Origin of the sequence: Paenibacillus chibensis (assembly GCF_004001045.1) — a bacterium.
Lineage (GTDB): Bacteria > Bacillota > Bacilli > Paenibacillales > Paenibacillaceae > Paenibacillus_AQ > Paenibacillus_AQ chibensis.
The window spans coordinates 1-55618 of the sequence record NZ_BIMK01000039.1 but is presented as its reverse complement, the minus strand read 5'-3'; the positions used below and the strand labels follow the sequence as shown (position 1 = coordinate 55618).

The following is a 55618-nucleotide window of genomic DNA, read 5'->3' as shown; positions in this document are numbered from 1 at the left end:
GTCCGCCGCAACCTCGGAAGAATCCGTAGCCCCAAGGGGTTACCGCATTCTGAACAAGATTCCGCGCCTGCCGAACGTGATTATTCACAATCTGGTCGAACGCTTCGGACAGCTGCCGCACATCATGATGGCCACCATCGAAGAATTGGATGAAGTGGATGGAATTGGTGAGGTCAGAGCCCGTAACATCAAAGAAGGTTTGAAACGTTTACAGGAACAAGTATTCATTGACAGACAAATTTAAATGCCATACAATCAATGGATGATACGGGGGTACTAATAATATTCGAGGTGAAGAAATGTTTACGAAATCAATTCCGAACTTGTTTACGTTAGGAAACTTGTTTCTCGGAATGGTCGGAATTATGCTGGCCTTTGACAACAAATTAAGCTTGGCGGCCATCATGATTATTATTGCGATGCTTTGTGACGGTTTGGACGGCCGGATGGCCCGGGCGCTCAATGCGCAGAGCGAATTAGGCAAGGAACTGGACTCCCTCTCGGATGTGATCTCATTTGGTGTAGCACCCGCACTCATCATGTATGTAACTTCTTTCCATGGCATGCACCATGCGCTCATTTGGACCGTAACGGCGATTTTTCCGATGTGCGGTGCGCTTCGTCTGGCGCGATTCAATGTTCAATCCGGGATTCCGGGATATTTTATTGGATTACCTATACCGGCTGCAGGCGGCGTCCTCGCCACACTGTCGCTGTTTCATAGAGAAATTTCGGCCCCTTATATGATCATTGCCATGCTGATTTTGTCGTATCTGATGGTCAGCACGGTGAAATACCCTAACTTTAAGAAGGTAGGTCTTCCAAAAAAAGCGGTGATGTACGCACCGGTCGTCATCCTAGCCGCGGTGGCAGTAGCCGTGATTTTTCCGGATCAAATCTCCAAGCTTATTTTCGTTCCGCTGGTGCTGTATGCCGCCTACGGTTTGAAGCAAAACGTGGAGAAGCTGACCCGGGCGCGCAGACGTCATCATGACCAATCGGCCGATCAAAAAGTGTATAACGATCACTCATAAGAGAACAAGTTCCTGAATGATAAAAAGCATTTATTTCCTGCAGCGGCAGAGAAATAAATGCTTTTTTTGTTTGACGTATATTCAGACATCATCAGCAGGCCTTCGGTTTATGACAAATTAAACAAGCCCAGGGTGGAGCATTTCTGCGATTCCTTTTGTACGACTTCATCCATGTTGATATCGAGCAGATTGCACAAAGCCGACATGTAAAAAATGTTGCGTCCGAGCTCGGTACTGATAATTTCCCTGCAATTTTCGCACAGCTCCCCGCGGACGTGAGTCCGTGCTAATTCCTTGGCTTCCTCCAGCTCAACCTCAGGTTCAAAGGACTGCTTTGTAGCATGCAGTTCGATACAACCGCAATCCGTAACGGCCTTGACGACTGCCCTATTGACGGAAGCGCTGCTTTGTCCGTTTTTGGACAACACATCCAATAGACTGCGGTGACGGAGCAACAGTTCGGAAACCTGATCCTGAAAAGCCTGTAAACTTGGTGCGCTCATTTTCCTTTTCACCTCTAGCATAAGATTGAATTCATTATATGCCAGTCATTTGCCCATTTTCAACCAGAAATGACACATCTTCCGGCGCTAGGCCTCAAAAATTTAGATAGAAAAAAATGGAACGCATAGGATTACGCCACGGAAATTTGGACCATACTGCTAAGGAAATATGTATAACTAATACAATCAAGGAGGTGTGGGAACCTATGCTGAGAAAAATGATTATGGCATTTGCCGGGCTTTGCGGAGCATGGACGGGGTATACCCTTCATCAAGCGGCCGGATGGACGTTCCCGAGGCTAGGTATAGATCACTCGTATTGGGGCGGCCTGATGTTTGCAGGACTTGGCGCAATTTTATTTTTGTTGATAGGCTCACTGTGTGCTCAGGCGGTTGCTTCCCGCTTAAGGTCCGTGCAGCAGCTATTTGCGGGTATGCCGATGAATGAGCTGGCTGCGGGAGCGGCGGGTCTTACCGGAGGGCTGCTGCTATCCCTGCTGATTTATCCGAGTCTGACGTGGGCAGGTAAAGTCGGAGAACTGGCGGCGGTAGGACTGACGCTCTTCTGCGGATATATGGGCTTCCGGGTCGGGTTGGATAAAAAGGACGAGCTTGCGACGCTGTGGACATCAGGAAGATGGAGCAAGGGGGACGCTTACGAGGACCGGAAAATCGAGGAGCATAAAATTCTGGATACCAGCGTCATTATCGACGGACGGATCGCCGATATCTGCAAGACGGGTTTTATTGAGGGCACGATCGTCATACCGGAATTTGTGCTTGAAGAACTGCAGCATATCGCCGATTCGTCAGATCTGCTTAAGCGTAATCGCGGCCGCAGAGGACTTGATATTTTAAACAAGATTCAAAAGGAACTGGATGTCCGCGTGCTGATTTACGAAGGAGACTTCGAAGAGATTTCCGAGGTCGACAGCAAATTGGTCAAGCTGGCCAAGGTGCTTCAGGGTAAAGTCGTAACCAATGATTTCAACCTGAACAAGGTTTGCGAGCTGCAGGGCGTATCCGTCCTGAATATCAACGATTTGGCGAATGCGGTCAAGCCGGTCGTCCTGCCGGGGGAAGAAATTATGGTGCAGGTGATCAAGGACGGGAAAGAGCACGGCCAGGGAGTTGCATATCTGGATGACGGAACGATGATCGTGGTAGAAGGCGGACGCGATTATATCGGCAGCATGATGGAGGTATTGGTCACGAGCGTGCTTCAAACTTCTGCGGGCCGGATGATTTTTGCCAAACCGAAACTGTTGGAAAAAGCCCAGTAAAAGGGGTATGATGGGTTTATACATTTTTTCTTTCGGTGATTGAGGGAGGCAGGACGCAGCTTGGACACAGAAAGCCGTGTGGGCGTGGTCGTGGTTTCCGCGGGCAGAGGCACGAGAATGGGGACCCGCGAAAGCAAGCAGTATCTGCTGCTGCAGAACAAGCCCATCATCATTCATACACTCGAGGTTTTTGAACGGATGCCGCTGGTTCAGGAAATCGTTCTGGTAACCGGGGCGGATGATATCGACCGATGCAGCGCGTGGATTGCGGAGTATGGACTCCGCAAAGTAGTGAAGGTGATACCGGGCGGCCGTGAAAGACAGGAGTCCGTATATAAAGGCTTGATGGAAATCGGGACGGAATGGGTAATGGTACATGATGGTGTACGCCCGTTCGTTGAACCTGAACATGTCTTAGCATGCTGCCGGCAGGCGCAGCTTTCCGGAGCGGCGGTACTCGCGGTGAAGGTGAAGGATACCATCAAGCAGGTGAGCGAGTCGGGAATTATTGAGGCGACACCCGACCGCCGGAGTCTGTGGGCGATTCATACCCCACAGGCTTTTCGTCTTTCAGAATTGAAGAAGGCGCATGAGCTGGCCGAAGCCGACGGATTTACCGGGACGGACGATTCCATGCTCGTGGAACGAATGGGCGTCCCGGTTGCCGTTGTTGAGGGCAGCTATACCAATATCAAAATCACGACGCCCGAAGATTTGGCATATGCTTCATTCATGTTACAACATAAGGGAGAGAAGAATACATGATACGTGTAGGACAGGGGTTTGACGTGCACCAGCTGGTCGAGGACAGGCCGTGCATCATTGGAGGAGTCACGATTCCTTATGAAAAGGGGCTGCTTGGGCATTCGGACGCCGACGTGCTGCTGCACGCCGTGACGGATGCGATACTGGGGGCACTTGCACTAGGGGATATCGGAAAGCATTTTCCGGATACGGACCCGGAATTCAAAGATGCGGACAGCCTGAAGCTGCTGCTTCATATCTGGGAAATGGCGAAGGAGCGGGGCTACCGGCTCGGCAACATCGATTGTACGATCATCGCGCAAAAGCCGAAAATGGCGCCGTACATCCCACAGATGGTCGAGGTCATCGCCCGCGCGCTGGATGCGGACATCGATCAGGTGAACGTCAAGGCGACGACGACCGAGCAGCTCGGCTTTACCGGTCGCGGCGAGGGCGTCGCAGCGCAATCGGTTGTCTGCCTCGTGAAAGATGTGCTATCATCTTGAAGGATTTTTGATTGCACTCGAGTTATTAATCAATATATTGAATAGTGACAAGCGCAAGTAGCGGAGGAGACCGGAATCGATCTGAAGAAGCGAAGCGGTCGCCTATTTCCGTAGGAAAGATGCTTCGGAAGCATATGCTTTGTCTCCATATTTCTCTCGTTTTAAAAGATGATTAAATCAGGAAATATGGAGACCACAGCGATCGGACGAACGATCCGGGATCCGTAGCGGTACACGAGCACGCAAGAATTATGACTGGTTTAATAACACAATAGCGGAGGGGATTATCATGACAAATAAAGTTCGCGTACGGTACGCACCGAGTCCAACGGGACATTTACATATCGGAAACGCCAGAACGGCATTGTTCAACTACTTGTATGCCCGCAATCAAGGCGGGGACTTCATCATCCGGATCGAAGACACGGACGTGAAGCGCAACATTGCCGGCGGCGAGGAGAGCCAGCTCAAATATTTGAAATGGCTTGGACTCGACTGGGACGAAAGCGTCGATATCGGCGGCGAATACGGCCCTTACCGTCAAACCGAGCGCCTGGATATTTATAATAAGTATACGCAGGACCTGCTCAGCAGAGGCCTTGCCTACCGCTGTTACTGCACGGAGGAAGAGCTCGAAAAGGAACGCGAGGAGCAAATGGAGCGCGGGGAAACTCCGCGTTATTCCGGCAAGCACCGTGATCTGACCGAGGAGCAGTGCAAGGCATTTGAAGCAGAAGGACGCACGGCCAGCATCCGTTTCCGTGTGCCGGAAGACAAAACCTACACGTTTGACGATATCGTTAAGGGTGAAATTTCGTTTAATACGCAGGATACCGGCGATTTTGTCATTGTGAAAAAGGACGGCATTCCGACGTATAACTATGCCGTGGTCATCGACGACTACCTGATGAAAATTACTCACGTGCTGCGCGGCGAGGACCATATTTCCAATACGCCTCGCCAGCTGATGATCTATGAAGCGCTGGGATGGGAAGCACCTCGCTTCGGCCACATGACGCTGATCGTCAACGAGAACCACAAGAAGCTGAGCAAGCGCGACGAATCCATCATTCAGTTCATCGAGCAGTACGACCAGCTCGGTTATCTGCCTGAAGCGCTCGTCAACTTCATTGCCCTTCTCGGCTGGTCGCCGGAAGGGGAAGAGGAAATTTACAGCCTCGAAGAACTGATCAAGGTCTTCAATCCGGACCGGTTGTCCAAGAGCCCGGCCGTATTTGACCAGAACAAGCTCGCGCATTTGAACAATGCCTATATCAAAAATGCGGATCCGGAGCGAATTGCCAAGCTCGCCATTCCTCATCTTCAGAAAGCAAGCCGGTTGCCGGCGGAGCTGAATGAAGAGCAGGAAGCATGGGCGAGAAAGCTGGTGGCGCTCTACCAGGAGCAAATGGTGGCCGCATCGGATATCGTGGGATTGTCCGACATGTTCTTCCGCACGCATTTAGAGGTGGATCATGAAGCCCAGCCGATTTTAGCCGAAGAACAGGTCCCGACCGTGCTGAAGGCTTTACTGGACAAGATCGAGGCTTCCGAGGATTATACGGCTCCGCATATCGCGGCGCTGATCAAGGAAGTGCAGAAGGAAACCGGATTTAAAGGCAAACAGCTGTTTATGCCGATCCGTGTCGCGATTACCGGACAGATGCATGGACGTGATTTGAACGAAACGATCTATCTGATGGGCAAGGACCGCGTTATCGAACGGTTGAGAGCGCAAATCAAAGGCGCTTAATTCAAGCCCGGACCACGTTCGCCTATTTCCGGCCCGTACTCGAAAACATTTCTTGTCAGTCTGATGTATTATCGGATATAATAACTACCAAACTAAGATCAAAGATCTATAAAGCCTGCCAAAGCGGCAGGATCCTAAATAGATTATGCGTGAATAGCGACGAACAGGAGAAGTACGCTTTAACCCAGGCATTTGCCAGAGAGGATAACCTCATGGAGAATCTGCTTTCCATGCGGCTGGAAGTTATCCATATGCCGACTGCGGAAATGCGCCTGTGAGCTGCATGGATGAGCGGTTCCTATTTATGAACCGTTAGACTATGCCGGAAAGTCCTCCGTTACCAGGGCAGATGAGATGAATCCGGACCAGATAGTTGTGCATGGATATGTACAGAAAGGACGGATTCAAGCAGAGTGGAACCGCGTATAACGCCTCTGCAGCGAAAGCTGCCGAGGCGTTTTTTGGTTTTCCGTTCTTTTGCATGGGGATGCGAAAGATCAGACGAGGACGAAGAGGGGAACGGGTATGTTTAAGCAGATCAAATCGGATATCCAGACGATATTTGAAAATGATCCGGCGGCCAGAAGACTGTTCGAAGTGGTTTTCACCTACTCCGGGCTGCATGCCATCTGGGCGCACCGGATTGCCCATAAGCTGTATACGCACCGGTGGTTCACCCTGGCGCGCATCATTTCGCAGTTCAGCCGCTTCATGACGGGAATCGAGATCCATCCGGGCGCCAAAATCGGCCAAAGGCTCTTCATCGACCACGGCATGGGCGTGGTCATCGGGGAAACCTGTGAGATCGGCGATGATGTTGTCATTTACCAAGGAGTAACGCTGGGCGGTACGGGTAAGGAAAAAGGCAAACGTCACCCGACGATCGGAAACAATGTGGTTATCGCTTCGGGCGCCAAGGTGCTGGGTTCTTTTAAAGTGGGAGACCAGTGCAACATTGGAGCGAATTCGGTCGTGCTCAAGGAGGTTCCTCCCAACAGCACGGTCGTTGGTATCCCCGGTACCATCGTCAAGCAGGACGGCCGGCGCGTGGACCGTCTGAGCCACCAGCTCCCCGACCCGATCGTGGATTCGATCCGCAGCATGCAGAAGGAGATCGACCGGCTGCGCAGAGAGCTGGAAAACATCTCAAGCGACAACACAGAGCTCGTGCGAATCAAAGCCGCCACCGGCAGGGAGCAGGGCGAGTAGCCGCTCGCCTAAAGTGATTTTACTTATAGAGCGAAAGGAAATGTGATTATGGCACTTCAAATTTACAATACACTCATCAGGTCCAAGCAAGAGTTCGTTCCGCAGGAACCCGGCAAAGTGAAAATGTATGTATGCGGTCCAACCGTGTATGACTATATTCATATCGGCAATGCGCGTCCGATGATCTTTTTTGACGTGGTCCGCACATATTTGGAACAGATAGGGAACGAGGTCAGCTATGTGGTGAACTTCACGGACGTGGACGACAAGCTCATCCGTAAGGCGGAGCAGCTGAACAGCACGGTTCCTGAGGTCGCCGACAGGTTCATCAAGGCCTACTTCGAGGATTTGGAAGGTCTCGGCATTCAGAAGGCGACGATCCATCCGCGCGTGACGGAGAATATGGACAATATCATTGCCTTTATTCAAGAGCTGGAGCAGAATGGTTTTGCTTACGAAAAGGGCGGCGACGTATTTTACCGGACGAATAAATTCCCGGGCTACGGCAAGCTTTCGCATCAGAAGCTGGATGAGCTTCAGTTCGGCATCCGGATCAATGTCGATGAGCGGAAGGAAAATCCGGAGGATTTCGTGCTTTGGAAAGCCGCGAAGCCGGGCGAGATCTTCTGGTCGAGCCCGTGGGGAGACGGCCGTCCCGGCTGGCATATCGAATGCTCGGCCATGGCTCGCAGGTATCTCGGCGAAACGATCGACATTCACGGCGGCGGACAGGATTTGCAGTTCCCTCACCATGAATGCGAGGTGGCCCAGTCCGAAGCGCTTACCGGCAAGCCGCTGGCTAACTATTGGATGCATAACGGCTATATCAAAATCAATAACGAAAAAATGTCGAAATCGCTCGGTAACGGCATTCTGGTGAAAGACCTCCGCAAGGAGTTCAAAAAAGAAGCCATCCGTTATTTCATGCTCTCGACCCATTACCGCAACCCGCTTAACTTCAACGCGGAAACAATGGATCAGGCGATGAAAAGCGTGGAACGCATCGCGAACGCCGTTTCGAACCTGAAGCATCGCCTTGAAACGGTAACCCCTGACGGTCATGGACCGGTTCGGGAAGAGCTGCAGCAGAAGCTGGACGGGATTCTGAAACAGTACTACGAAAAAATGGACGACGACTTCAATACGCCGGATGCCATTACGGCCATGTTCGAATGGGTGAACGAAGCCAATCTGCTGCTGCAGGAGCCGGTCGCGAATCCGGAAGAGCTGAAAGCCATGCTGAATGCCTTCGAGGTGCTGAATGCCGTGCTGCGCTTGTACGCTGCTGACGAGGCGGAACTGCTCGATGAAGAGGTGGAGAGCCTCATCGCGGAGCGTGTGCAGGCCCGCAAGGACAAAAACTGGGGCCGGGCCGACGAAATCCGGGATCTGCTGGCCGCCCAAGGCATCGTGCTGGAGGATACAGCGCAGGGCATGCGCTGGCGGCGGAAATGAGCGGCCCTGATCATCAGGAGCTGACGCCGGAAGCGGGATGGTTCAATTATGTGCCTTCCCGGCAGCCTCGGCTGATCCCGCCGATCGTGCTTGCGTACATCGGAGACGCGATTTATGAGGTTGCCGTCCGGCAGTATCTCATTTCCAAACCGAATCTGAAGCCTCATCAGCTGCACCGCCAAGCGACCGGCATGGTATCAGCCAAAGCGCAAAGCCGTATCGTGACAGCGCTGGAGCCCGTTTTGACGGATGAGGAGAAGGACGTTGTCAGACAAGGACGTAATGCCAAATCCGGGAGCATTCCCAAAAATGCCGATGTGCTGGAATACCGCCATGCCACGGCTTTTGAAAGCTTGATCGGCTACCTGTACTACTCGGAGCAGCTGGATCGGATGAGGGAACTGATCGGAATGGGTATAGAATATATGGAGCAAAACCAGCACGCAAAATAAAGACACGTGGAGGATCATATGGAGGAAGAAATTATCGGCGGGAAGCACTCGGTCATCGAAGCGCTGAAATCCGGCCGTACCATCAATAAAATTTGGATCGCGGAAGGTGCCCAAAAGCATTTGACGCAGCCGATCATCGTCGAGGCGAAGAAGCTGGGGATTATCATCCAGCAGGTGGATAAGCGCAAGCTGGACCAGCTCGCACCCGGCGTGCAGCATCAAGGCGTCGTCGCTCAGGCCGCTCCTTACGCCTATGCGGAAGTGGAAGACATTCTGCTCGCCGCCGAAAACAAAGGCGAACCGCCGTTTATTTTGCTGCTCGACGAAATCGAGGATCCGCATAACCTGGGCTCGATTCTTCGTACCGCGGATTGCACCGGCGTTCATGGCGTGATCGTGCCTAAGCGCCGCTCGGCGCAGGTGACGGCAACCGTGTCCAAGACATCGGCCGGAGCGGCGGAATATGTACCTGTTGCGAGGGTCACCAATTTGGGCCAAACCATCGATTCGCTGAAAGAAAAGGGAATCTGGGTGGTGGGCACAGACGTGTCGGCGGCTCAGGGCATTTATGAAACGAATGTCTTTGACGGACCGGTAGCCATCGTCATCGGCAATGAAGGCAAGGGCATGGGACGGCTGATCCGTGAAAAATGCGATGTCCTGATCAAGCTGCCGATGAATGGGCAGATCAACTCGCTGAATGCCTCGGTGGCTGCCGGCGTGGTCATGTACGAAGTATTGCGTCGCCGCAACCAAGGTTAACGTGCAATGGCGGATTTGCGGGATGTGCTCCTGGTAGACGGTTATAATATGATCGGAGCCTGGCCGTCTCTTGCGAAGCTGTCGCAAATCAGCATGCAGGAGGCGCGCGATAATTTGCTGGGCAGCCTAGCGGATTACCAGGCCTTTACCGGCCGCAGAGTCATTGCCGTCTTCGATGCGTACCGGGTGCCGGGACTTGGCAAAGCCTTTAATCAAAGCAAAGTACAGGTTTACTTCACAAAAGAGAAGGAAACTGCCGATGAATGTATAGAGCGGCTAGTGGGGGAGCTAAGCCTCCGCAGCCGCAAAATATACGTTGCAACCAGCGATTTTATCGAGCAGCATGTGATTTTTGCCCGTGGGGCGCTGCGACTGTCTGCCCGGGAGCTGCTGATCGAGGTGGAGAATTGCCAAAAGGCGATTCAAACCCGAATTCAGCACGAGCATGCCCCGAAGACGCGCAATACGCTGGATAGCAAGCTGAAGCCCGAACTTAGGGAAATATTCGAGAAATGGCGCAGAGAATAACAAAATATGGAAGTTATTACAAATTTGAATCTCTTGACAATTTTGTTATTGATGTTCTTTTTTAGGTAATACGTGGTTGACGGTATGAACCGCCATCATATATAATGTTCGTATATTTCACAGAGTAACGGGGTACCTTGCGTTGCAGCCGGGGGGATTCTTGGTGAGTGTAGACCTCAAAGAAGTAACGTTGTCGGATTACGAGTACAAGTCAGATGAGGACGTTGTCGAATATTTTCGTGAAGGCGATAGCGAAGCGCTGGAGTTCTTGATTAACAAGTATCGGAATTTCGTGCGCGCCAAAGCCAGGTCTTACTTTTTGATCGGTGCCGACCGAGAAGATATCATTCAGGAAGGCATGATCGGCCTATACAAATCGATTCGTGATTTCAGAATGGACAAGCAATCTTCGTTCAAGGCTTTCGCCGAGCTCTGTATTACAAGGCAGATCATTACGGCGATCAAGACGGCGACGAGGCAGAAGCATATTCCGCTGAATTCTTATGTATCGTTGGACAAGCCGATTTACGACGAAGATTCCGACCGGACGCTACTTGATGTGATTTGCGGTTCACAGGTGTCAGATCCAGAGGAGCTGATCATTAACCAGGAAGAGTTTGTGGGCCTGGAGGACAAGATGTCCGAGATTTTAAGTGACCTGGAACGCAAAGTGCTGATGCTTTACTTGGACGGCCGCTCCTACCAGGAAATAGCGGTTGACCTGAAACGGCATGTGAAATCGATTGACAACGCTCTGCAGCGTGTCAAACGCAAACTGGAACGTTATTTGGAAGTTCGCGACAATTAGACGCTTTGTTCAGAAAAAGGCTCATTTCAGAGCCTTTTTTTTTCACAAACGGAATTTGCCTAGGTTTAAGCGCCTCAGGAATGAATCATAATGGTAAATGAATGCAAGCGGCTTTCAGCAGAGAAAAAGACTTGAAATGATAAGGAAAAACGCGCCTTCGGCCCGCCTGGAACAGGGCCATTCTATCGTTGACACGGGTTGACCCTTATGATAAAGTGTTTTAGGTAGGCCTAAATTCGCGTGTTTTAATGAATGAGCTCGAGCAAAGACCAATCGGTTTTTGTTTCTTATTCATTTCGCAGGAACGGTTATTTTCTTTTCAGCAATGAAGGGCTTGGGCTGTTCTGCTAGGAAATATAGACCCTTCTGAAAAGAAGGACGTCTTCGGGAGGTGCACAGCATGCGGGTAATTATCACTTTGGCTTGTACGAACTGCAAACAAAGAAACTATACGACTACCAAAAACAAGCGAAATCACCCCGACCGCATGGAGATGAAGAAATTTTGCAAGTTCTGTAACGAGCAAACTCCTCATCGCGAAACCAGATAGTTTTTTGGAGGTGTAGTCGGCGTGAAAAGTAGTTTCAAGTCTCTGTTTTCCTTTTTCTCTGAAAGCTGGGCGGAACTCAAAAAAGTTCGCTGGCCTAATCGTAAAGAGCTGACGAATTATACTCTAATCGTTCTTGGCACCATTGTATTCGTCACGATTTATTTTTGGGTTCTGGATATCGGCATTTCCGCTGTGATCGAACGGATTATTTAAGAAGGGTCCCGGGTGGCTTGATATGGAAACTATGGAAAAAAGATGGTATGTTGTTCATACCTATTCCGGGTATGAGAACAAGGTAAAGGCCAATTTGGAGAAACGCGTTGAGTCCATGGGCATGGAAGACAAGATTTTCCGCGTTCTTGTTCCGATGGAAGAAGAAATCGTAAACAAAGACGGCAAGAAAAAAACCGTCATGAGAAAAGTTTACCCCGGTTATGTCTTGGTTGAAATGATCCAGACCGACGACTCTTGGTATGTTGTCCGCAACACGCCTGGAGTAACAGGATTCGTCGGATCGACGGGTTCGGGTTCCAAACCGACACCATTGCTGCCAGAAGAGGTAGATCAAATTCTGAAGCATATGGGCATGGAAGAACCTAAACCGAAGATTGAATTCGACATTAAGGAATCTGTGCGTATCAAGGTTGGTCCGTTTGCGAATTTTGTGGGCTCTGTAGAAGAAATTCTAGCCGACAAGAGCAAGCTCAAAGTTCACGTCAACATGTTTGGACGGGAAACCCCGCTTGAGCTGGATTATACTCAAGTGGAGAAGATATAAATTTCTTCAGGTTTCTTGTGGGAGGGGCCATCGAGTCCCGCTAACCACTTTTGAAGGAGGTGTCTTACATGGCAAAAAAGGTAATCAAAATGGTGAAACTGCAAATCCCTGCAGGTAAAGCGAATCCAGCACCACCAGTAGGTCCAGCATTGGGTCAAGCAGGTGTCAACATCATGGCATTCTGTAAAGAATTCAACGCTCGTACTGCTGATCAAGCTGGTCTGATCATTCCGGTTGAAATCTCGGTATTTGAAGATCGCTCCTTTACGTTTATCACTAAAACTCCACCGGCTGCAGTTCTGCTTCGCGTAGCTGCTAAAATCGAGAAGGGTTCCGGCGAACCTAACAAGAAAAAGGTGGCAACCGTTAAACGTAGCGCGGTTCGTGAAATCGCTGAAACAAAAATGCCTGACCTTAACGCTGCTTCCGTAGAAGCTGCTATGCGTATGGTTGAGGGTACTGCCCGTTCTATGGGTATCACTATCGAAGACTAATTTTTTATTCGGTTTTTCTGCGACAACCGGTCAAGCGTGACCGGAACATGTGGGAGGAATTTCCGTTAAAACCACAAAGGAGGAACAAACATGGCGAAACATGGTAAGAAATATGTTGAAGCTGCCAAGCTGATTGACAGCGAAACATTTTACGAGCCTTCAGAAGCTGTTGAGCTTGTGAAAAAGGCTGCGACTGCCAAATTCGACGAAACCGTTGAAGTAGCAGTTCGTCTGGGCGTAGACCCTCGTAAACAAGACCAGGCTGTTCGCGGTGTTGTTGTACTGCCTCACGGCACAGGCAAAACACAACGCGTACTGGTATTTGCAAAAGGTGATAAAGCGAAAGAAGCGGAAGCGGCTGGCGCGGATTATGTTGGCGATCAAGATATGATCAACAAAATCCAACAAGGCTGGTTCGAATTCGATGTCTGCGTAGCTACACCTGACATGATGAGCGAAGTCGGTAAACTGGGTCGTCTGCTCGGTGGTAAAGGCCTCATGCCTAACCCTAAAGCAGGTACAGTTACATTCGATGTTTCCAAAGCTGTTCAAGAGATCAAAGCTGGTAAAATCGAATACCGTCTGGACAAAGCAGGTCAAATCCACGCTCCAATCGGAAAAGTATCCTTTGATGCGACTCAACTGAATGAGAACCTCAAAGCTCTCATCGACGCACTCAACCGTGCTAAACCGGCTGCTGCAAAAGGTGTTTATCTGAAAGGGATCGCAGTATCCTCCACGATGGGACCTAGCGCACGCGTGAGCACAGCTTCTTACAGATAATAAAAATAACATTGACTTCGGTCACGTTATCTGATAATCTGTTATAGTTGTTGTGAAAGACCGTTAAAGTTGAATATGCTTACCGTAGACAGTAGGTGCCCTTTATAGGCTTAATTTCCTACCGAGGTGTTGTGATAGAATATAGATGCTTGCTTGCGATTTATTTCGGACAAACATCATTCATCAGGCCTTCGTGATTCTACGGAGGCTTTTTACTTGCCTAGAACTTGCGTGAATGTCCCGGACGGTCCGGATCGGCCGGACGTAAAGGACAGTGAAATAAATCAGGAGGTGTAGACATGGCAAACGCAAAAGTGATTCAAGCGAAACAAGAAGCAGTAGAAGTTGTAACAGCTAAATTGCGCGACAGCGCAACGACCGTTGTTGCTGACTACCGCGGATTGAACGTTTCCCAGGTGACTGAACTGCGTAAGCAGCTTCGTGAAGCTGGCGTTGAATTCCAAGTGCTTAAAAACACATTGCTGCGCCGCGCTACCGCTGCTGCTGAGCTGACAGAACTGGACGAAGTATTGACCGGTCCTACAGCGATTGCATTCAGCGCGGATGACGCCGTAGCTCCAGCTAAAATCCTTAACGATTTTGCTAAAAAGAACGATGCATTGAAATTGAAAGGTGGCGTGGTTGAAGGCCGTGTAGTTGGCGTTGACCAAGTCAAAGCGCTGGCAGAACTGCCATCCCGCGAAGGTCTCCTTTCCATGCTCCTCAGCGTGCTTCAAGCTCCTATGCGCAACTTCGCGCTTGCAGTTAAAGCCGTTGCAGAGAAAGAAGAACAAGGCGCGTAAGCACTTGCTTCTTCATGCAGTATGAAGTACAACAACAAAAAACTTTTATTATAAAATGGAGGTTCAACCATGAGTAAAGAGCAAATCTTGGAAGCAATCAAAGGTATGACTGTTTTGGAACTGAACGATCTTGTTAAAGCAATCGAAGAAGAATTCGGCGTAACTGCTGCAGCTCCAGTAGCTATGGTAGGCGGCGGCGCTGGCGCAGCTGAAGCTGAAGAGCAAACTGAATTCGACGTAATCCTGACTAACGCTGGTGCTTCCAAAATCAACGTTATCAAAGCAGTTCGCGAAATCACTGGCCTCGGCTTGAAAGAAGCTAAAGACCTCGTTGACAACGCACCAAAACCACTCAAAGAAAAAGTGGGTAAAGAAGAAGCTGATTCCGTTAAAGCAAAATTGGAAGAAGCAGGCGCTACTGTAGAAGTGAAGTAATTCCTTCTTGAAGCGGCTTTGAACATAACAAACCCCTTGAATTCTCAAGGGGTTTGTTTTTGTAAAAACAGCATGACCCAGGTCTGAGTTAAAGCTGATCGGGGAATTCTGTGAATACAAGACCAAGATACGGAGGAACGGCATGTCACAGCATTACTATTCGAATCAGCCGGAGGTCGGTCATGACCGGCGCCAATTGGAAGAGAAGCTTCGCGGCCAAACCTTTAGGTTTATCAGTGATGCAGGTGTGTTTTCCAAGAAAGGCGTTGACTTTGGCAGCAAGGTTCTCATCGATGCGATGGATATTCCGGAGAATGCGGAAGTATTGGATGTCGGCTGCGGATATGGCCCTATCGGCTTTAGTGCTGCCCGGCTAGCTGCTCATGGTCATGTGACGATGCTTGACGTGAATGCCCGTGCGGTGGAGCTGGCCAAGGAAAATGCAAAGCTGAACGGTATTCACAACGTGACTGTTCTGGAAAGCGATCTGTTCGCGGCTGTAGAAGGCAAAAGCTTTGACGTCGTGCTGACCAATCCCCCGATCCGTGCCGGAAAGGAAACCGTTCATGCGATTTTCGAACAGGCTTATGCGCATTTGCGTGATGGCGGAACGCTGTGGATCGTGATTCAGAAGAAGCAGGGAGCGCCGTCGGCGAAGGCCAAGCTGGAAAGTCTTTTTGGACGGGTGGAGGAAGTTACGAAGGATAAAGGGTACCGGATATTTAAGGCTACAAAAACTTCTCAATAATGCGCAATAGGACTATTGACTTGAAATTGCAGATGTGATATTATTATAAAATGTCAGTATTAGGATAGGCTTCTTGTCTTTAGTTGGCTGAAATGTCAATAGGTTTTTATGCGGAGAGGTGCATAAACAGGGGCATGTTCACGTATAATATGTACATTTTGGGCAAATCTACAGGATATGAAGTCACTTCCGTGTTTAGCTAGGAAGACCATGGATAAGTTGCTCTTTGTTCGAAAGCATTCGGGTAAGGGCTTTTCTTTATTTGTGGATGAATCCTCTGCATGAATCCATTATAAGGTTCCAAACAGAGGTTCGCAATCAATTTTTGAAGTGAGTAGACATGAGGGGTGAGTTAAAGTTGGCAGGACATCTTGTTCAGTATGGTCGACGCACTCGGCGAAGTTATGCGCGAATTAATGAAGTACTAGAGGTTCCGAACCTGATCGAAATCCAACAGAAATCATACGAATGGTTTTTGGAGGAAGGATTGCGCGAAATGTTCCAGGATATCTCGCCAATTCAGGATTTTACGGGAAATTTGGTGCTGGAGTTTATTGACTACAGCCTTGGTGAACCTAAATACACCGTCGATGACGCTAAGGAACGTGACGTGACGTATGCGGCACCTTTGCGGGTTAAGGTACGGCTCATCAACAAAGAAACCGGTGAAGTCAAAGAGCAGGAAGTATTCATGGGAGATTTCCCGTTGATGACGGAGACCGGTACGTTTATTATCAATGGCGCAGAACGGGTCATTGTCAGCCAGTTGGTACGCTCTCCTAGCGTCTACTTCAGTACGAAAGTCGATAAAAACGGCAAAAAGACATACACTGCGACGGTTATTCCGAACCGCGGCGCATGGCTTGAACTGGAGACGGATGCGAAAGACATCATGTATGTCCGGATTGACCGTACCCGTAAAATTCCGGTTACCGTATTGCTTCGGGCGCTTGGTTTCGGCAGTGACGCCGAAATTTTGGAACTGCTTGGCAACGACGAATATATCCGCAACACGCTGGACAAAGACAATACCGATTCTACGGAAAAAGCGCTCATTGAGATCTACGAACGCCTCCGTCCAGGCGAACCGCCTACGCTGGATAACGCAAAGAGCCTCCTCGTAGCGCGCTTCTTTGATCCAAAACGATATGATCTGGCCAACGTCGGCCGTTATAAAATCAATAAAAAGCTTCACATCAAAAACCGTCTCTTCAACCAGCGTCTTGCTGAAACGTTGATCGACAGCCAAACAGGAGAGATTATCGCGGAAGCGGGGCAAATGGTAGACCGCCGCTTGCTGGATGAGATTATGCCTCACCTGGATACGATGGTGGGTCACCGGACTTACCATGTTGCCAACGGCGTACTTGATGCGGATGACATTCCGCTTCAAAGCATTGACGTGTTCTCGCCGATTGAAGACGGCAAAGTCATCAAAGTAATCGCTAACGGAAATATCGATAAATCTGTGAAGCATATTACGCCTGCTGATATTATCTCCTCGATCAGCTACTTTATTAATCTGCTTCACGGCATCGGCGACACGGATGATATTGACCATCTGGGTAACCGCCGTCTGCGTTCCGTAGGCGAACTGCTGCAGAACCAGTTCCGTATTGGCTTGTCCCGTATGGAGCGTGTGGTTCGCGAAAGAATGTCGATTCAGGATGCGAATGTCATCACGCCTCAGGCGCTGATCAACATACGTCCTGTGATTGCATCGATCAAGGAGTTCTTCGGAAGCTCCCAGCTCTCGCAGTTTATGGACCAGACCAACCCGCTTGCCGAGCTGACGCATAAACGTCGTCTGTCTGCACTCGGACCTGGCGGTTTGACGCGTGAGCGCGCGGGCTTTGAAGTACGCGACGTCCATCACAGTCACTACGGCCGGATGTGTCCGATTGAAACGCCAGAGGGTCCGAACATCGGTCTGATCAACTCCTTGTCTACATTTGCCCGCATCAACGAGTACGGCTTTATTGAAGCTCCGTACCGCTGGGTAGATCCGAAGACGGGTGTAGTAACCGATCATATCGACTACCTCACGGCAGATGAAGAAGATAACTACGTAGTCGCCCAGGCCAATGCGCAGCTCAATGATGACGGTACGTTTGCGGAAGAGATGGTTATCGTCCGCTATAACAAACAGTCCGACAACATTTTGCCGATGCCGAACGAACGCGTCGACTACATGGACGTATCTCCGAAGCAGGTTGTATCCGTCGCGACGGCGCTCATTCCGTTCCTTGAGAACGATGACTCCAACCGTGCGCTGATGGGATCGAACATGCAGCGTCAGGCTGTGCCGCTGCTCATTCCTAAAGCTCCGCTTGTCGGAACCGGAATGGAACACAAGTCGGCGAAGGATTCGGGCGTATGTATCGTTTCCAAGCATGACGGCATCGTGGAACGTTCGAGCGCGGATGAGATCTGGGTACGCCGGATCGAAAACGTGGACGGCAAAGAAGTGAAGGGCGATATCGTTAAGCATAAATTACACAAATTTATGCGTTCGAACCAAGGAACGTGCATTAATCAGCGTCCGCTCGCCAAAAAAGGCGACATCGTGAAGAAAGGCGACATTCTGGCAGACGGACCTTCCACAGAAATGGGCGAACTTGCTCTGGGACGTAACGTTGTCGTTGCGTTTATGACCTGGGAAGGTTACAACTACGAGGATGCGATTCTGCTGAGCGAGAAAATGGTTAAAGAGGATGTCTACACCTCGATCCACATTGAGGAGTACGAGTCCGAAGCACGTGATACCAAGCTTGGACCTGAAGAAATCACCCGCGACATTCCTAACGTAGGTGAAGACGCACTTAGAAACCTTGACGAGCGCGGCATCATCCGCATCGGTGCCGAAATTAGCGCCGGCGACATTCTGGTTGGTAAAGTAACGCCTAAGGGTGTTACGGAGCTGACTGCGGAAGAACGTCTCCTGCATGCGATTTTCGGTGAAAAGGCTCGTGAGGTTCGTGACACATCCCTCCGCGTACCGCATGGTAGTGACGGAATTATCGTTGACGTTAAAGTGTTTACCCGTGAGAACGGCGATGAGCTGCCTCCTGGCGTAAACCAACTGGTTCGTGTGTACATCGCTCAGAAGCGTAAAATCTCTGAGGGTGACAAAATGGCCGGACGTCACGGTAACAAAGGGGTCGTGGCCCGTATTCTGCCGGAAGAGGATATGCCGTTCCTGCCGGACGGTACACCTGTACAGGTTGTGCTGAACCCGCTCGGCGTACCATCGCGGATGAATATCGGGCAGGTGCTCGAAGTCCATCTGGGCTTTGCAGCCATGCAGCTCGGCATTCACGTGGCAACGCCGGTATTCGACGGTGCCAACGAGTATGACGTGTTCGATACGATGGAAGAAGCAGGCATGCAGCGTAACGGTAAAACCGTGCTGTATGACGGACGTACCGGTGAGCGCTTCGAGCGCGAAGTTACGGTCGGCGTCATGCACATGATCAAACTGGCGCACATGGTTGACGATAAAATCCATGCCCGTTCCACGGGTCCTTACTCTCTCGTTACGCAACAGCCTCTGGGTGGTAAAGCTCAGTTCGGTGGACAGCGCTTCGGTGAGATGGAAGTGTGGGCGCTGGAAGCCTACGGCGCCGCATATACGCTGCAGGAAATTCTTACTGTCAAATCCGACGACGTTGTCGGCCGGGTGAAGACGTACGAATCCATCGTCAAAGGCGAGAACGTTCCGGAGCCGGGTGTTCCTGAATCGTTCAAGGTCTTGATCAAAGAGCTTCAGTCTCTGGGTATGGATGTGAAAATCCTGAGCGGCGACGAACAGGAAATCGAGATGAAAGAGCTCGATGACGAAGATGAGACTGCAGGCGATAAGCTGAGCCTCAATCTGGAAGGCGCGGAAGTCGGAGTGGAATAAGTTCGGGATCACGTGGCGGACGGGGCTGACCCGTCTGCCACATTCTCGGATTAAAACAATAGGACTAGGAGGGTTGCTCCTTGTTGGACGTAAACAATTTCGAATTCATGAAAATCGGGCTTGCATCCCCGGAAAAAATTCGTTCATGGTCCCGCGGAGAAGTAAAAAAACCGGAAACCATCAATTACCGTACGCTGAAACCGGAGAAAGAAGGCCTGTTCTGCGAACGTATTTTTGGACCGCAAAAAGACTGGGAATGCCATTGCGGTAAATATAAGCGTGTCCGTTATAAAGGCGTTGTCTGCGATCGCTGCGGCGTTGAAGTTACCCGCGCGAAGGTTCGCCGCGAACGGATGGGCCATATTGAGCTGGCAGCTCCTGTATCCCATATCTGGTACTTTAAAGGCATTCCGAGCCGTATGGGTCTCGCTTTGGATATGTCTCCAAGATCTTTGGAAGAGATCATTTACTTTGCATCTTATGTTGTAACCGATCCAGGAGATACGCCTCTGGAGAAGAAACAGCTTCTGTCTGAAAAAGAATATCGCAGCTACCGTGAAAAATACGGCTACGGATTCCAGGCGGGCATGGGTGCGGAAGCCATCAAAAAGCTTCTTCAGGATCTCGATATCGACAAAGAACTCGAATTCCTTAAAGAAGAGCTTCGTACGGCTCAAGGCCAACGCCGCAACCGTGCGATCAAACGCCTTGAAGTTATCGAAGCATTCCGCAATTCCGGCAACAAGCCGGAATGGATGATCATGGACGTTCTTCCGGTCATTCCTCCGGAACTTCGCCCGATGGTACAGCTGGATGGCGGACGTTTTGCGACGTCTGACCTCAATGACTTGTACCGCCGCGTGATCAACCGTAACAATCGTCTGAAACGCCTGCTCGATCTTGGCGCGCCTGACATCATCGTGCAGAACGAAAAACGTATGCTGCAGGAAGCTGTTGACGCCTTGATCGATAACGGCCGCCGCGGACGTCCTGTAACGGGTCCTGGTAACCGTCCTCTCAAATCCCTCAGCCATATGCTGAAAGGTAAACAAGGACGTTTCCGTCAAAACCTGCTCGGTAAACGCGTAGACTACTCCGGCCGTTCCGTTATCGTCGTTGGACCGTACCTGAAAATGTACCAATGCGGTCTGCCTAAGAAAATGGCGCTTGAGCTGTTCAAACCGTTTGTCATGAAAGAACTGGTCAATAAAGGCCTTGCCCATAACATCAAGAGTGCTAAACGCAAAGTTGAACGTGTAAGTCCGGAAGTATGGGATGTCCTCGAAGAAGTCATCAAGGAGCATCCAGTACTGCTGAACCGTGCACCGACGCTTCACCGCTTGGGTATTCAAGCCTTCGAACCGATTCTGGTTGAAGGTCACGCGATCCGTCTTCACCCGCTCGTATGTACGGCGTACAATGCCGACTTTGACGGTGACCAAATGGCGGTTCACGTTCCGCTGTCTGCCGAAGCTCAGGCCGAAGCCCGCATTCTGATGCTGGCATCCGGTAACATCCTGAACCCGAAAGACGGTAAACCGGTCGTTACCCCTTCCCAGGATATGGTCCTTGGTTCCTTCTATCTCACGATGGATAACAAGGAAGAGAAGGGCAGCGGCATGATTCTTCGTACCGTTAACGAAGCCGTATCTGCTTATCAGCGCGGTTCCGCAGGTCTGCATGCCCGTGTTGCCATCCCTGTCAAAGCCCTGGGTAAAACCAGCTTTACGGATAAGCAGCAGGATGCTATGCTCCTGACGACGGTTGGACGCATCATCTTCAACGAGATTTTCCCGAGCAGCTTCCCGTACATTAACGAAGCGACTCGCGACAATCTGTTCAACGGCACGCCTGAGAAATACTTCGTGTATGAAAAAGGCGTGGACATCCGTGAACGCATGGACGCTCTTCCGATCAGCAACGCTGTCGGCAAAGAGTATCTCGGACAAATCATTGCACGCTGCTTTGAAATTTACCATACGACAGAAACCTCTGTTATTCTGGATAAAATCAAACAGCTCGGATTCACATATTCTACCCGTGCCGGCGTAACCGTAGCGGTATCCGACGTTATCGTGCCTGAAGAGAAGCAAGCGATTCTGAAGGAATCCGACGACAAGGTAGCGGTTGTAACCAACCAATACCGTCGTGGCCTCATCACCAACGAAGAACGTTATGACCGTGTTATCGATATTTGGTCCAAAGCCAAGGACGATATTACCGAAGTCCTCATGAAATCGATGGATCGCTTCAACTCCATCATGCTCATGGTTGACTCCAAAGCGCGGGGTAACAAATCGCAGATCACCCAGCTGGGCGGTATGCGGGGTCTGATGGCCAATCCGTCGGGTCGGATCATCGAGCTCCCAATCAAATCGAACTTCCGTGAAGGACTTACCGTCCTCGAGTACTTCCTGTCCACACACGGCGCGCGGAAAGGTCTGGCGGATACAGCGCTTCGTACCGCTGACTCCGGTTACTTGACCCGCCGTCTGGTTGACGTAGCGCAGGACGTGATTGTGCGCGAGGAAGACTGCGGTACCGATAAAGGCTTCACCGTCAGCCGGATTCAAGACGGTAAAGAGGTTATCGAGGATCTTTACGATCGTATCGAGGGACGTTATTGCTTCGAAACGGTTCGCCATCCGGAAACCAAAGAAATTTTGGTTCACCGCAACGAGCTGATCGATTCGGACAAAGCGAACCTGATCGTAAACTCCGGCGTTACCAAACTGCAAATCCGTTCCGTGCTCAGCTGCCGTGCCCGTCACGGTGTATGTAAGAAGTGCTATGGACGTAACCTGGCTACCGGTAAATTCGTCGAAATCGGTGAAGCAGTCGGCATTATCGCTGCCCAATCGATCGGTGAACCGGGAACCCAGCTCACCATGCGTACCTTCCATACCGGCGGTGTAGCAGGTGACGATATCACGCAGGGTCTTCCGCGTATCCAGGAGCTCTTTGAAGCCCGGAATCCGAAAGGTCAAGCGACGATCAGTGAGATCGACGGCGTGGTTAAAGAGATTCGCGAAGGCAAAGACCGCCGCGAGATCGAAGTTCAAGGCGAAGCTGAAACCAAGGTATACTCCGTCACTTACGGTTCCCGTCTGCGCGTAAGCGAAGGCCAGGAAATCGAGGCTGGCGACGAGTTGACCGAAGGTTCGATCGACCCTAAAGAAATGCTGCGCATCAAAGGCATCCGCGGCGTGCAGAACTATATCCTTCAGGAAGTTCAGCGCGTTTACCGAAACCAGGGCGTAGAAATCAACGACAAGCACGTCGAAGTCATGATCAAGCAGATGCTGCGTAAGATCCGCATCGTCGATGCCGGAGATACAACGCTTCTGCCAGGATCATTCAGCGACATGCATGAATACGAAGCAGCGAACAAAGAAGCGATCCTGAGCGGCAAGGAACCGGCTGTAGCCAAACCTGTCCTGCTCGGTATTACCAAAGCTTCCTTGGAAACAGACTCCTTCTTGTCTGCCGCATCCTTCCAGGAAACAACGCGCGTGCTGACCGATGCTGCCATCAAAGGCAAAGTCGACCAGCTGCTCGGCCTGAAAGAAAATGTCATCATCGGTAAATTGATCCCTGCAGGTACGGGTATGAACCGTTACCGCAGCGTCAAATTCGATGATCCGAATGCGGAAGAGGGCAGCTCCAAGGAATTGGAAACTGCTACTGTAGAGTAAAGCATAAATCTGAAAAGCCAGCGGTGATTGCCGGGTTTCCGGCTTTCTCCGCGAGAGCTTTTTGATTCTCGGTATATCATGCGGCAAGTGCCGGTTCATCTATTTTTTGAATCGTATATCGAAAATTAATAGTTAGATGTTCTTGACATCGACTAATGCAGGTGCTAATATATCAAAGGTGCGTGAGTAGTAACACCCCTGTGCTTTTGGAGGAATCGTAAAGATGTCTAATGATAAAGGATTACAGGATGCTCATGTAAAGATCGGGGCCAAACAAACCATGAAGCTTGTGGAGTTGGGCCAGGCTGCTGAAGTATATGTAGCCGAAGATGCGGAACACCGGCTCATTTCCAAGATCGAAAGCTTGTGCAGCAAGCACGGCGTGAAGATCACCTATGTGGACTCCATGGTACATCTGGGGAAAGCATGTGGTATTGAAGTGGGTGCAGCCATGGCTGCCATCATTAAACCATAGCGATATGGAATGAACGTAAGTTCAAACTGTAAGGAACGTTTTTGTTAGAGAAGGGTCAACTTCTCTCGGCAAAAACTTTTCATTTGTTCTTTTATGAACCGCCTGGGTCTGTGGACTTAAAATGAGGTTTGTAACGAGAATAATCATATTGGAAGGGGGTGGCTAGAATGCCAACAATTAACCAACTGGTTCGCAAAGGACGTCAAGCAAAAATCTACAAATCGAAATCCCCTGCTCTGCAGAAAGGATATAACGCTCTGAAGCGTGAAGATACGGATTTGAGCGCTCCTCAAAAACGTGGAGTTTGCACCCGTGTAGGTACAATGACTCCGAAGAAACCGAACTCCGCACTTCGTAAATATGCCCGTGTTCGCTTGACGAACCGCATCGAGGTGACAGCTTACATTCCGGGGATCGGACACAACCTGCAAGAGCACAGCGTGGTATTGGTTCGCGGTGGACGGGTAAAAGACCTTCCGGGTGTACGTTACCACATCGTTCGCGGCGCACTTGATACAGCTGGTGTGAACAACCGTATGCAGGCTCGTTCCAAATACGGCGCTAAGCGTCCAAAAGCTAAAAAATCGTAATAAATCTTATAAGAGTTCATGACGTAAGAAAGGGGGATATCCATGCCACGCAAAGGTCCAGTTACCAAAAGAGACGTGCTGCCAGATCCGGTGTACAACAGCAAGCTGGTTACTCGTCTGATCAACCGCATTATGCTGGATGGTAAAAGAGGTGTTGCTCAAAGCATTCTTTACAATTCGTTCAAGTTGATTCAAGAGCGTACAGGTAAAGATCCTATGGAAGTGTTTGAAGCAGCAATCAAAAACATCATGCCAGTTCTGGAAGTTAAAGCTCGCCGTGTCGGCGGTGCGAACTACCAGGTGCCGATCGAAGTTAAACCAGAGAGACGTACTGCTCTCGGTCTTCGTTGGCTCGTAAACTACTCCCGCAACCGCGGTGAAAAAACCATGGAAGAGCGTTTGGCGGCTGAGATTATCGATGCTTCCAACAACACAGGCGCTTCCGTTAAGAAACGCGAAGATACACACAAAATGGCTGAAGCGAACAAAGCGTTTGCACACTACCGCTGGTAGGATTCAGTTCAACATATTACACTTCAATTTTGAAGGGAGACTATTTCATGGCAAGAGAGTTCTCCTTGAAAAATACACGTAATATCGGGATCATGGCTCATATTGACGCTGGTAAAACGACCACTACAGAGCGGATCTTGTTCTACACAGGCCGTACGCACAAAATCGGTGAAGTTCACGAAGGTGCGGCAACAATGGACTGGATGGAGCAAGAACAGGAGCGCGGGATCACGATTACTTCCGCTGCGACGACCGCTTCTTGGAAAGGTCACCGCGTAAATATCATTGACACCCCGGGGCACGTTGACTTCACTGTTGAAGTTGAACGTTCCCTTCGTGTATTGGATGGGGCAGTAGGCGTTTTCAGTGCGAAAGAGGGCGTTGAACCTCAGTCTGAAACCGTATGGAGACAGGCTGATCGTTATGGCGTACCACGGATCGCATACGTAAACAAAATGGATATTATCGGTGCCGACTATCTGAACGTAGTTGCGGATATGCGCGACCGTCTGCAAGCGAACGCAGTTGCTATTCAACTGCCAATCGGTGCGGAAAATGACTTCAAAGGCATCATCGACATCGTTGAGCAAAAAGCTTACATGTACAAAGATGACCTGGGTCAAGATATCGAAGAAACCGAAGTTCCTGCAGAGTTCAAAGACAAAGTCGAAGAGCTTCGCGCAGAACTGATCGAGAAGGTTGCAGAACTCGACGAAGAACTGACAATGAAGTATCTGGAAGGCGAAGAAATTACAATTCCAGAACTGAAAGCTGCACTCCGTAAAGGTGTTGTAGAAGTTAAGATCTTCCCGGTTATCTGTGGATCTTCTTACCGTAACAAAGGGGTTCAGCTGATGCTGGACGCAGTTATCGATTACCTGCCAGCTCCTGTTGACGTTCCAGCTATTCAGGGTCATCTGGAAGACGGAACTGAAGTTGAACGTCATTCTTCCGACGAAGAACCGTTCGCAGCTCTGGCATTTAAAATCATGACTGACCCTTATGTTGGTAAATTGACATTCTTCCGCGTATACTCCGGTATTCTTCAATCCGGTTCTTACGTATTGAATGCAACCAAAGGCAAACGTGAACGTATTGGCCGTATTCTTCAAATGCATGCGAACAGCCGTCAAGAGATCAGCGAAGTTTACTCCGGTGATATCGCAGCTGCCGTAGGTTTGAAAGATACTGGCACAGGCGACACGCTTTGTGATGAAAAGGCTCCGGTAATTCTGGAATCCATGAACTTCCCGGATCCGGTTATCGAGATTGCCGTAGAACCAAAAACCAAAGCCGACCAAGACAAAATGGGCGTTGCTTTGGGCAAATTGACAGAAGAAGATCCTACGCTGCGTGCTCATACAGATGAGGAAACTGGTCAAACAATCCTGGCTGGTATGGGTGAGCTTCACCTTGATATCATCATTGACCGTATGCGTCGTGAGTTCAAAGTAGAAACCAATGTGGGTAAACCACAGGTTGCTTACCGCGAAACCTTCCGTCAACCAGCTCGCGTCGAAGGTAAATTCGTTCGTCAGTCCGGTGGTCGTGGTCAATACGGTCACGTATGGGTTGAGTTCGAACCTCTCGAAGCAGGTACTGGCAGCATATTCGACAGCAAAATCGTCGGTGGTTCCGTACCAAGAGAATACATTCAGCCAGCTCTGAATGGTATCGAGGAAGCCATGAAGAATGGTGTACTCGCCGGCTTCCCGCTTGTAGACGTTAAAGCTACAATCGTAGACGGTTCCTACCATGATGTCGACTCCAATGAAATGGCGTTTAAGATTGCCGGTTCCATGGCGCTTAAAGCGGCTAAAGACAAGTGTAAGCCTGTCCTGCTCGAGCCAATCATGAAAGTCGAAGTTACAGTCCCTGAAGAATACATGGGTGACGTAATGGGTATGCTGAACTCCCGCCGTGGACGGATCGAAGGTATGGATTCCCGTTCCGGTGCTCAAATCATCCGTGCGAAGGTGCCTCTGTCCGAAATGTTCGGATACTCGACAACTCTTCGTTCCGGTACCCAAGGACGCGGTGTGTTCTCCATGGAGCTCTCTCACTACGAAGAAGTTCCTAAGAACATCTCTGAAGAGATCGTATCCAAGTCCAAAGGTTCTGCTGAATAAGCTAACCAACGTTTTTAAGACTGACCGGAACATTCAACATCCAAGACAACCTGCATAAGTACCGGTCAGCACAAACATACAAAACATTATTCCATTTAAGGAGGAATTGTTCAAAATGGCAAAGGCTAAATTTGAACGTAACAAACCGCACGTTAACATCGGTACTATCGGTCACGTTGACCATGGTAAAACTACTCTGACTGCTGCTATCACAACTGTATTGTCCAAAACTTACGGTGGTGCTGCTGTAGCATTCGACCAAATCGACAAAGCTCCAGAAGAGCGCGAGCGCGGTATCACAATCTCCACAGCTCACGTAGAATACGAAACACCTGCTCGTCACTACGCACACGTTGACTGCCCTGGACACGCCGACTATGTTAAAAACATGATCACTGGCGCTGCTCAAATGGACGGAGCGATCCTGGTTGTATCCGCAGCTGACGGCCCTATGCCGCAAACTCGCGAACACATCCTGTTGTCCCGCCAAGTAGGCGTTCCTTACATCGTTGTATTCTTGAACAAATGCGACATGGTTGAAGACGCTGAACTGCTTGAACTGGTTGAAATGGAAGTACGCGATCTCCTGAACGAATATGAATTCCCAGGCGACGACACTCCAATCATCCAAGGTTCTGCTCGTGAAGCTCTGCAAAACCCAGATGGCGAGTGGGCTCAAAAAATCGTTGAAATGTTCAACATCATCGACGAGTACATCCCAACTCCAGAACGCGACACTGACAAGCCTTTCCTTATGCCTGTCGAGGACGTATTCTCCATCACTGGTCGCGGTACCGTTGCTACAGGCCGTGTAGAACGTGGTACTGTTAAAGTCGGCGATGAAATCGAAATCGTTGGTATCGCTGAAGAGTCCAGAAAATCCGTCGTAACTGGCGTAGAAATGTTCCGCAAATTGCTTGATTCCGCTCAAGCTGGTGACAACATCGGAGCCCTGCTTCGTGGTGTAGACCGTGCACAAATCGAACGTGGTCAAGTACTGGCTAAGCCAGGTTCAGTTAAGCCTCACACTGAATTCTCTGCTCAAATCTACGTTCTGACTAAAGAAGAAGGTGGCCGTCATAAGCCTTTCTTCACTGGATACCGTCCACAGTTCTACTTCCGTACAACTGACGTAACAGGTATCATCAACCTGCCAGAAGGTTCCGAAATGGTAATGCCTGGCGACAACATCACTGTAACAGTTCAACTGATTGCTCCAATCGCGATCGAAGAAGGAACAAAGTTCTCTATTCGTGAAGGCGGACGTACAGTTGGCGCTGGCGCAGTAGCAACAATCTCCAAATAATTAAGGCTTCTGCCTTAATTTCCGATAAAAGCAACAGTGTGCTGTAACGAGTAACGAGATGACGTAAACGAAAGACAAGAAGATGCTTCTCACGTTGAGAGGCATCTTCTTTATATTTTATTGGAGAAGTCTATGTAAAGCTCAGAACGTATTGGTATCACGTTCTCCGGGGATAAAGAATCGCGATGAAGAATTTTGCCGATATTGAGGATGCGATGCATACAGCGCAGATGGAATGATATCCGCAGAAGAACAGATCCGAACGTAGATCTATACAATAGAAGGAATCGGTTTATCGACAACCCAAGCTGCAGCGTCGGATGACCGATTCAAAGAGGCATTGAAGCTGCTTTAAAATCTATATAATGAAAGAAAAATCGATTATTCATCAAGATTAAGGTAAGTTTCATTTAAAGCTTGCAATGTACCCATTCTTTCTATATAATAGTGAATGTTGTTCTGAGACGTTGCGATGATGTGAGAGGTTACTGACACACCCGGCCCCTTTGCCATGGAGCAGTGAGTCAGAAAATTTTCACGGAGTATGTCCGATACCAAATTGGGCGATAGAAGGAGGGACTAAAATGGCAAAGCAAAAAATTCGTATTCGTTTGAAAGCTTACGATCACAGAATTCTTGATCAATCCGCTGAGAAAATTGTTGAAACTGCGAAACGTTCTGGTGCAGGTGTATCCGGACCGATTCCGCTTCCAACTGAAAAACAAATCATTACCATTCTCCGTGCGGTACACAAGTATAAGGATTCTCGGGAACAATTCGAAATGCGCACTCATAAGCGTCTGATCGACATTGTAAACCCAACTCCACAAACTGTGGATGCTCTTATGCGCTTGGACCTGCCGTCCGGTGTAGATATCGAAATCAAATTGTAATTTCTGAATTAAGAAGAGAAAAGAGGTGTCAACATGAAAGGTATCTTAGGAAAAAAACTCGGAATGACTCAAGTGTTTACCCCAGAAGGTAACGTAATTCCTGTAACGGTTATCGAAGCAGGTCCTTGTGTTGTTCTGCAAAAGAAAGATGTCGAGAACGATGGATACGAAGCGATCCAAATCGGTTTCTCCGATAAGAAAGAAAGCAGATCCAACAAACCTGAAGCAGGTCATGCCAAAAAGGCTAATACTGCACCTAAGCGCTACGTTCGCGAAGTTCGCGGTGTTGACCTCGGGGCATACGAGGTTGGCCAAGAGCTGAAAGCTGATATTTTTGCAGAAGGCGAATATGTTGACGTGACTGGTACTTCTAAAGGTAAAGGTTTCCAAGGTAACATCAAACGTTGGGGACAAAGCCGCGGACCAATGGCGCACGGCTCCCGTTACCATCGTGGACCAGGTTCCATGGGCTCCATCCAAGCAAACCGTGTTCCTAAAGGCAAACACCTTCCAGGACAAATGGGTAACGTAACCGTAACGGTTCAAAAGCTTGAGATCGTTAAAGTTGACGCAGAACGCAATGTACTGCTGATCAAAGGCGCAATCCCAGGACCTAAGAATAGTTTCGTGAAAATCAATGAAACGGTGAAAAAATAATCACCTAAGGAAAGGAGGAACAAAAAATGCCAAAAGTATCCGTGTTTAATGTCAGCGGAAGCCAAGTTGAAGAATTGGAACTGAACGACGCTGTGTTCGGTATCGAACCTAACGTTCATGTCATGAACCAAGCTGTATTGCTGCAAAGAGCGTCTTTGCGTCGCGGTACACATAAAGTGAAAGGCCGTTCTGAAGTACGCGGCGGCGGACGTAAGCCTTGGAAACAAAAAGGCACAGGCCGTGCTCGTCAAGGTTCGATCCGTTCACCACAATGGAAAGGCGGCGGTACTGTATTTGGTCCAACACCACGCAGCTACTCCTTCAAGCTTCCTAAGAAGGTTCGTCGTCTTGCGATCAAATCCGCGTTGTCTTCCAAAGTGATCGACAACAACATTATCGTTCTGGATGCACTTGCACTGAACACGCCTAAAACGAAGGAATTTGCAAGTATCTTGAACAACCTTAAAGTGGAACGTAAAGCTCTGATCGTGGCTCCTAGCTATGATGATAATGTGGCTCTTTCCGCTCGTAATATTCCTGGTGTGAAATTCGTAGCGGCAGACGGCATTAATGTTCTTGACGTACTTCTGTACGACAAGCTGATCATTACGAAAGAAGCAGTTCAGAAGGTAGAGGAGGTGCTCGCGTAATGAAAGATCCTCGTGATATTATCAAACGTCCTGTGATTACAGAACGTACTGCTGAATTCATGGCTGACCTTAAGTATGCTTTCGAAGTTGACATTCGTGCCAACAAAACCGAAATCAAACAAGCCGTTGAGTCTATTTTCAAAGTGAAAGTAACCAACGTTAACACTATGCGCGTTCCAGCTAAGCCGAAACGTTATGGCCGCTACAACGGTTACACAACCGAGTGGAAAAAAGCCATCGTAACGCTGAGCAAGGACAGCAAAGCGCTCGAGTTTTTTGAATCTGTAGAGTAAGGAGGAAATCACGTGCCTATTAAAAAGTATAAACCGACATCCCCGGCGAGACGTAACATGTCCGTGTCTACGTTCGAAGAGATCACGACAAATCAGCCGGAGAAATCGTTGCTTGCACCGCTCAGCAAAAAAGCTGGCCGCAACAACCAAGGTAAAATTACAGTTCGTCACCACGGCGGCGGACACAAACGTAAATACCGTATCATCGACTTCAAACGTACGAAAGACGGCATACCAGGTACCGTTGCTACGATCGAGTATGATCCGAACCGTACTTCGAACATCGCTCTGATCCACTATGCAGACGGAGAGAAGCGCTACATCATCGCTCCTAAAGGTCTGAAAGTTGGAGACAAAGTTGAATCCGGACCGAGCGCCGACATCAAAATCGGTAACGCTCTTCCAATGGAAAATATTCCGGTAGGTACTGTTATCCACAATATCGAACTGCAGCCAGGCAAAGGCGGACAATTGGTTCGTGCAGCCGGCACCGAAGCTCAGCTTCTGGGTAAAGAAGAGAAATACGTATCCGTACGTTTGTCTTCCGGTGAAGTTCGTAAGCTTCTGAAAGTTTGCCGCGCAACCATCGGTTCCGTTGGTAACGAAGATCACGAGCTGATCAAGATCGGTAAAGCAGGCCGCAGCCGCTGGCTCGGACAACGTCCTGAAGTACGCGGTGTCGTCATGAACCCTAACGATCACCCTCACGGTGGTGGTGAAGGCCGCGCTCCAATCGGACGCAAATCGCCTATGTCTCCTTGGGGCAAACCAACCCTTGGTTACAAAACGCGTAAAAAAGGAAAAGCTTCTGACAAGTATATCGTTCGCCGCCGCACAAAATAATGCACATTGTGCATAACTTTGTAAAGTGCCGAAAGTAACGAGAGATTGGACGAAGGGAGGATTTTATAGATGAGTCGCAGTTTGAAAAAAGGACCTTTCATTGATGGGTACCTGCTGAAAAAAGTAGAAGTGATGAACGAGTCGAACAAGAAAGCTGTTATCAAAACTTGGTCCCGCCGCTCTACGATTTTCCCGCAATTTATCGGTCACACGTTCGGTGTATACGATGGACGCAAACACGTGCCTGTATACGTAACGGAAGACATGGTAGGTCACAAGTTGGGTGAATTCGCTCCAACACGTACTTACAAAGGTCATACGGACGATGACAAGAAAACAAGAAGATAATTTGAAGCTCTTTGTTCTGAGAGGAGGTAAAACAAATGGAAGCAAAAGCACATGCCAGATCGATCCGTATTGCTCCTCGTAAAGTCAAGCTCGTGATTGACTTGATCCGTGGTAAGCAAGTTGGTGAGGCGGTTGCCATTCTCCGCCACACTCCGAAGTCGGCTTCCCTGGTTGTAGAGAAGCTGCTCAACTCCGCGATTGCGAATGCTGAGCATAACTACTCGATGGATATTAACAATTTGGTTGTTAGCCAGGTTTTCGTAAACCAAGGGCCAACCATGAAGAGATTCCGTCCACGCGCGATGGGTCGTGCGAGCAGAATCAATAAACGCACCAGCCACATTACTTTGGTGGTATCTGAAAAATAAGGAGGGATAACGTGTGGGCCAAAAGGTAAATCCAGTCGGACTCCGGATCGGTATTATCCGTGATTGGGAATCGAAATGGTATGCAGGCAAAGATTTCGGAAATCTTTTGCTGGAAGACGTTAAAATTCGTGAATACCTTAAAAATAAATTGAAAGATTCTGCTGTATCTCGCATCGAAATCGAGAGAGCGGCAAATCGTGTGAATGTAACGATCCACACTGCGAAACCAGGCATGGTTATCGGTAAAGGTGGTTCCGAAGTCGAGGTACTTCGCAGCCAAGTTACGAAAATTGCAGGCGGTAAAAAAGTTCACATCAATATTTCTGAAATTAAACATGCAGACATGGATGCAATCCTGGTTGCAGAAAGCATTGCACAACAATTGGAGCGTCGCGTTTCTTTCCGTCGTGCATTGAAACAAGCGATCCAAAGAACAATGCGTTCCGGCGCAAAAGGGATCAAAACTCAAGTCAGCGGACGTCTTGGCGGCGCTGAAATCGCTCGTACAGAAGGCTACAGTGAAGGAACAGTTCCACTTCATACGCTTCGCGCTGACATCGACTACGGTACAGCAGAGGCGCATACAACTTACGGCCGTATCGGCGTAAAAGTATGGATCTATCGTGGAGAGGTTCTTCCTACGGCTAAGAAACAAGTAGCTCAGGAAGGAGGCAACTAATCATGTTGGTACCAAAACGTGTAAAACACCGCAAGCAACAACGCGGTCACATGAAAGGTATGGCAAAAGGCGGCACCGAGCTGAACTTCGGCGAATACGGTTTGCAAGCACTTGAGCCAACTTGGATCACGAACCGCCAAATCGAAGCAGCGCGTATTGCGATGACTCGTTACATCAAGCGTGGCGGTAAAGTATGGATTAAAATTTTCCCGGACAAACCAATCACTCAAAAGCCTCTTGAGGTTCGTATGGGTAGCGGTAAAGGTAACGTGGAAAAATGGGTCGCAGTTGTAAAACCAGGTAAGATTATGTTCGAACTTGGAGGCGTGCCTGAGGAAATTGCTCGCGAAGCGATGCGTCTCGCCGCTCACAAGCTGCCGATCAAAACGAAGTTTGTGAAACGTGAAGAATTGGGTGGTGAAGCAAATGAAAGCTAATGATCTGCGTAACTTGACCACTGCAGAAATTGAGCAAAAGATTGCGGGCTTTAAAGAGGAACTCTTTAACCTCCGTTTTCAATTGGCTACCGGACAGCTTGATAACCCGACTCGGATCCGTGATGTGCGCAGGGAAATAGCTCGTGCTAAAACCGTCATCCGTGAAAGAGAACTTGGGATTAGTTAATTGAAGCAGTCATTATTGCCTGTATTCAGGAAGGAGGCTAACGATGAGCGAAGAACGCAATGCTCGTAAAGTGCAAATCGGTAAAGTTGTCAGTGACAAAATGGATAAAACCATCGTTGTAGCTGTTGAAACTTACAAAAAGCATGATCTCTATCACAAACGCATTAAATACACGAAAAAATTTAAAGCGCATGATGAGAACAATACAGCACAAATCGGAGATACCGTTAAAATCATGGAAACTCGCCCGCTCTCCAAAGACAAGCGCTGGAGACTGGTAGAAGTCGTTGAAAAAGCGGTTATCATCTAAAGATATAGCGACAGTTTTTCCGAAAGGAGGAAATTTCAATGATTCAACCATTTACACGTCTGCAAGTGGCTGACAATTCCGGTGCGAAGGAACTGATGTGTATCCGCGTATTGGGAGGTACAGGTCGTCGTACTGCAGCAATTGGCGATTTGATCGTTTGTTCTGTAAAACAAGCAACACCAGGCGGCGTTGTCAAAAAGGGTGACGTAGTCAAGGCTGTTGTGGTTCGTACGAAGCGTTCTGTACGCCGTAAGGACGGATCTTACATCGCATTTGACGAAAACGCAGCGGTTGTTGTTAAAGACGACAAGAGCCCACGCGGAACTCGTATTTTCGGACCAGTGGCTCGCGAACTTCGTGATAAAGACTTCATGAAAATCGTTTCCTTGGCACCGGAAGTTATCTAAGACTTCAAATGAATCGGATGACCGATTGAATAGATCGTTCCAAGTTATGCTTGCTACAGGCAAGCCGCAGGAGGTGTAACAAATGCCAAAAGTGAAAAAGGTTCTGGAATCGCACAATAACAAGCTGCACGTCAAAAAAGACGACACGGTTATGGTGATCAGCGGTAAAGACAAAGGCAAAAAAGGCCGTGTCATTGCAGCTTATCCTCGCGAAAACCGAGTGCTGGTAGAAGGCGTCAACATGGTGAAAAAACACCAGAAGCCGAACCAAATGAACCCGCAAGGCGGAATTCTTGAACAGGAAGCACCGATCCATGTATCCAACGTGATGCATCTTGATCCGAAGAGTGGAAAAGTAACTCGTGTGGGTTACAAAACGCTTGATAACGGTAAAAAGGTTCGTGTTGCTAAGAAATCCGGAGAAGTTATCGACTAATCGAGAGCTATAGAAAGGAGGTTTATGATTCATGGCAGCAAGAATGAAAGAACGTTTTCTTAACGAAATCACTCCTGCTTTGATGCAGAAGTTCAACTATTCTACAGTAATGCAAGTACCTAAAATCGAGAAGGTTGTCATCAACATGGGTGTGGGTGATGCCGTATCCAACTCGAAAGTACTTGATTCCGCAGTCACTGATATGCAGCTGATTGCTGGCCAAAAACCAGTCATTACTCGTGCTAAAAAATCCATCGCAGGATTCAAATTGCGTGAGAATATGCCGATCGGTGTGAAAGTAACACTGCGCGGTGAGCGCATGTATTACTTCCTGGACAAATTGTTCAACATCACCCTTCCACGTGTACGTGACTTCCACGGCGTGTCTACGAAAGCATTCGACGGACGCGGCAACTACACACTGGGCCTCAAGGAACAACTGATTTTCCCTGAGATCGAGTATGATCAAGTGGATAAAGTCCGTGGTATGGATATCGTTATCGTAACGACGGCTAAAACTGACGAAGAGTCCCGCGAGCTGCTCGCTCAATTGGGAATGCCTTTTGCGAAGTAATTCGCAAATCCATTTCTCCGAAAATTTTTAGGAGGTGTCAGGCTAAGTGGCAAAAACTTCGATGAAAGTAAAACAACAACGTGCGCCTAAATATAAAGTTCGTGCTTACACGCGCTGCGAACGTTGCGGTCGTCCACATTCGGTACTGCAAAAGTTCAAAATTTGCAGAATTTGTTTCCGTGAATTAGCTTATAAGGGCCAGATTCCTGGCGTCAAAAAAGCAAGCTGGTAAGAAGTTTATAATCGGGAAGGAGGTTTACACACATGACTATGTCTGATCCAATTGCAGATATGCTTACTCGTATTCGTAACGCGAACACTGTGCGTCACGAAACAGTAGAAATGCCTGCTTCGACGATGAAAAAACAAATCGCTGAAATCCTGAAGCGTGAAGGTTTCATCCGTGATGCAGAATATATCGATGACAACAAACAAGGGATTATCCGTGTTTTCCTGAAATATGGTGCAAACAACGAACGCGTTATCTCCGGTTTGAAAAGAATCAGTAAACCAGGTCTGCGCGTTTACACGAAGAGCAACGAAATTCCTCGTGTACTCGGCGGTCTCGGAATTGCGATTATCTCCACTTCTAAGGGGATTATGACCGACAAAGAAGCTCGTCAATCCAAAGCTGGCGGAGAAGTTGTCTGCTACGTTTGGTAATACACGTCACAAAACAAGGAGGTGCAACAAATGTCCCGTATTGGTCGCAAACCAATCGCAGTACCTAGCGGTGTGGATATCACACTGAACAATACCGAAATCACTGTTAAAGGACCTAAAGGTACTTTGACTCGTGAACTTCACAAGGATATGAAAGTAACGGTGGAAAACAACGAGATCCTCGTTGAACGCCCATCCGACAACAAACTGCATCGTTCCCTTCACGGCACGACTCGCAGCGTTGTCAGCAACATGGTGAGCGGCGTTACTGAAGGATTTTCTAAATCTCTGGAATTGGTTGGGGTCGGATATCGTGCAAGCAAATCCGGAGATAAAATCGTTCTGAACGTTGGATACTCTCATCCCGTTGAAATCACTCCAGAACCAGGTATCGAATTCGAAGTGCCTGCAAATACGAAAATCATCGTTCGCGGTATCGATAAGGAGCGCGTAGGTGCATACGCTGCTCAGATCCGTTCCGTTCGCGAGCCTGAGCCTTACAAAGGTAAAGGGATTAAGTACGAAGGCGAGCGCATCATCCGTAAGGAAGGTAAAGCTGGTAAGAAGAAATAAGCTTTCTAAACTTATCAGTCTTTTACCCCGTGCGTCTTAAAGTGAAGCTGTAATGGCAAACTGAAAGGAGTGAAAGGGAAGTCATGATTACAAAACAGGATAAGAACAAGGCACGTGTCAGACGTCATCTGCGTGTACGCAAGAAAATCCAAGGTACTGCAGCTCGTCCACGTCTGAACGTATTCCGTTCTTCTAAACATATGTATGCTCAGCTGATCGATGACGTAGCAGGCGTAACCATCGTCTCCGCATCTACAGTGGATAAAGAGCTTAGCGGTTCTGTGAAAAACGGCGGCAGCGTTGAGTCCGCTCGTCAAGTAGGCGAACTGATCGCGAAGCGCGCGAAAGAAAAAGGTCACACAGCGGTTGTATTCGACCGTGGAGGTTACCTGTATCATGGACGGATTCAAGCACTGGCTGAAGCAGCACGCGAAGCAGGCTTGGAATTCTAAGAATTTCTAAAAAGGAGGTAAACGACTTGCGTGTAGATCCGAACACTTTAGAACTGACTGAAAGAGTTGTAAATATTAACCGTGTAGCTAAAGTTGTAAAAGGCGGACGCCGTTTCAGCTTCAGCGCTCTGGTTGTTGTCGGTGATGGCAAAGGCTGGGTCGGTGCAGGCATCGGTAAAGCCGGCGAAGTACCTGACGCTATCCGTAAAGGCATCGAAGATGCTAAGAAAAACCTGATTCACGTTCCAATCGTAGGAACAACTATTCCTCACCTGGTTACTGGTCACTTTGGTGCTGGACGCGTTCTTCTGAAACCAGCTTCCGAAGGTACTGGAGTAATCGCCGGCGGTCCTGTTCGTGCAGTACTTGAGCTGGCTGGTGTAGGTGACATCTTGACAAAATCTTTGGGTTCTTCGAACTCCATGAACATGGTCAATGCGACTTTGGAAGGCTTGTCCCGTCTGAAGCGTGTTGAAGAGGTTGCCAAACTTCGTGGCAAATCTGTCGAAGAGCTTCTCGGTTAAGGAGGGAATGTCATGGCTAAACTTCAAATTACCCTCGTCCGTAGTGTGATCGGTCGTCCTGAAACTCAGCGTACTACCGTGAAAACTCTTGGCTTGCGTAAACTTAACTCTAGCGTGGTTCACAACGACAATCCCGCGATTCGCGGCATGATCAACAAAGTGAGCCATCTGGTATCTGTAACAGAAATTGAAGGTTAATCTCTTCGGCAGATTAACCTACAAATAATAAGGAGGTGCAACGAACGATGAAGTTACATGAACTTACTTCAGCTACAGGATCCCGTAAAGATCGTAAGCGTGTAGGTCGCGGTACAAGTAGCGGAACGGGTAAAACATCTGGCCGCGGTCACAAAGGGCAAAATTCTCGTTCCGGCGGCGGTGTACGTCCTGGATTCGAGGGTGGACAAAACCCATTGTATCGTCGTCTGCCAAAACGTGGTTTTGTAAATCCTACGCGGAAAGAGTATGCGATCGTTAACATCGAGGAACTGAACAGCTTTGCAGAGGGTACGGAAGTAACTCCTGAATTTTTGGTGGAGAGCGGCGTCGTGAAAAACACGAAGAGCGGCATCAAAATTCTTGGCAACGGTGAAGTTACCGTGAAGTTGACTGTAAAAGCAAATAAGTTCTCTCAATCTGCGGTAGAGAAGATCGAGGCTGCCGGCGGTAAAACCGAGGTGATCTAATGTTTAAGACCCTGAAAAATATATGGCGGGTTGAGGACCTTCGTAAAAGAATTTTGTTCACCTTGTTAGTACTGATCGTTTACCGTATTGGTTCATTCGTTCCTGTTCCTGGCGTCAATAAAGATGTCTTGGAACAGACGAATCAGCAAGGCTCAGAATTGTTTGGTCTCTTAAACACGTTCTCGGGTGGCGCGCTGCATCAATTCTCCATCTTTGCGCTCGGGATCGTGCCGTATATTACCTCGTCCATTATCGTGCAGCTGCTATCGATGGATGTTATTCCGAAGCTCGCTGAATGGGCAAAACAAGGCGAGCACGGGAAAAAGAAATCGGCACAGTTAACGCGGTATTTGACGATCGTATTGGGTCTCATTCAGGCATTTGCGATGTCAATCGGTTTTAACCGGTTGTATTCAGCCGAAATGATTCCTAATGCAACGTTTGTGGATTATCTGCTGATTGCCATCGTGCTGACAGCGGGTACCGCATTCCTGATGTGGCTGGGTGAGCAAATTACGGAAAAAGGAATCGGTAATGGTATTTCCATTCTGATCTTCTCCGGGATTATCGCAAATATTCCGACATACATCCGTTCTACGGCTCAATCTAGTTTCATCGTAGATGGCCAGGCGTTTATGAATACGCTGAAAACAGTGATCGTCGTGATTGTCATCGTCGCGATCATTGTGGGTGTAATCTACATCCAGCAGGCCATTCGTAAAATTCCTGTACAATATGCTAAACGTGTGGTTGGCAACAAGATGTACGGTGGGCAGAATACGCATATTCCGCTGAAAATCAATGCGGCCGGCGTTATTCCAGTCATCTTCGCCGTATCCCTGCTGCAGTTCCCTACCATTATCGCTGGATTCTTTAACACTCATGAGTGGGCGAAGTGGATTCAAACCAACTTGAGATATGACTATCCTCTGGGTATGGTACTGTATGTACTGATGATCATTGGTTTCACATTCTTCTACACGTTCGTGCAGATGAATCCGAACCAAATGGCAGACAATATGAAGAAAAACGGCGGCTATATTCCGGGCATTCGTCCTGGTAAAGCAACCGAGAAATATCTGACCCGGGTTATGTCCCGTCTAACCATGACAGGTGCCATCTTCCTGGCCGTTATTTCCTTGGTGCCGATTGGCTTCGGTACACTGGCTGGCTTGCCTAGCTCAGTTAAAATCGGAGGCACTTCACTGTTGATCGTCATCGGGGTTGCGCTGGATACGATGAAAACCATCGAAAGTCAGTTGATCAAACGCCACTACAAAGGTTTTATCAATAAATAAGTGATAGGTTCCGGTGAAGTGATTTTTAAGCTTCCCGGCAACTTATTGCGTTGTTTCTTGTAAAGAGCTTGTGTTGGAGGGAGAGAGAAACGTGAACATACTATTCATGGGCCCTCCTGGGGCAGGTAAAGGCACACAGGCAGAAGTCATTGTCAATGAATTCGGCATTCCTCACATATCTACAGGCGATGCATTTCGCCTTGCGATCAAGCAAGGAACTCCCATTGGGATCAAAGCCAAAGAATACATGGATCAAGGGCTTTTGGTACCGGATGATGTAACGATCGGCATTGTGGAAGAACGTCTGCAGCAGTCCGATTGCGAAAAAGGTTTTTTATTGGATGGTTTTCCAAGAACCCTTTCGCAAGCGGAAGCGCTGGATGAGATCCTTAGCAGACTGAACACCCAGCTCGATCATGTCATCAACCTGAAAGTAGACCGCGATAAACTGATGGCGCGCCTTACAGGACGCCGGATTTGCAAAAACTGCGGCGCTACTTATCATGTGATCTTTAACCCGCCTAAACAGGAAGGTGTATGTGATAAATGCGGAGGCGAACTGTATCAGCGCTCGGATGACAACGAAGAGAGCGTCGGTACCCGTCTGGACGAATATATCAACAAAACAGCACCACTCCTAGCATTTTATGAGAACAAAGGTCTTTTGCGTCAGATCGATGGTGATCAAGAAATCGATACGGTATCGAAAGAAATCGTATCGGTGCTGCGAGGTTAGTCGTAATGATCATTTGTAAGTCCGAAACGGAACTCGGCTTTATGCGGGAAGCAGGACGAATTGTTGCGGAAACGCACCGTCTCATGGCAAAGCACATGGAACCGGGCATTACGACCGGGGAACTTGACGCGATCGCCGACCACTACATCCGCAGTCAACAAGCACTGCCGTCTTTTAAGGGCTACAATGGTTTTCCTGCCAGCATTTGCGCTTCAGTCAATGATCAATTGGTACACGGATTTCCCGGCAAACGCAAATTAAACGAAGGCGACATTATTACGCTAGACATCGGTGCGCAGTACCGTGGTTACCATGGAGACTCCGCTTGGACCTATCCTGTAGGCAGGATTTCGGATGAAGCCCAGCGTCTGTTGGACGTCACCGAGCAATCCCTGTATGCAGGCTTGGAGCTTGTCAAACCTGATGTGCGCCTGTTCACGATCTCACATGCCATCCAGCGCGTCATTGAAGACGCCGGCTTCTCGGTTGTCCGTGAGTATGTCGGACACGGAGTTGGGGCAGAACTGCATGAAGAACCGAATATTCCGAACTTTGGCGTCCCGGATCGGGGACCTCGGCTTAAAGCCGGCATGGTGCTGGCGATTGAACCGATGGTGAATGCCGGATCACGTTTCGTCAAAACGCTGGAAGACAACTGGACGGTCGTTACGGTCGACGGATCCTTGTGCGCTCACTTTGAGCATACGGTAGCCGTTACGAGCGAAGGTCATGAAATTCTCACGAAACTGGATATGTAGGTGATTGTCTTGAGTAATCAAAGCAGCCTGCAAATCGGTCAGATCGTGAAGATCCTGAAAGGCAAAGACGCCGGACAGGTGGCCGTGGTCGTGTCCATTGAAGACAGCAGGTTCGTGTATATTGCGGATGGGAACAAACGAAAGTTTGACCAGAAAAAGAAGAAGAATCTTCAACATCTGGAGCCCCAGTCCTTTATTAGCAGCGAGGTCGCAAACAGTTTAAATGAAAGCGGTCGGGTCACGAATGGAAAGCTGCGTTTCGCAGTTTCGAAGTTTGTGCAGTCCACCGAATCCCATGCTGAAGAGAAAGGAGACTAACTGTGGCTAAAGAAGATGTTATTGAAGTGGAAGGTACGGTCATCGAACCGCTGCCGAATGCAACGTTCAAGGTAGAGCTTGAGAACGGTCATCAAATTCTTGCTCACGTTTCCGGTAAGCTGCGGATGCACTTTATCCGTATTCTGACAGGCGACAAAGTGGTCGTGCAGTTATCGCCTTACGATTTAACCAAAGGCCGTATCACTTACCGTAAGTAATTTTTGCCGTTTCTTTCAAAATGGCGCCAGGGATGTTATGATCCTATATGGCACTTGAAAATGTTCTTTCCTGGTTTTACACTTGTAAAATCCGGTTGATCCTATAAGATATGAATTTACTTCCTTCATGATGGAGGTAAATCCTTATGCAGGTTTTGCTTATGGCAAAACTTTAGTCAATCCTTACGAAGCGAGTTTTGCTTTTGCAAAACTTGAGGGAGGTAATTAACATGAAGGTGAGACCTTCTGTAAAGCCTATTTGCGAAAAATGCAAAGTCATTCGCCGCAAAGGTACTGTAATGGTTATTTGTGAAAATCCGAAACACAAACAAAAACAAGGTTAAGAGAAGGGGGTGTAGCGTAAAATGGCTCGTATAGCTGGTGTGGATTTGCCACGTGACAAACGCGTTGAGATCGCCTTGACTTATATTTTCGGAATCGGTAAAACGACTTCCCAGAAAATTCTGAGCGAAACAGGCATCAATCCGGACACTCGTGTTCGTGATTTGACGGAAGATGAAGTCAGCAAATTGCGTGAAACGATCGACAAATCGGTTAAGGTTGAAGGTGACCTGCGTCGTGAAATTTCCTTGAATATTAAACGTCTCGTTGAGATCGGTTGCTATCGTGGAGTGCGTCATCGCCGCGGTCTGCCGGTTCGTGGACAACGTACTAAAACGAATGCTCGTACACGGAAAGGCCCTCGTCGTACTGTAGCGAACAAGAAGAAATAAGAAGGGGGGATAAAAGACAATGGCTAAACCGAAAAAAGTCGTACGTACTAAACGTCGTGACCGCAAAAATATTGAATCCGGAGTGGCTCATATCCGTTCCACGTTCAATAATACGATCGTAACAATTACGGATCCTCATGGAAACGCGATTTCCTGGGCAAGCTCCGGCGGCCTTGGATTCAAAGGTTCCCGTAAGTCGACTCCGTTTGCAGCTCAAATGGCTGCTGAATCCGCAGCGAAGGCTGCTATGGAACATGGAATGAAATCGGTAGAGGTTATGGTTAAAGGTCCAGGTGCAGGCCGTGAAGCAGCGATCCGCTCTTTGCAAGCTGCTGGTCTGGAAGTCAACCTGATCAAAGACGTAACTCCAGTTCCGCACAACGGTTGCCGCCCGCCTAAACGTCGTCGTGTCTAATTGAAGTCAACCTGAAGAATGTGGTATATTTCCGGCACAATCTGCTAATAATGGTTGTTTAGGCATACTACATGTTTACACAAGATAAAGGTGACAGTTTCAAATAGGAGCGACGTTTGAAGGAGGGGTACTTGCGTGATTGAAATCGAAAAGCCGAAAATTGAGACCGTAGACGTCAGTGAAGATGGAGCCTATGGCAAGTTTGTAGTTGAACCGCTTGAGCGTGGATATGGAACGACTTTGGGGAATTCCCTTCGCCGGATCCTGTTGTCCTCGCTGCCAGGCGCAGCCGTAACATCCGTTCAAATCGATGGCGTTCTCCACGAGTTCTCAACGGTTCCGGGTGTAATGGAAGACGTGACGGAAATTATTCTGAACCTGAAGGCTCTTTCCCTGAAAATTCATTCTGACGAGGAGAAAGTCCTCGAGATTGATGCTGAAGGCGAGGGTGTTGTGACGGCAGGAGATATCCGGGCGGACAGCGATGTGGAAATTCTCAATCCAGACCTTCATATTGCAACAATGGGTCCAGGTTCGAGACTTCACATGCGTATTTTTGCTAACCGCGGTCGTGGCTATGTCCAAGCAGATAAGAATAAACGTGATGATCAACCGATTGGCGTCATCCCGGTCGATTCTATCTATACCCCGATTAGCCGCGTCAACTATGGCGTGGAGAATACGCGGGTTGGTCAAGTGACCAACTATGACAAATTGACGCTTGAAATCTGGACTGATGGCAGCATTCGTCCGGAAGAGGCTGTAAGCCTCGGCGCCAAGATTTTGACCGAGCATTTGATGCTGTTCGTTGGTTTGACCGACGAAGCGAAAGATGCAGAGATCATGGTCGAAAAAGAAGAAGACAAAAAAGAAAAAGTGCTTGAAATGACGATCGAAGAGCTTGATCTCTCTGTTCGTTCCTACAACTGCCTCAAGCGTGCCGGCATCAATACGGTACAAGAGCTGACCACGAAAACGGAAGAAGACATGATGAAAGTCCGCAACCTGGGCCGCAAGTCTTTGGAAGAAGTTCAAGAGAAGCTCGAGGAACTGGGTCTGGGACTCCGTACAGAAGAATAACTTCTTAGAATCGTTAGCGAAGGAGGGGAAAACATGGCATACCAAAAGTTGGGTCGCGATTCCAGCGCACGTAAAGCTTTGTTCCGCGATCTGGTAACCGACCTGTTCTTATATGAACGCATCCAAACTACGGAAGCGAAGGCGAAAGAAGTTCGTTCGATCGCTGAAAAGCTGATCACGAAAGCGAAGAAGGGTGACCTTCATGCTCGCCGTCAAGTGGCAGCATTCGTTCGTCGTGAAACGATCGATGGAGAGCAAGACGCAATCCAAAAATTGTTCAGCGAACTCGCTACCCGTTATGCAGAGCGTCCAGGCGGATACACTCGTATCCTGAAGCTCGGACCTCGCCGCGGTGACGCCGCGCCTATGGTTTATCTGGAACTGGTTGACCGCGCGTAAACAGGTGAGGATGGGGAAAGGGGGGAAGGAATCTCATGATTCTGATCGAACCCTTTTTTTCACGTCCGGGGCCTGAGCACGGATAAAGAGGTTCATCTTTTCCGGAAACAGACCTCGCACGTGTTCCTTTGATTTTACCTTGGAACGGCTTCGCCGTGTTGTACGGCGGAGCCGTTTTATGTTTCAGCGTGCAAGCAGCGCATGAGTTTCCTTTTCGCGCGAAAAGGATGGCAGAGGATTCAGGAGGTTGTATGGGGAAATGCGTAACATATGTATGAAAGTCAGCTATGACGGCACGAATTACAGCGGTTTTCAGACGCAGCCGGATGAAAATGCCATTCAGGATTACCTGGAGAAAGCGATCGAGATGCTGACGGGAGAGAAAGTGAAAATTCATGCCTCTGGGCGCACCGATGCCGGTGTCCATGCTTATGGGCAGGTATTTCATTTTCACACGGAATCGAAGATTCCGGCGGAACGCTGGTGCATGGCACTCAACTCCAGACTTCCGAGAGACATCATGGTGACCGAAGCCAGGGAAGTTCCGCTGGAGTTCCATTCGAGACGGTCGGCGAAACGTAAAACGTACCGATATACCATCAATGCCAATCAATTTCCGGATCTATTCCGGCGAAATACGGAGCTCCATCATCCCGGTAAGCTGAATGTTGTAGCGATGAACGATGGACTGAAGTATTTGATTGGCACGCATGACTTTACATCATTTGCGTCCCGGCACTCCACCAAGCCCTCTCATATCCGCACCGTTTATGATGCCCATATTGAAAGGGATCAATCCATGTGCCGCCCGGGTACCCGGGACCAGGGACTGATTCATCTCTATATCACCGGTAACGGCTTTTTGCAGCACATGGTCCGCATTATTGTGGGCACCTTGCTGGAAGTGGGGAAGGGCCGTAAGAAGCCGGAGGACATGGCGTCGATTCTGCGGGCGAAAGACCGGATGAAGGCAGGACCGACGGCAGAATCCAAGGGTCTGATTTTATGGAATGTGGAGTATGAGAATTTCAATTAAAAACATTGAAAATCAGCTTGCGCTTTATCTGCCTATACTGTAAAATAAAAGTTGTGTTTTCTTGATGGCTATCCCACAGCCCCCAATCGAGAAAATGACAACCTAACATTTACAAATGACTTTTGATAACGACAAAGAACGAAGATAAATGATTTTCGGACGAATACAAGGAGGAACTATTCATGCGTACCACCTATATGGCGAAGCCAAATGAAGTTGAGCGCAACTGGCACATCATTGATGCCGAAGGCAAAACGCTTGGTCGTTTGGCGAGCGAAGCAGCTGCTTTGATCCGCGGCAAACATAAACCACAATTCACAACTCACGTTGACACAGGTGACTTCGTTGTCATCATCAATGCAGAGAAGATTCACCTGACAGGCAAGAAAATGCAAAACAAAAAATACTATCGTCACTCCATGCATCCAGGCGGTTTGAAAGTGACTAACGCTCACGACTTGCTGAACAGCAAGCCAGAGCGCGTTCTCGAATCCGCGGTTCACGGCATGCTTCCTAAAACTCGCATGGGCGAGAAAATGAAGCTGAGACTGAAAGTATATGCAGGCACCGATCATCCACATGCAGCACAAAAACCAGAAGTTTACGAACTTCGCGGATAATTAAAAGGAGGACAGTTTCATGGCACAAGTACAATACTATGGGACAGGTCGTCGTAAACATTCGGTAGCACGTGTTCGCCTTGTACCGGGTGAAGGACGCATTGTCATCAATAAACGCGACATCAATGAATATTTCGGTTTGGAAACCCTCAAACTGATCGTTAAGCAACCACTGAACCTGACTGAAACACTGGGACAATACGACGTACTCGTTATTGCTCACGGTGGTGGCATTTCCGGTCAAGCTGGTGCAATCCGTCACGGTATCTCCCGTGCGCTACTCAAAGCTGACCCAGAATTCCGTCCAGCTCTGAAAAAAGCAGGATTCCTGACTCGTGACCCACGCATGAAAGAACGTAAAAAATACGGTCTCAAAGCGGCTCGTCGCGCGCCTCAGTTCTCGAAACGTTAATATCCCTTGTGTATCAAGGACTCGCAGCCTCTGGCCTATATGGTCAGGGGCTTTTGTTTTGCGTAAAAAAGACTGCCATAGGCAGCCCGAGTGAAACCATCAACTTTGTAAAATACGGAGCGCATCCTCAGCGGACCCGATCTCCCCGTACGCGTCTTTGTGAAGCAGCTCTGCATGGCAGTTAGGGCATTCCGCAAAGACTTGGCTGAAGCCCAAACCGTCATCGTTTCTTCCGTCCTTCCACCATACGTGAACCTGTTCAGCCGTTGCGCCGCAATGATCACAATATAAGGAAGATCCGAGCTTTCCGGAGTCGACTAACACATCAATCACCTCGCTTCGGTTCCAAAAGAGGAAAAAGGACCGGTAAAAGAATACGATCCCTTTTTCCTGTTTTCGGATACGTCCTAATTAACGTTGGTATCCTTGAAACCCGCCCATGCCCTGGTTCTGTTGTTGAGCATAGGAATGAAAGGTATAGGTATTATCGCTGCTGCCCATCTGTTGTGCCAGGTTGGAGATTTGCTGCAGCTGCTGAATGACATGCTGATGGCCTTGTAAAGCGGTCTGTATCGTTTGTGCGGCCTGTTGTTCACGCTGCGCAAGCTGTTCCAGCTGAACGGCATTGCTTTGCTCTTGTCTCAGGAGCTGCTCATACTTTTGCGATGCCTGCTGCGTTTGCTGAATCAATTGCTGCACAAGCTGGTTGATTTGTTGTTGGTTATAGGAATTCAAAATGAAAATCCTCCTTTAAGTGTAAAGTGATGTGGTGTACCTCTGGTATTATTCCTTGCCTGTAGGTGAACTATTTTAGGTTTTTTTGGAGAAGACAACGTGCCCAGTAGGCATATTTATCATATGCTGTGGTATTACTTATACCGGAGGGATCTTATTTTGCAACCTAACGCAAACGTAAACGCAAATGTAAATGCAAACGCAAGTATGAAGCACAAACACTTGGCCTGGCATGAAACGTTGGAGCTTCATGAACTGACGGCTTCCACAGCGAACAATTTGATTGCCCTTAAAATGCATGTTCATGATATTGCCGATCCGCAGCTTCGCGCTCTATATGAGGAAATGATCCGTGCTCAGGAAAGCAACCTGAAGGAACTGCTGCATTTTTATTCGATGGCTCCAACGGAAGCCCGGAACAACAAAAGCAAAGGCGAGCATGAGGATATGACTGGCTTCTACGCCGGCCATCTGCTCGGCATGTCAAAGGCATGCATCAAAAATTACGCGGCGGCGATTACTGAAACAGCCACTCCCCAATTAAGGGATACATTTACGAAGCAATTGAACCATGCCATCAAGCTCCACGCCAAAATCTTTAATTTTATGTTGGAACGCGGCTTCTATCCCGCATATGATTTGCACAAGATGCTGGAAAATGACAAGATGATGGCACAAAAAGCGCTTGAGCTTTAATTTAAATTGATGAAAAGTCCTTCGAATGAAGGGCTTTTTTTATTTGTTTTCCTGTAAAAAACACATAAATAGCATTGACAACAAACCATATTGGTTTATACTGGATTTAATCATATTAAACCACTGGGTATTAACCGGATTTAATGAGGTGAACTATTGGAAGGGGAGACATTCACAATGAATTTACTTGAAAAGGAAAAATGGATTGAAGTTCAGGCCGCTGAGCTCGAACATGCTTCTGCAGAAGAGGTTATCCGTATGGCCGTAGAAACGTTTCCGAATTTGACATTTGCCTGCAGCTTTGGAGCTGAGGATGTTGTTCTTGTGGATCTTTTGCAAAAAGTGAGCCCTTCAACGGATATTTTTTACCTGGATACCGATTTTCATTTTAAAGAAACGTATGAAACCAAAGACCGTCTGGAATCCAAATACGGTATTCAATTCGTGCGCGTGTCCCCGAAGCTGACTCCGGAGGAGCAAAGTGCGCAGCATGGTGCGGAATTGTGGAAATCGGATCCGAATCAATGCTGTAATATCCGTAAAGTCGAACCGTTAACCCGCATTCTTTCTCAATATGACGCCTGGATTACCGGAATCCGCAGAGATCAGGCTCCTACCCGCGCCAATGCCAAGAAGGTCGAATATGACCACAAATTTGGATTGGTCAAATTTAATCCGATTGCCGATTGGACATCCGACGATGTCTGGACATATATCCGAGAAAATCAAGTGCTTTATAATCCGCTTCATGATCAGAACTTTCCCAGTATAGGCTGCGAGCATTGCACCCGCCCGGTGAATCCGGGGGAAGATCCAAGAGCGGGACGCTGGTCTGACAGTGAAAAAACCGAATGCGGACTGCATCAATAAAGGGATCTAAGGAGGAACGACCATGACAGCAATACTTCCGCATGGCGGAAAGCTTATTAACCGGATTGCCGAAGGGCAGGAACGGGAGGAGCTTCTGAAAGCTTCTTATCATTTGAAGCAGATTCCGGTGAATAACTGGACGATATCCGATCTTGACTTAATAGGCAGCGGCGCTTTCTCTCCGCTCGTTGGATTCATGAATGAAAAGGACTACCGCTCCGTTGTCGGTGAAATGAGACTCTCGAACGGGACTGTCTGGAGTATACCAATCACCTTGTCCGTGAGCGGGGACACTGCCCGGAGCCTGAATCTCGGGGAGCAAGTGGCGCTGACAGGAGCGGAAGACGGCGTTATCTATGCGGTTTTGACGATTGAAAGCGTGTATGAGGTGAACCAGGAGGAAGAAGCGCAGCAGGTATTCAAGACAACCGATCCGGAGCATCCCGGTGTGAAAAAGCTGCTTGAGCGCTCTCCGATCTACGTAGGCGGAAGCGTGAAGGTGTTGAACCGTCCGAAGCCGGAGCGGTTCGGAGACTTCTATTTCGATCCGGCAAGGACGAGAGAGCTGTTCCGGCAAAAGGGATGGAATAGCGTTGTAGGCTTCCAAACGCGTAATCCGGTTCACCGGGCGCATGAATATATTCAAAAGAGCGCGATGGAAATCGTAGACGCCCTTTTCCTGAACCCGCTCGTCGGCGAGACCAAATCAGATGACGTACCGGCGGATGTTCGGATGAAGAGCTATCTGGTGCTCCTCGAAAACTATTATCCGGAGGATCGGACGTTCCTGGGGGTATTTCCTGCAGCAATGCGCTACGCGGGTCCACGCGAGGCTATTTTCCACGCCATCGTACGCAAAAATTACGGATGTACCCACTTTATTGTGGGCCGTGACCATGCGGGAGTGGGCGATTACTACGGCACCTACGAAGCCCAAGAGATTTTTTCCAACTTCAAGCCGGAGGAACTGGATATTACGCCGCTCTTTTTCGAACACAGCTTTTTCTGCACGAAGTGTGGCAATATGGCTTCGAGCAAAACCTGCCCTCATCCAAACGAGGATCATCTTACATTATCCGGTACCAAAGTGCGTGGGCTGCTGCGCGACGGACAATGCCCGCCGCCTGAATTTACGCGGCCGGAAGTCGCAGAAGTGCTGATCAACGGCATGAGAGCGTCAGTTACGCCATAGACATGTCTTTAAGTACTATTTGTCCACCTTCCCCCATATAGATGAGTAGAGTCGATATGGGAACGGAGGTGGATTTTTGATGTCCAAGCATAGCTCGGGCAAGCAGGTCGTATGGATCCGGCTGAGCTCGATTAAAAAACTGCTGATGGGCATGTGTCTGCTGATCGTGTTCATCGCGGTCGCCTCATTCAATATTCCTGCGGTTAAGACGACAGGACACTGGAGCCTGCCTTTGTCGGGAAAAGTCATCGCCCTCGATGCAGGACATGGCGGACCCGATGGGGGAGCGGTTAGTAAACAGGGAGTGATCGAAAAGGATGTCAACCTGGCGATTACCTTGTATCTGCGAGATTATTTGCAACAGGCGGGAGCTGTCGTCTACCTGACCCGAGAAGGGGATTACGACCTCGCAAACGAGGATACCAAGGGCTACTCCAAGCGCAAGACGGAAGACTTGAAGCAGAGAGCGAAGCTGATTCAGGATACCAAGGCAGATCTGTTTCTTAGCATCCATCTGAACAGCTATCCGTCGAGCCGCTGGAGCGGGGCGCAGACCTTTTATTACCCCAATCATCCCGATAATGCCTTACTTGCTACGCTCGTTCAGGATGAAATCAAACGGAATCTCGAGAACACGGACCGCGTCGCCAAAACGGTGAATACGGTATATCTCCTGCAGGCATTAAAAGTGCCTTCAGCGCTGGTAGAGGTAGGCTTCTTATCGCATCCAGAAGAATCGCAGCTTTTAAGGGACGAGAGTTATCAGCAGAAGGTGGCTGCGGCGGTATACAAAGGCATGCTCCGGTATTTATCGGGAGAAAAAGTGAAACTGTCGTCATAAAATCAGTGTTGATGGTATAATACCTACTGGGGCTTATCCAAGTACGGATGCCAATATATAAAGCAGAGGTGCTGCCATCATGTTGTCACGTGAGCAAGTTCAAGAAGTGTTACAGCCCATCGGAGATACTGCTACAGGCAGAAGCCTGATTGAGCTGCAAATGATAAGAGATATCGTTGTCAAAGAAAACAGAGTATCGCTTTCCGTCATTACACTGGATAACCGCGAAGGCTACGGGCAGGCGCTTGAGAAGGAAATTCGCGACCGTTTGCAAAAAGCCGGAGCCGATGATATTCATATCCGCTTGCGCGAGGCCAATGAGCATGAGCGCAGCAAAATCCTGGGCGAGCATGAACGCCAGACCGATCAGGACAAGCTGGTGAAAGGACATGCGGCGGGACTTGAGAAAAATGAGCTGCTGACGGATCCGGATGTTCATTTTATCGCGGTGGCGAGTGGAAAAGGCGGCGTAGGCAAGTCGACGGTAACGGTGAACCTGGCTGCTGCGCTGGCCCGTCAAGGCAAAAGAGTAGGACTTATCGACGCAGACATTTATGGCTTCAGCGTTCCGGATATGATGGGAATTGAAGAAGGACCTGTCGTCGAAGAAGGATCGATTGTTCCTGTAGAGCGTTTTGGCGTTAAGGTCATGTCCATGGGCTTCTTTATTCGTGAGAACAACCCGGTCGTCTGGCGCGGACCGATGCTCGGCAAAATGCTTCATCAATTTTTCGGTGACGTGAATTGGGGCAAGCTGGATTATCTGCTGCTCGACTTGCCTCCAGGAACCGGCGATATCGCGCTGGACGTACATCAGATGCTGCCGCAAAGCAAAGAGATCATCGTAACGACACCGCATGCGACGGCTGCTTTCGTTGCCGCCCGTGCCGGCGCCATGGCCATTCAAACCAACCATGAGATCCTTGGAGTCGTGGAAAATATGGCTTATTACGAATGCTCTCATTGCGGTGAAAAGGATTATGTATTCGGTCGCGGAGGCGGCGGGCAGCTTGCCGAAACGCTCCATACGAATCTTCTTGCCCAATTCCCGCTCGGCGCGCCGGATAATCACATTTCCGAACCGGATTTCTCGCCATCGGTGTATAAATCCGAATCGGCCAGCGGTAAGCTGTATAATGAGCTGGCGGCAAATGTTATTGCCAAATGCGAGCAATAATCGAGCAACAACAAAAAAGCCCCGTATAGGGGCTTTTCTTTTTGAATTTCTTTTTATTATTGACCGCCGCCGTCTCCGCCGCCTTCGCCGCTTTCTTTGCCCTTGCCGCCTTCCTGTTTGCCGCCTTCACCGCTTTTACTGCTTTTCTCGACTTTTGGCTGCAGCTCCTGCGTCACCACGTTCTTGAGAAGGGACATCACTTCCATTTTGAACATCGGATTTTGCATTGCTTCCTGCATCACCGTCATCGACTGCTTGCGGTATTCCGGCGTTTTGGTCAAATCCAGGAACGACTTCATGACCTCAGGCGACTTCATGATGTCCGAGATTGATTTTTGATACGTCGGATCTTTGATCAGCTGCATATGCAGCTGTTTGTCCTGCGAGCTGATCACCTTCGCGAATTCGCCTGCAAACTGCGGATCGGTCATGATTTTTTCGAATTCCTTTTTGTACTCCTCGGAGGTGATGGTGTCCTTGACGGCGGTGCGGATTTGGTCCGTCGCCTGAGCCGTCATCATCTGCATGCCCATGCCTCCGGAGGAGCTTCCGCTTCCGCTTTGCTTGATTGCGTCCTCAACCGCCTTTTTGCCCTCATCACTTTTCAGAATATCGACGACCATCGTTTTCATTTCTTTATAATCGCCTTGAGGCGGTGCATAGCTTTGTTCTGTTCCACAGCCCGAAAGTACGGCCGATAGCCCAAATATGATCCCCCATATGCCTAAAGCCGGCCACTTCATGAGCGTCACTCCTTTGCTTTTCATCCTGAATGTAGTATGCCGTGGAGATTTTCGAAATATGTCGATCCGGGAATGGTTTTTTAATGTGAACGTTGGTAAAATAAAGTCTTGGGGGTGCAGACAAGTTGAACTTGAAAAATTGGTCCAAGTTATTTTTAAAAACCTTGCTTGTGGGAGCCATTGTCTCCATCATTACCGGTTTCCTGCTTCCATACAGCAGAGATTCCATATCATTCAAGGATATGAAGGATGTTTTGTTTTACCTGCTCATCTTATTCGGTTTTGGAGCGATGACGAGCGTATACTCGCAGCTTGGTTTTTTTGCTTATATGATCCTGAATTATACGGCCATTGGCGTATTCAAGAGAAAAACCTGGCAATACATACAGTTTGTTCTCGCGGTGCTGGCACTGCTGGAAGTTATGTTCTTCCGTTCCTTTGTCGGTAAGGAAAACAGCAGCCAAACGGCAGATTTGCTGCTTGGAATCGCCATTTTGATCGTTGCCGTTCTTGTGGCGTACTTGAAGGTCAGAGCTACCAACCCGAGCGCATGGGTTCCAACCATATTCTTTATGACAGCGATTACGATCGTTGAGATGGTCGGCGGGCTCAAAATCAACGACAACAACGCCACGATATTTATTGTGGTGCCATTGCTAGCCTGTAATGCATACCAGATTTTAGTCCTTCATAAAATATTGAAACCCAAAAAGAGCTAAGAAATCTTAGCTCTTTTTTTATTGCATTGAACGGAATGGATTACATGCCTGCGGCATCGTCGATGGCCTGCTGAAGCGTAGCCTGGTCGCGCACCTCTTTGCCTTTGGTGTCCGCCTGGGAGATCAGGTCGGAGACCGTGACGAACTCATAGCCCTGCTTTCTTAGCTCATCAATGATAATCGGCAGCGCCTCATGTGTCTGCTTGACCGAATCGCTGGCATGAAGCAGGACGATATCGCCCGGATGGGCTTTGGTGACGACGCGGCTTACGATATTGTCCACGCCGATGTTTTTCCAGTCCTGCGAATCCGTATCCCACTGGATGACTTTGTAGTTTAAGCTGTCGGCAATTTTTAGAACGCGCTTATCGAAATCGCCATTGGGGAGGCGGAGCAAGCTCGGTTCCTTTCCGGTCAAATCGGTTAATATAGAATTGGCCGTTATTAACTGGGTTTTGATTTCCTCATCGCTGAGGCTGCTGTAGTTCACATGCTTATGGCCATGGCTGCCGATTTCGAAACCGGCCGTTTTGATCTCGTTCACGATATCCGGATGGCTTTTGCTCCAGGGAGAGGAGAGAAAGAAGGTCGCTTTTTGGACTCCCTTGTCCTTTAGGACGTTCAGAATAGGCTCAGCGCGTTTTTCGCCCCAGCTGATATCAAATGTCAGGGCGATCACCTTTTTGTCCGTAGGAACGCTGTAAATGGCCGCCGGAGCCCCTTCGGAAAAGACCGTAATGTTGTCAGACTCTACATAAATAATGCCGATTGCGAACAGTGCCGCGGCGAGAACGAAAAAAGTTCGCTTGATTTTGCGACCGTTCAGCACATAGAAAAAAGAATTCATGGATGGAATCGTCGCCCCTTTCCTGCGTTTGAAATGCTTGTTTACTTCAATGTATGCTCGTACCAGCGAGATATTACCGTAAGGAGGTTATATATGCTTCGATTCAGCACTTTTGTCAGAGATCTTGGCTCGATGGGTAAAACCTTGATGTTTGTAACAGCACTGTTTATTTTGGGGATTGCTGTAGGATGTTACAGTACGGGGGCGTTTGCGGAGATTATCGATAAACAAATGGGCGGGATCCGTGAAATCGGAGAGTCGCTAAGCCAATCTTCGAATCCCAAGTGGAGCTTCTTTGTATTTATTTTTTTCAATAACAGCATCAAGGCCGTAGCGATGATCTTTCTCGGGCTGCTCTTGGGGGTATTGCCGCTTTTGTTCCTGTTGATCAAGGGCATGGTTGTCGGATTTTTAGTACATAGCTCTATGGAGCAGGGAAACAGCTTGTTTGATTTGATCGTTAAAGGTCTGCTGCCTCACGGAATCATCGAAATACCGGCCATTATTATCGCCTGCGCCTATGGAATCCAGATGGGATTGTTAGTAATGGGTAGCCTTGGGGGAAAGGGGAGCGGGGAAGTCGGGAGAAGGTGGCAGAATATGTTCAGGAAGGCCGTAACCGGATCCGTCTGGATTGTCATTCTCCTGTTTGTGGCAGCGATTATTGAGAGCACCATCACATACACCCTGATGAGGGGGTAGCCATTATGAATTGCTAAAATGGGGAATTAAAAAAATAATATTCATAAATTTCCCAAAAACTGTGCATAACAGTAAGGCGGCAAAGTCGTCATTGACTGAGCTCATGAAGAAATGACACCGATCGAAGGTGCTTCGTTCGCTCCGCATCAATACGCATTAATCTGATCTATTGTAATGAAGCGGGGGATAGGGAAGGGTTCAGACATCGTAGTTCGATCTTCGGAGGTTGTTCATGCTGCACGGATGAATGCTCTTCGTATCCTTCGCTAATACAGATAAATTGAACGAATGAAAGAGTAACCACTTTTCCTGAGGATCACAAAATTAAGGAGAAGCAGGATGAAACTTTAGTTCATTTTATATAGATCCAGAAATATCGCTTTTTAATCGACAAGGAGGCCAGGCAAACATGCTGGGGATGCTGTTTAATGACAAGGAATGCAAGGAACTTGATTATGTACTGCGCAAGGAACTGGACGAAATGCTATTTGATCTGAGTGATCAGAGATTGGATCTGGAGGTCAGAAACGCGATTGCCAGCCGATATAGAACCGTATTCCGCATGTATGCCCGTTTCGCCCCGCAGAAGGAACTCTCCAAATATGCGCGTAACAGCAAGCTGTCCCAATCCAAACAATAAAAGTGAAATAAGTGCTTGACGGGCCTGCGTAATCTGTGATAAATTTATTTTCGCTTCAGTTTTACTTACATAAAATTGATAGCGAGCGAGGTTGCTGCAAGGACTGAATAAATAAAACTTTGAAAAAAGTTTTTAAAAAAAAGACTTGCAAAACACCGAGCATGTATGATATATTATAAAAGTCGCCGCTGAGATGCGGTGATGGACGAAAG

Annotated in this window: 75 protein-coding genes and 1 other annotated feature (1 of these 76 cut by a window edge); of the genes, 70 read left to right on the top strand and 5 right to left on the bottom strand. The window is 48.7% G+C overall.

Going from position 1 to position 55618, the window contains the following annotated elements; all coding sequences use genetic code 11:
• On the top strand, positions 1-244 hold the end of the coding sequence (gene disA, locus PCH05_RS23735; protein WP_127606578.1) for a DNA integrity scanning diadenylate cyclase DisA. Its footprint begins 833 nt before the window's first position; the window shows 244 of its 1077 coding nt (coding positions 834-1077); its start codon lies beyond the left edge, outside the window; it ends in the stop codon at positions 242-244.
• A 55-nt stretch (positions 245-299) separates the two neighbouring features.
• Positions 300-1034, top strand: a complete 735-nt coding sequence (gene pssA, locus PCH05_RS23730; RefSeq protein WP_127606576.1) for a CDP-diacylglycerol--serine O-phosphatidyltransferase — start codon at positions 300-302, stop codon at positions 1032-1034.
• Positions 1035-1141: 107 nt separating this feature from the next.
• On the opposite strand, the gene PCH05_RS23725 is transcribed toward pssA, so the two are convergent.
• Complete coding sequence (locus PCH05_RS23725; protein WP_127606574.1) at positions 1142-1537, bottom strand: nucleoside triphosphate pyrophosphohydrolase family protein; 396 nt, start codon at positions 1535-1537, stop codon at positions 1142-1144.
• 206 nt (positions 1538-1743) lie between these two features.
• On the opposite strand from PCH05_RS23725, the gene PCH05_RS23720 reads away from it, so the two are divergent.
• The 60 genes from PCH05_RS23720 (at position 1744) to rpsI (ending at position 46244) form a co-directional block, all read left to right on the top strand.
• The gene (locus PCH05_RS23720) at positions 1744-2820 is read left to right on the top strand and encodes a PIN/TRAM domain-containing protein (RefSeq protein WP_127606572.1); all 1077 of its coding nucleotides are present in this window, start codon (positions 1744-1746) and stop codon (positions 2818-2820) included.
• 60 nt (positions 2821-2880) lie between these two features.
• Complete coding sequence (ispD, locus tag PCH05_RS23715) at positions 2881-3585, top strand: 2-C-methyl-D-erythritol 4-phosphate cytidylyltransferase (protein WP_281278796.1); 705 nt, start codon at positions 2881-2883, stop codon at positions 3583-3585.
• Positions 3582-4070: a 2-C-methyl-D-erythritol 2,4-cyclodiphosphate synthase gene (gene ispF, locus PCH05_RS23710; RefSeq protein WP_127606570.1), complete on the top strand. Its 489-nt coding sequence runs from the start codon at positions 3582-3584 to the stop codon at positions 4068-4070. Before ispD ends, ispF begins: the two co-directional genes overlap by 4 nt.
• Before the next feature lie 289 nt (positions 4071-4359).
• Positions 4360-5823 (top strand): glutamate--tRNA ligase, encoded by a 1464-nt coding sequence (gene gltX, locus PCH05_RS23705; RefSeq protein ID WP_127606568.1) that lies wholly within the window; start codon positions 4360-4362, stop codon positions 5821-5823.
• A gap of 149 nt (positions 5824-5972) precedes the next feature.
• Positions 5973-6101, top strand: a complete 129-nt coding sequence (locus PCH05_RS27960) for a hypothetical protein (RefSeq protein ID WP_281278795.1) — start codon at positions 5973-5975, stop codon at positions 6099-6101.
• A gap of 247 nt (positions 6102-6348) precedes the next feature.
• On the top strand, positions 6349-7032 hold the full coding sequence (cysE, locus tag PCH05_RS23700; RefSeq protein ID WP_127606566.1) for a serine O-acetyltransferase: 684 nt from the start codon (positions 6349-6351) through the stop codon (positions 7030-7032).
• 48 nt (positions 7033-7080) lie between these two features.
• The gene (cysS, locus tag PCH05_RS23695) at positions 7081-8487 is read left to right on the top strand and encodes a cysteine--tRNA ligase (protein ID WP_127606564.1); all 1407 of its coding nucleotides are present in this window, start codon (positions 7081-7083) and stop codon (positions 8485-8487) included.
• Positions 8484-8939, top strand: a complete 456-nt coding sequence (locus tag PCH05_RS23690; RefSeq protein WP_127606562.1) for a Mini-ribonuclease 3 — start codon at positions 8484-8486, stop codon at positions 8937-8939. The genes cysS and PCH05_RS23690 overlap by 4 nt, the downstream gene beginning before the upstream one ends.
• An 18-nt stretch (positions 8940-8957) precedes the next feature.
• Complete coding sequence (gene rlmB, locus PCH05_RS23685; RefSeq protein WP_127606560.1) at positions 8958-9701, top strand: 23S rRNA (guanosine(2251)-2'-O)-methyltransferase RlmB; 744 nt, start codon at positions 8958-8960, stop codon at positions 9699-9701.
• A 6-nt stretch (positions 9702-9707) separates the two neighbouring features.
• Positions 9708-10229, top strand: a complete 522-nt coding sequence (locus PCH05_RS23680; protein WP_127606558.1) for an NYN domain-containing protein — start codon at positions 9708-9710, stop codon at positions 10227-10229.
• Between the two features lie 163 nt (positions 10230-10392).
• Positions 10393-11037, top strand: coding sequence for an RNA polymerase sporulation sigma factor SigH (sigH, locus tag PCH05_RS23675; RefSeq protein ID WP_127606556.1), 645 nt, complete (start codon positions 10393-10395; stop codon positions 11035-11037).
• Between the two features lie 400 nt (positions 11038-11437).
• A complete protein-coding gene (gene rpmG, locus PCH05_RS23670) occupies positions 11438-11587 on the top strand; it encodes a 50S ribosomal protein L33 (protein ID WP_076176720.1) in 150 nt (49 codons plus the stop codon).
• 21 nt (positions 11588-11608) lie between these two features.
• Positions 11609-11800 carry a preprotein translocase subunit SecE gene (secE, locus tag PCH05_RS23665; RefSeq protein WP_127606554.1) on the top strand — a complete coding sequence of 64 codons (192 nt, stop codon included), beginning with the start codon at positions 11609-11611 and terminating at the stop codon, positions 11798-11800.
• A 31-nt stretch (positions 11801-11831) separates the two neighbouring features.
• A complete protein-coding gene (nusG, locus tag PCH05_RS23660) occupies positions 11832-12365 on the top strand; it encodes a transcription termination/antitermination protein NusG (RefSeq protein WP_127606595.1) in 534 nt (177 codons plus the stop codon).
• Between the two features lie 68 nt (positions 12366-12433).
• Positions 12434-12859, top strand: a complete 426-nt coding sequence (gene rplK, locus PCH05_RS23655; RefSeq protein WP_127606552.1) for a 50S ribosomal protein L11 — start codon at positions 12434-12436, stop codon at positions 12857-12859.
• Positions 12860-12949: 90 nt separating this feature from the next.
• Positions 12950-13642, top strand: coding sequence for a 50S ribosomal protein L1 (rplA, locus tag PCH05_RS23650; RefSeq protein ID WP_127606550.1), 693 nt, complete (start codon positions 12950-12952; stop codon positions 13640-13642).
• A 64-nt stretch (positions 13643-13706) separates the two neighbouring features.
• Positions 13707-13866 (top strand) — a sequence feature (ribosomal protein L10 leader region).
• Between the two features lie 75 nt (positions 13867-13941).
• The gene (gene rplJ / locus PCH05_RS23645; RefSeq protein ID WP_127606548.1) at positions 13942-14445 is read left to right on the top strand and encodes a 50S ribosomal protein L10; all 504 of its coding nucleotides are present in this window, start codon (positions 13942-13944) and stop codon (positions 14443-14445) included.
• A 69-nt stretch (positions 14446-14514) separates the two neighbouring features.
• Complete coding sequence (gene rplL, locus PCH05_RS23640) at positions 14515-14880, top strand: 50S ribosomal protein L7/L12 (protein WP_127606546.1); 366 nt, start codon at positions 14515-14517, stop codon at positions 14878-14880.
• A 142-nt stretch (positions 14881-15022) separates the two neighbouring features.
• Positions 15023-15628, top strand: coding sequence for a class I SAM-dependent methyltransferase (locus PCH05_RS23635; protein ID WP_127606544.1), 606 nt, complete (start codon positions 15023-15025; stop codon positions 15626-15628).
• A 358-nt stretch (positions 15629-15986) separates the two neighbouring features.
• Positions 15987-19532 carry a DNA-directed RNA polymerase subunit beta gene (rpoB, locus tag PCH05_RS23630; RefSeq protein WP_127606542.1) on the top strand — a complete coding sequence of 1182 codons (3546 nt, stop codon included), beginning with the start codon at positions 15987-15989 and terminating at the stop codon, positions 19530-19532.
• Positions 19533-19612: 80 nt separating this feature from the next.
• Positions 19613-23227, top strand: coding sequence for a DNA-directed RNA polymerase subunit beta' (rpoC, locus tag PCH05_RS23625; RefSeq protein ID WP_127606540.1), 3615 nt, complete (start codon positions 19613-19615; stop codon positions 23225-23227).
• Between the two features lie 223 nt (positions 23228-23450).
• Positions 23451-23702, top strand: a complete 252-nt coding sequence (locus PCH05_RS23620) for a ribosomal L7Ae/L30e/S12e/Gadd45 family protein (RefSeq protein WP_127606538.1) — start codon at positions 23451-23453, stop codon at positions 23700-23702.
• A 167-nt stretch (positions 23703-23869) separates the two neighbouring features.
• Positions 23870-24292 (top strand): 30S ribosomal protein S12, encoded by a 423-nt coding sequence (gene rpsL / locus PCH05_RS23615; RefSeq protein ID WP_127606536.1) that lies wholly within the window; start codon positions 23870-23872, stop codon positions 24290-24292.
• 42 nt (positions 24293-24334) lie between these two features.
• Complete coding sequence (gene rpsG, locus PCH05_RS23610; RefSeq protein WP_127606534.1) at positions 24335-24805, top strand: 30S ribosomal protein S7; 471 nt, start codon at positions 24335-24337, stop codon at positions 24803-24805.
• Between the two features lie 47 nt (positions 24806-24852).
• The gene (gene fusA, locus PCH05_RS23605) at positions 24853-26934 is read left to right on the top strand and encodes an elongation factor G (RefSeq protein WP_127606532.1); all 2082 of its coding nucleotides are present in this window, start codon (positions 24853-24855) and stop codon (positions 26932-26934) included.
• A gap of 115 nt (positions 26935-27049) precedes the next feature.
• Positions 27050-28240, top strand: coding sequence for an elongation factor Tu (gene tuf, locus PCH05_RS23600; protein WP_127606530.1), 1191 nt, complete (start codon positions 27050-27052; stop codon positions 28238-28240).
• A gap of 584 nt (positions 28241-28824) precedes the next feature.
• Complete coding sequence (gene rpsJ, locus PCH05_RS23595; protein ID WP_005544556.1) at positions 28825-29133, top strand: 30S ribosomal protein S10; 309 nt, start codon at positions 28825-28827, stop codon at positions 29131-29133.
• 33 nt (positions 29134-29166) lie between these two features.
• A complete protein-coding gene (gene rplC, locus PCH05_RS23590) occupies positions 29167-29790 on the top strand; it encodes a 50S ribosomal protein L3 (protein WP_127606528.1) in 624 nt (207 codons plus the stop codon).
• A 26-nt stretch (positions 29791-29816) separates the two neighbouring features.
• Positions 29817-30440 carry a 50S ribosomal protein L4 gene (gene rplD, locus PCH05_RS23585; protein WP_127606526.1) on the top strand — a complete coding sequence of 208 codons (624 nt, stop codon included), beginning with the start codon at positions 29817-29819 and terminating at the stop codon, positions 30438-30440.
• Positions 30440-30733 (top strand): 50S ribosomal protein L23, encoded by a 294-nt coding sequence (gene rplW, locus PCH05_RS23580; protein ID WP_127606524.1) that lies wholly within the window; start codon positions 30440-30442, stop codon positions 30731-30733. Before rplD ends, rplW begins: the two co-directional genes overlap by 1 nt.
• Before the next feature lie 12 nt (positions 30734-30745).
• Positions 30746-31576 carry a 50S ribosomal protein L2 gene (gene rplB, locus PCH05_RS23575; protein ID WP_127606522.1) on the top strand — a complete coding sequence of 277 codons (831 nt, stop codon included), beginning with the start codon at positions 30746-30748 and terminating at the stop codon, positions 31574-31576.
• Between the two features lie 69 nt (positions 31577-31645).
• A complete protein-coding gene (rpsS, locus tag PCH05_RS23570) occupies positions 31646-31924 on the top strand; it encodes a 30S ribosomal protein S19 (RefSeq protein ID WP_076176739.1) in 279 nt (92 codons plus the stop codon).
• Between the two features lie 35 nt (positions 31925-31959).
• Positions 31960-32292 (top strand): 50S ribosomal protein L22, encoded by a 333-nt coding sequence (rplV, locus tag PCH05_RS23565; protein WP_127606520.1) that lies wholly within the window; start codon positions 31960-31962, stop codon positions 32290-32292.
• Positions 32293-32305: 13 nt separating this feature from the next.
• Entirely contained in the window at positions 32306-32971 is a 666-nt protein-coding gene (gene rpsC, locus PCH05_RS23560; RefSeq protein ID WP_127606518.1) for a 30S ribosomal protein S3, read from the top strand.
• A gap of 2 nt (positions 32972-32973) precedes the next feature.
• Positions 32974-33408, top strand: coding sequence for a 50S ribosomal protein L16 (gene rplP / locus PCH05_RS23555; protein ID WP_127606516.1), 435 nt, complete (start codon positions 32974-32976; stop codon positions 33406-33408).
• A complete protein-coding gene (rpmC, locus tag PCH05_RS23550) occupies positions 33398-33595 on the top strand; it encodes a 50S ribosomal protein L29 (protein WP_036712586.1) in 198 nt (65 codons plus the stop codon). Before rplP ends, rpmC begins: the two co-directional genes overlap by 11 nt.
• A gap of 43 nt (positions 33596-33638) precedes the next feature.
• On the top strand, positions 33639-33905 hold the full coding sequence (gene rpsQ, locus PCH05_RS23545; RefSeq protein WP_025336666.1) for a 30S ribosomal protein S17: 267 nt from the start codon (positions 33639-33641) through the stop codon (positions 33903-33905).
• A 38-nt stretch (positions 33906-33943) separates the two neighbouring features.
• Positions 33944-34312 (top strand): 50S ribosomal protein L14, encoded by a 369-nt coding sequence (gene rplN / locus PCH05_RS23540; RefSeq protein ID WP_036712594.1) that lies wholly within the window; start codon positions 33944-33946, stop codon positions 34310-34312.
• Between the two features lie 82 nt (positions 34313-34394).
• Positions 34395-34748: a 50S ribosomal protein L24 gene (gene rplX / locus PCH05_RS23535; protein ID WP_218030545.1), complete on the top strand. Its 354-nt coding sequence runs from the start codon at positions 34395-34397 to the stop codon at positions 34746-34748.
• A gap of 31 nt (positions 34749-34779) precedes the next feature.
• Positions 34780-35322: a 50S ribosomal protein L5 gene (gene rplE, locus PCH05_RS23530; RefSeq protein WP_127606514.1), complete on the top strand. Its 543-nt coding sequence runs from the start codon at positions 34780-34782 to the stop codon at positions 35320-35322.
• A 46-nt stretch (positions 35323-35368) separates the two neighbouring features.
• A complete protein-coding gene (locus tag PCH05_RS23525; protein ID WP_127606512.1) occupies positions 35369-35554 on the top strand; it encodes a type Z 30S ribosomal protein S14 in 186 nt (61 codons plus the stop codon).
• Positions 35555-35586: 32 nt separating this feature from the next.
• Positions 35587-35985 (top strand): 30S ribosomal protein S8, encoded by a 399-nt coding sequence (gene rpsH, locus PCH05_RS23520; RefSeq protein ID WP_127606510.1) that lies wholly within the window; start codon positions 35587-35589, stop codon positions 35983-35985.
• A gap of 30 nt (positions 35986-36015) precedes the next feature.
• Positions 36016-36558, top strand: a complete 543-nt coding sequence (gene rplF, locus PCH05_RS23515) for a 50S ribosomal protein L6 (protein WP_127606507.1) — start codon at positions 36016-36018, stop codon at positions 36556-36558.
• Between the two features lie 83 nt (positions 36559-36641).
• The gene (gene rplR / locus PCH05_RS23510; protein ID WP_127606505.1) at positions 36642-37010 is read left to right on the top strand and encodes a 50S ribosomal protein L18; all 369 of its coding nucleotides are present in this window, start codon (positions 36642-36644) and stop codon (positions 37008-37010) included.
• Positions 37011-37036: 26 nt separating this feature from the next.
• Complete coding sequence (gene rpsE / locus PCH05_RS23505; protein ID WP_036712609.1) at positions 37037-37534, top strand: 30S ribosomal protein S5; 498 nt, start codon at positions 37037-37039, stop codon at positions 37532-37534.
• Positions 37535-37546: 12 nt separating this feature from the next.
• On the top strand, positions 37547-37732 hold the full coding sequence (rpmD, locus tag PCH05_RS23500) for a 50S ribosomal protein L30 (RefSeq protein WP_127606503.1): 186 nt from the start codon (positions 37547-37549) through the stop codon (positions 37730-37732).
• Between the two features lie 47 nt (positions 37733-37779).
• On the top strand, positions 37780-38220 hold the full coding sequence (gene rplO / locus PCH05_RS23495) for a 50S ribosomal protein L15 (RefSeq protein WP_127606501.1): 441 nt from the start codon (positions 37780-37782) through the stop codon (positions 38218-38220).
• Positions 38220-39518 carry a preprotein translocase subunit SecY gene (gene secY, locus PCH05_RS23490; protein ID WP_127606499.1) on the top strand — a complete coding sequence of 433 codons (1299 nt, stop codon included), beginning with the start codon at positions 38220-38222 and terminating at the stop codon, positions 39516-39518. The genes rplO and secY overlap by 1 nt, the downstream gene beginning before the upstream one ends.
• Positions 39519-39609: 91 nt before the next feature.
• Positions 39610-40254: an adenylate kinase gene (locus tag PCH05_RS23485; RefSeq protein WP_127606497.1), complete on the top strand. Its 645-nt coding sequence runs from the start codon at positions 39610-39612 to the stop codon at positions 40252-40254.
• A 5-nt stretch (positions 40255-40259) separates the two neighbouring features.
• Positions 40260-41012 carry a type I methionyl aminopeptidase gene (gene map / locus PCH05_RS23480; RefSeq protein ID WP_127606495.1) on the top strand — a complete coding sequence of 251 codons (753 nt, stop codon included), beginning with the start codon at positions 40260-40262 and terminating at the stop codon, positions 41010-41012.
• A 9-nt stretch (positions 41013-41021) separates the two neighbouring features.
• Entirely contained in the window at positions 41022-41330 is a 309-nt protein-coding gene (locus tag PCH05_RS23475; protein ID WP_127606493.1) for a KOW domain-containing RNA-binding protein, read from the top strand.
• 2 nt (positions 41331-41332) lie between these two features.
• A complete protein-coding gene (gene infA, locus PCH05_RS23470) occupies positions 41333-41548 on the top strand; it encodes a translation initiation factor IF-1 (protein ID WP_006212898.1) in 216 nt (71 codons plus the stop codon).
• A gap of 230 nt (positions 41549-41778) precedes the next feature.
• Positions 41779-41892, top strand: a complete 114-nt coding sequence (gene rpmJ, locus PCH05_RS23465) for a 50S ribosomal protein L36 (protein WP_003322638.1) — start codon at positions 41779-41781, stop codon at positions 41890-41892.
• Between the two features lie 21 nt (positions 41893-41913).
• A complete protein-coding gene (gene rpsM / locus PCH05_RS23460) occupies positions 41914-42282 on the top strand; it encodes a 30S ribosomal protein S13 (RefSeq protein ID WP_127606491.1) in 369 nt (122 codons plus the stop codon).
• Positions 42283-42301: 19 nt separating this feature from the next.
• Positions 42302-42697, top strand: a complete 396-nt coding sequence (rpsK, locus tag PCH05_RS23455) for a 30S ribosomal protein S11 (RefSeq protein WP_127606489.1) — start codon at positions 42302-42304, stop codon at positions 42695-42697.
• Positions 42698-42832: 135 nt separating this feature from the next.
• Positions 42833-43777 carry a DNA-directed RNA polymerase subunit alpha gene (locus PCH05_RS23450; RefSeq protein ID WP_127606487.1) on the top strand — a complete coding sequence of 315 codons (945 nt, stop codon included), beginning with the start codon at positions 42833-42835 and terminating at the stop codon, positions 43775-43777.
• Between the two features lie 33 nt (positions 43778-43810).
• Positions 43811-44176 (top strand): 50S ribosomal protein L17, encoded by a 366-nt coding sequence (gene rplQ / locus PCH05_RS23445; RefSeq protein WP_127606485.1) that lies wholly within the window; start codon positions 43811-43813, stop codon positions 44174-44176.
• 259 nt (positions 44177-44435) lie between these two features.
• A complete protein-coding gene (gene truA / locus PCH05_RS23440) occupies positions 44436-45212 on the top strand; it encodes a tRNA pseudouridine(38-40) synthase TruA (RefSeq protein ID WP_127606483.1) in 777 nt (258 codons plus the stop codon).
• 182 nt (positions 45213-45394) lie between these two features.
• Positions 45395-45832: a 50S ribosomal protein L13 gene (rplM, locus tag PCH05_RS23435; RefSeq protein ID WP_127606481.1), complete on the top strand. Its 438-nt coding sequence runs from the start codon at positions 45395-45397 to the stop codon at positions 45830-45832.
• A 19-nt stretch (positions 45833-45851) separates the two neighbouring features.
• Entirely contained in the window at positions 45852-46244 is a 393-nt protein-coding gene (gene rpsI / locus PCH05_RS23430; protein WP_127606479.1) for a 30S ribosomal protein S9, read from the top strand.
• 99 nt (positions 46245-46343) lie between these two features.
• On the opposite strand, the gene PCH05_RS23425 is transcribed toward rpsI, so the two are convergent.
• Together PCH05_RS23425 and PCH05_RS23420 are read right to left on the bottom strand one after the other, a co-directional pair.
• The gene (locus PCH05_RS23425) at positions 46344-46568 is read right to left on the bottom strand and encodes a hypothetical protein (protein ID WP_164766779.1); all 225 of its coding nucleotides are present in this window, start codon (positions 46566-46568) and stop codon (positions 46344-46346) included.
• A gap of 87 nt (positions 46569-46655) precedes the next feature.
• Positions 46656-46982, bottom strand: coding sequence for a hypothetical protein (locus PCH05_RS23420; protein WP_371860580.1), 327 nt, complete (start codon positions 46980-46982; stop codon positions 46656-46658).
• Between the two features lie 204 nt (positions 46983-47186).
• Between PCH05_RS23420 and PCH05_RS23415 the strand changes: the two genes are divergently transcribed.
• The 5 genes from PCH05_RS23415 (at position 47187) to salA (ending at position 51755) form a co-directional block, all read left to right on the top strand.
• Complete coding sequence (locus tag PCH05_RS23415; RefSeq protein ID WP_127606473.1) at positions 47187-47675, top strand: spore coat protein; 489 nt, start codon at positions 47187-47189, stop codon at positions 47673-47675.
• A gap of 177 nt (positions 47676-47852) precedes the next feature.
• Entirely contained in the window at positions 47853-48545 is a 693-nt protein-coding gene (locus PCH05_RS23410; protein ID WP_127606471.1) for a phosphoadenylyl-sulfate reductase, read from the top strand.
• A gap of 22 nt (positions 48546-48567) precedes the next feature.
• Positions 48568-49737, top strand: coding sequence for a sulfate adenylyltransferase (sat, locus tag PCH05_RS23405; RefSeq protein ID WP_127606469.1), 1170 nt, complete (start codon positions 48568-48570; stop codon positions 49735-49737).
• A gap of 79 nt (positions 49738-49816) precedes the next feature.
• Positions 49817-50578, top strand: coding sequence for an N-acetylmuramoyl-L-alanine amidase CwlD (gene cwlD / locus PCH05_RS23400; protein ID WP_127606467.1), 762 nt, complete (start codon positions 49817-49819; stop codon positions 50576-50578).
• 79 nt (positions 50579-50657) lie between these two features.
• Entirely contained in the window at positions 50658-51755 is a 1098-nt protein-coding gene (gene salA / locus PCH05_RS23395; RefSeq protein ID WP_127606464.1) for an iron-sulfur carrier protein/transcriptional regulator SalA, read from the top strand.
• A 56-nt stretch (positions 51756-51811) separates the two neighbouring features.
• Here salA and gerD read toward each other — a convergent pair whose 3' ends face one another.
• A complete protein-coding gene (gerD, locus tag PCH05_RS23390; RefSeq protein ID WP_127606462.1) occupies positions 51812-52498 on the bottom strand; it encodes a spore germination lipoprotein GerD in 687 nt (228 codons plus the stop codon).
• 125 nt (positions 52499-52623) lie between these two features.
• Between gerD and PCH05_RS23385 the strand changes: the two genes are divergently transcribed.
• Positions 52624-53217 carry a KinB-signaling pathway activation protein gene (locus PCH05_RS23385; RefSeq protein ID WP_127606459.1) on the top strand — a complete coding sequence of 198 codons (594 nt, stop codon included), beginning with the start codon at positions 52624-52626 and terminating at the stop codon, positions 53215-53217.
• Positions 53218-53257: 40 nt separating this feature from the next.
• Here PCH05_RS23385 and pdaB read toward each other — a convergent pair whose 3' ends face one another.
• Positions 53258-54064, bottom strand: coding sequence for a polysaccharide deacetylase family sporulation protein PdaB (gene pdaB / locus PCH05_RS23380; protein WP_127606457.1), 807 nt, complete (start codon positions 54062-54064; stop codon positions 53258-53260).
• A gap of 93 nt (positions 54065-54157) precedes the next feature.
• On the opposite strand from pdaB, the gene PCH05_RS23375 reads away from it, so the two are divergent.
• Together PCH05_RS23375 and PCH05_RS23370 are read left to right on the top strand one after the other, a co-directional pair.
• Positions 54158-54766 (top strand): stage II sporulation protein M, encoded by a 609-nt coding sequence (locus tag PCH05_RS23375; protein ID WP_127606454.1) that lies wholly within the window; start codon positions 54158-54160, stop codon positions 54764-54766.
• 409 nt (positions 54767-55175) lie between these two features.
• On the top strand, positions 55176-55406 hold the full coding sequence (locus PCH05_RS23370) for a hypothetical protein (protein WP_127606453.1): 231 nt from the start codon (positions 55176-55178) through the stop codon (positions 55404-55406).
• Positions 55407-55618: the final 212 nt, after the last annotated feature.

Bases quoted from the DNA above. Each gene is read 5' to 3' on its own strand.
- rpmC (WP_036712586.1), top strand. From the start codon at position 33,398: ATGAAAGCTAATGATCTGCGTAACTTGACCACTGCAGAAATTGAGCAA.
- PCH05_RS23375 (WP_127606454.1), top strand. From the start codon at position 54,158: ATGCTTCGATTCAGCACTTTTGTCAGAGATCTTGGCTCGATGGGTAAA.
- PCH05_RS23410 (WP_127606471.1), top strand. From the start codon at position 47,853: ATGAATTTACTTGAAAAGGAAAAATGGATTGAAGTTCAGGCCGCTGAG.
- gltX (WP_127606568.1), top strand. From the start codon at position 4,360: ATGACAAATAAAGTTCGCGTACGGTACGCACCGAGTCCAACGGGACAT.
- salA (WP_127606464.1), top strand. From the start codon at position 50,658: ATGTTGTCACGTGAGCAAGTTCAAGAAGTGTTACAGCCCATCGGAGAT.
- PCH05_RS23720 (WP_127606572.1), top strand. From the start codon at position 1,744: ATGCTGAGAAAAATGATTATGGCATTTGCCGGGCTTTGCGGAGCATGG.
- rplJ (WP_127606548.1), top strand. From the start codon at position 13,942: ATGGCAAACGCAAAAGTGATTCAAGCGAAACAAGAAGCAGTAGAAGTT.
- rpmJ (WP_003322638.1), top strand. From the start codon at position 41,779: ATGAAGGTGAGACCTTCTGTAAAGCCTATTTGCGAAAAATGCAAAGTC.
- map (WP_127606495.1), top strand. From the start codon at position 40,260: ATGATCATTTGTAAGTCCGAAACGGAACTCGGCTTTATGCGGGAAGCA.
- rpsI (WP_127606479.1), top strand. From the start codon at position 45,852: ATGGCACAAGTACAATACTATGGGACAGGTCGTCGTAAACATTCGGTA.
- ispF (WP_127606570.1), top strand. From the start codon at position 3,582: ATGATACGTGTAGGACAGGGGTTTGACGTGCACCAGCTGGTCGAGGAC.
- rpsS (WP_076176739.1), top strand. From the start codon at position 31,646: ATGAGTCGCAGTTTGAAAAAAGGACCTTTCATTGATGGGTACCTGCTG.
- rplX (WP_218030545.1), top strand. From the start codon at position 34,395: ATGCCAAAAGTGAAAAAGGTTCTGGAATCGCACAATAACAAGCTGCAC.
- rpmG (WP_076176720.1), top strand. From the start codon at position 11,438: ATGCGGGTAATTATCACTTTGGCTTGTACGAACTGCAAACAAAGAAAC.
- rplE (WP_127606514.1), top strand. From the start codon at position 34,780: ATGGCAGCAAGAATGAAAGAACGTTTTCTTAACGAAATCACTCCTGCT.
- rplR (WP_127606505.1), top strand. From the start codon at position 36,642: ATGATTACAAAACAGGATAAGAACAAGGCACGTGTCAGACGTCATCTG.
- rplK (WP_127606552.1), top strand. From the start codon at position 12,434: ATGGCAAAAAAGGTAATCAAAATGGTGAAACTGCAAATCCCTGCAGGT.
- rpsM (WP_127606491.1), top strand. From the start codon at position 41,914: ATGGCTCGTATAGCTGGTGTGGATTTGCCACGTGACAAACGCGTTGAG.
- fusA (WP_127606532.1), top strand. From the start codon at position 24,853: ATGGCAAGAGAGTTCTCCTTGAAAAATACACGTAATATCGGGATCATG.
- PCH05_RS23680 (WP_127606558.1), top strand. From the start codon at position 9,708: ATGGCGGATTTGCGGGATGTGCTCCTGGTAGACGGTTATAATATGATC.
- nusG (WP_127606595.1), top strand. From the start codon at position 11,832: ATGGAAAAAAGATGGTATGTTGTTCATACCTATTCCGGGTATGAGAAC.
- PCH05_RS23620 (WP_127606538.1), top strand. From the start codon at position 23,451: ATGTCTAATGATAAAGGATTACAGGATGCTCATGTAAAGATCGGGGCC.
- rplA (WP_127606550.1), top strand. From the start codon at position 12,950: ATGGCGAAACATGGTAAGAAATATGTTGAAGCTGCCAAGCTGATTGAC.
- pssA (WP_127606576.1), top strand. From the start codon at position 300: ATGTTTACGAAATCAATTCCGAACTTGTTTACGTTAGGAAACTTGTTT.
- truA (WP_127606483.1), top strand. From the start codon at position 44,436: ATGCGTAACATATGTATGAAAGTCAGCTATGACGGCACGAATTACAGC.
- PCH05_RS23415 (WP_127606473.1), top strand. From the start codon at position 47,187: ATGAAGCACAAACACTTGGCCTGGCATGAAACGTTGGAGCTTCATGAA.
- cysE (WP_127606566.1), top strand. From the start codon at position 6,349: ATGTTTAAGCAGATCAAATCGGATATCCAGACGATATTTGAAAATGAT.
- rpsK (WP_127606489.1), top strand. From the start codon at position 42,302: ATGGCTAAACCGAAAAAAGTCGTACGTACTAAACGTCGTGACCGCAAA.
- rplM (WP_127606481.1), top strand. From the start codon at position 45,395: ATGCGTACCACCTATATGGCGAAGCCAAATGAAGTTGAGCGCAACTGG.
- cysS (WP_127606564.1), top strand. From the start codon at position 7,081: ATGGCACTTCAAATTTACAATACACTCATCAGGTCCAAGCAAGAGTTC.
- rlmB (WP_127606560.1), top strand. From the start codon at position 8,958: ATGGAGGAAGAAATTATCGGCGGGAAGCACTCGGTCATCGAAGCGCTG.
- PCH05_RS23725 (WP_127606574.1), bottom strand. From the start codon at position 1,537: ATGAGCGCACCAAGTTTACAGGCTTTTCAGGATCAGGTTTCCGAACTG.
- cwlD (WP_127606467.1), top strand. From the start codon at position 49,817: ATGTCCAAGCATAGCTCGGGCAAGCAGGTCGTATGGATCCGGCTGAGC.
- pdaB (WP_127606457.1), bottom strand. From the start codon at position 54,064: ATGAATTCTTTTTTCTATGTGCTGAACGGTCGCAAAATCAAGCGAACT.
- sat (WP_127606469.1), top strand. From the start codon at position 48,568: ATGACAGCAATACTTCCGCATGGCGGAAAGCTTATTAACCGGATTGCC.
- rpsQ (WP_025336666.1), top strand. From the start codon at position 33,639: ATGAGCGAAGAACGCAATGCTCGTAAAGTGCAAATCGGTAAAGTTGTC.
- rpmD (WP_127606503.1), top strand. From the start codon at position 37,547: ATGGCTAAACTTCAAATTACCCTCGTCCGTAGTGTGATCGGTCGTCCT.
- rplC (WP_127606528.1), top strand. From the start codon at position 29,167: ATGAAAGGTATCTTAGGAAAAAAACTCGGAATGACTCAAGTGTTTACC.
- secY (WP_127606499.1), top strand. From the start codon at position 38,220: ATGTTTAAGACCCTGAAAAATATATGGCGGGTTGAGGACCTTCGTAAA.
- rplV (WP_127606520.1), top strand. From the start codon at position 31,960: ATGGAAGCAAAAGCACATGCCAGATCGATCCGTATTGCTCCTCGTAAA.
- rplQ (WP_127606485.1), top strand. From the start codon at position 43,811: ATGGCATACCAAAAGTTGGGTCGCGATTCCAGCGCACGTAAAGCTTTG.
- PCH05_RS23690 (WP_127606562.1), top strand. From the start codon at position 8,484: ATGAGCGGCCCTGATCATCAGGAGCTGACGCCGGAAGCGGGATGGTTC.
- rpsL (WP_127606536.1), top strand. From the start codon at position 23,870: ATGCCAACAATTAACCAACTGGTTCGCAAAGGACGTCAAGCAAAAATC.
- rplW (WP_127606524.1), top strand. From the start codon at position 30,440: ATGAAAGATCCTCGTGATATTATCAAACGTCCTGTGATTACAGAACGT.
- tuf (WP_127606530.1), top strand. From the start codon at position 27,050: ATGGCAAAGGCTAAATTTGAACGTAACAAACCGCACGTTAACATCGGT.
- rplF (WP_127606507.1), top strand. From the start codon at position 36,016: ATGTCCCGTATTGGTCGCAAACCAATCGCAGTACCTAGCGGTGTGGAT.
- PCH05_RS23370 (WP_127606453.1), top strand. From the start codon at position 55,176: ATGCTGGGGATGCTGTTTAATGACAAGGAATGCAAGGAACTTGATTAT.
- rplD (WP_127606526.1), top strand. From the start codon at position 29,817: ATGCCAAAAGTATCCGTGTTTAATGTCAGCGGAAGCCAAGTTGAAGAA.
- rplO (WP_127606501.1), top strand. From the start codon at position 37,780: ATGAAGTTACATGAACTTACTTCAGCTACAGGATCCCGTAAAGATCGT.
- gerD (WP_127606462.1), bottom strand. From the start codon at position 52,498: ATGAAGTGGCCGGCTTTAGGCATATGGGGGATCATATTTGGGCTATCG.
- rplN (WP_036712594.1), top strand. From the start codon at position 33,944: ATGATTCAACCATTTACACGTCTGCAAGTGGCTGACAATTCCGGTGCG.
- rplL (WP_127606546.1), top strand. From the start codon at position 14,515: ATGAGTAAAGAGCAAATCTTGGAAGCAATCAAAGGTATGACTGTTTTG.
- rpsG (WP_127606534.1), top strand. From the start codon at position 24,335: ATGCCACGCAAAGGTCCAGTTACCAAAAGAGACGTGCTGCCAGATCCG.
- rplP (WP_127606516.1), top strand. From the start codon at position 32,974: ATGTTGGTACCAAAACGTGTAAAACACCGCAAGCAACAACGCGGTCAC.
- rpsH (WP_127606510.1), top strand. From the start codon at position 35,587: ATGACTATGTCTGATCCAATTGCAGATATGCTTACTCGTATTCGTAAC.
- PCH05_RS23635 (WP_127606544.1), top strand. From the start codon at position 15,023: ATGTCACAGCATTACTATTCGAATCAGCCGGAGGTCGGTCATGACCGG.
- rpsJ (WP_005544556.1), top strand. From the start codon at position 28,825: ATGGCAAAGCAAAAAATTCGTATTCGTTTGAAAGCTTACGATCACAGA.